The following is a 43221-nucleotide window of genomic DNA, read 5'->3' on the forward strand; positions in this document are numbered from 1 at the left end:
GCAAACTCAGGTCAAACCATCTTGCACTTTGGGCGGCAACCACAGAAGATATACGTTTACGGCTGATCCAGTCGAACCACGCTGGCTGCGATCGTCCCGTTTGGGATCGAGTTTCGGGAATGCCGGACGCTTCCTAAAATCCGTCTCTATTGCAGAAGTGAGAAAGTGAAGCCCTCAAGCCTAGGTGTCAGAACCGTTCGAGGCTGTTGAAAAAGGGTGCGTGATCGGCGGCAAGGGCCGTTTGGGATGTTGGCCATGTTGCGAGAGCAGGCTGTCCGCTCAGACTGGCGCTGCCCGATTGCTCAGCAGCTGGAGGTTGTAGGCTGCGGCTGCCATGGTGAACTCCTCGGCGGCACCGGCGAGGCCTCGAAGCTTGAGAGATCTGAGCTTCAGGTTGCGTTTGAGGTGCCCAAATACGCGCTCGATGCGCTTTCGTCTCTGTCTCGCACGCGCATATTCTTCGGTTCCGGCGAGTGCGCGCACGTGGTCGCGCGCGTCCTCATTGACCAGCCGAGCAATGGCGCGCTGCCTGGCCGTGGTACATTGCTGCTTGAGTAGGCACCCGGAGCAATCGGCCGCGCGGCTGCGGTATCGACGAACCTGACTGGAGGGTACCGTACCACGGTAAGTGAGAGATTTGTCAGCCGGGCAGCGGTAGGCGTCGGCGTCAGGGTCGTAAGTAAACGCGTCGCGGGTGAAGAAGCCGTCCCGCTGGCGGGTGCGATCGATCACCGGGATGTACGGAGTAATGCTTTGCTTTACCAGCCAACCGAGCAGCGGGCCGCTGCCGTATGCCTTGTCCGCGGCGAGGCTTGAGGGCTGGATCCCGAGCTTGGCCTGAGCACGCGACAATAACGTCCGCGTGGCGGTCACCTCAGCGGAGAAACGCGCCGGTGTTGCCTCCACGTCGAGGATGCAATCGGTGTCGAGGTCGAGCAGCGGATTGATGGCATAGGCATAGCGTGCCGGGCCGTGTTTGCATGAAAGCGCCGCCTGCGGATCGGTTGGCGAGACGTACATGGGTTCGACGGGTGCTGGCTCATCGGGGTTGACTGGCAGCGCGGCGTCGAGAGCAGCGAGATACTCGGCAACAGGACGTGACACTGCATCGCCTGCACGCAGATCATCAGGTGCGGTTGCCCCCTTCAGCTTCTTCTCATGGCTGGCATCGGCCATGATCGTGCTGCCATCTACAGCCAGTTCGCGGCCTGCCACCAATCCAGCCGCGGCACAGCGGCTCACCACCTGTTCAAACAGCAGACGGTACAGGTCGCACTGACGAAAGCGGCCATGGCGGTTTTTGGAAAAGGTCGAATGGTCGGGCACCCGGTCAGGCAGATCGAGCCGGCAGAACCAGCGATAGGCCAGATTGAGATGCACCTCCTCGCACAGACGGCGTTCTGAGCGGATGCCGAACAAGTAGCCGACGAGCAGCATCCTGAGCATCAGCTCCGGATCAACCGAGGGGCGTCCAGTTGAACTGTAGCTGGCCGCCAGCGCTTCCCGAACGAAGCCGAAGTCGAGCAGCCCATCAATGCGCCGAAGCAGGTGGTCCGCAGGCACGTGCTCGTCGAGCCGGAAGCTGTAAAATAGCGCGCCTTGCGCCACCTGCTGACCCATCATGCCTGTGATACCCTGCTGCCTATGCCGCAGTGAATCACCACTTCCACCCTGTCGCAAGCGCGAGTTTTTCAACAGTCTCGTTCGGTTGTGACACTTAAAACATTACCGGCTTCGGTGCGGATAGAGCTATGGGATGGCAGGCCCAAACCGATTTAGAGGCACCTTGAGAAACGCCGTGCCGCAAGCCTCCGCGTCGGGCAACCGGCCTCCCCGGATGTTGACCTGAAGTGCGGCAAGCATCAGGTCGGGAAGCGGCAGCGAAGCGTCGCGCTTCTCGCGGGTCGCCACGAACTCCGCCTCGTCGATGCCATCGCGCACATGGATGTTGTCACGCCGCTGATCGGCGACGGTCGAGCGGCCGATTACGTCGCGACCGTCCTTGCCATAGTCATGCCCGACATAGGTCGCGGTTTCGGGTGAGAGGTCGAGGATTGCGCGGATCGAACGCCAAAGTTCATGCGCGTCACCGCCGGGGAAATCCGCCCGGCTCGTGCCACTGTCGGGCACCATCAGCGTATCGTGAACAAACGCCGCGTCACCCACGACATAGGTAATCGAGGCGAGCGTGTGGCCGGGCGACGGCATGACGTGCGCGTCGAGCGAACCAATCCTGAACCGTTCGCCATCGGCGAACAGCCGATCCCACTGGCTGCCATCGACGGGCAGGTCGGGCAGGCAGTAGATATCCTGCCAGAGCTTCTGCACTTCCACGACCTTGGCGCCGATCGCGGTTTTGCCACCCGTCTTTTCAGCAAGGTACGGAGCAGCGGAGAAGTGATCGGCGTGGGGATGGGTATCGAGTACCCATTCCACTGTAAGACGCTTCGCGCGGACATATTCGAGGATCATATCGGCATTGTCGGTTGCGGTCGCACCGGCACGGGGATCGAAGTCGAGGACTGGATCGATGATCGCGGCGGCCTTCGTGGCTTCGTCGACCACGACATACTGGAAGCTGCCGGTGCGCTCGTCATGGAGCGACGCAATCGTCATGCCTTTGTGATTATACTCGATCATGTTTCGTATCCTCTCGCATCGTCAGCTTTCTTCCCGGGCACGCGCGAACAGCCGTTCAAAGTCGCTGGTATCGATCGCGCCCATCACCAGCATGCGTCCGGCAAGATAACCCGGGGTGCCGGCCAGTCCGATCGAATAGGCTTCCTGTCCGTTCGCCCGCAGGCGTGCCGCGACAGCGTCCGCGTGGGCGGCAAGCCAGGTCGTCGTGCGCAGCCAATCGCCGCCAGCGCGCATCACGACGTCCCGTAGCATGTCGTCGTCGATCGTGCGGCTGTCCGTCATCAACGCACGGTGGACGGCCGGGTAAACTCCCTGTTCGGCGCACGCGAGCGCCACGCTTGCGGCACGTTCGGATGGCGGACCGAAGATGGGCCAGTCCTTGTAGATGATCTGCACCTTGCCGTCGCGTTGTACAGCCTCTTCCAAGGCGGGAAATCCATGACGGCAGGCTGGGCAACGATAGTCGGTGAACACGGCAAGCCGAAGCGTAGCATCGGCAGGTCCGTCCTCGGGCGAGCCGTTACCGGCAAGGATCAGGTCAGCGGTCGGCCCGACGTCGCGCCCGATCGGGGCGGTATGCCGCAGCACCTGTCCGACTGCCCAACCACCCACGACCACCGCGCCCAAGCCGGCAAGCTGTCTCCGATTGAGCGGCCCAGGCATGATCAGCGCGCCGCAGATTTTTTGCGCGCTTCGGCGACGAGACGACGCAACGTCGGGAGATCGACAGCACCGGCGACGACCTGCGAGCCGACGATCAGCGCCGGCGTCCCGTTGAAACCGATCGCTTGGGCGATGCCATCGGTGCGCGTGAGCAGCGCGTCGATTTCGGCGCCGCGCGATTTCAGATCCCGTTGCAGACGGGGCCAGTCGACCCTGGCTTTGGCAGCCGCTGCCTTGACGCCCGCGCTGTCGAGCCGCGCCGGCGAGGTCATCAGCGCCTCGTGAAAGGCGGCATGCCTGCCCTGCCATTGGCTCGCGACGGCTGCGCGCGACGCCTCACGTGAAGCAGGTCCGAAGATCGGCCAATCCCGGTACACGACCCGTACCCTCGGGTCAGAGCGAAGCAGGGCGTTCAGCACCGGCTCCATGCGACGGCAATAGGGGCAGTTGTAGTCGAAGAACTCGACCACCGTGACGTCATAGGTCTTGCCGGCGCGCTTGGGTGCCACGGGATCGTCGACGACGGCCTTGCGCGACAGATCGGGCTGCTGCGCGATAACCGGGGAGATCGGCGCGGCGAAGGCAAGCGCAGCCAGGAGGCCCCGCGACAACAGGTTGCGACGGTTCATCGGTGTTTCCTTGCTAATTCGATTCCATCGACGAGGGCGGCGCGTGACAATTCACCGAGCTGGAGCTGTACGATTGTGCCGTCGCCCGCGACGAAGGCCGTTGCGGGATACCCCGCCACCTTCAGGGCTTGGGAAAGGCCACGATCGGTGTCGAGCGCGACATGGCGCGCTCCGATATTTTCACGGCCGAGAAAACCGCTGACGATCGCTTGCGCCTCGCCCTGATCGGCAAGAAGGATCGGGACCTCGCCAGGGCGCGATGCAACCGCATCGAGCATCGGCAGCTCACGCCGGCACGGGCCGCACCATGTCGCCCACAGGTTGACTACGAACGGCTGGCCACGGAAACGATCGAGTGGAAGCGGCGCGCCGGACAGGGTCGTCAGGTTGAGATGATAGGGGAACGGGCCGTAGGTCACGGGAGGGATCAGCGCCTGAAGCAAGAACCAGAGGCCACCCGCAACAGCCAACGCTCCCCAGCCTGCCGCCAGCGCGCTTGAGCGACCAAGCCGGATCGCCAGCATCGCCGCTGCGCCGAGAAGCCCTGCAAGGGGGGAAAAGCCGCCCTGCCACATGGCAAGGATGGACAGCGGAGCGTCGACGTAGCTCGACCAATGCGCTGCAACGTAACCGATCCGCGCCGTAACCAGTCCAGCGACGATGGCGCTGGTGGAGACCGTCGACACGCGAGGGATGTGAAGCCGACCGGCCAGCGTCGTTAGACCAAGGAACACGACGATACACAGCACGGCAAGCCCGCGATCGACGGCCAGCATCAGCGGCCCGATGGTAATCGCACCCCCCATCAAAGAAACGCGGCCGCGCTTTTCCAGAGCATGTAGGTCGCCACCACGAAGATCAGGACGGCGAAGACCGTGGTGAGCGTGCCGCCCGAGCCGAGGCGCTTCGCGATGCGCGTGCCGATCAGGCCGCCGACAACCCCACCGGCGATGAACACGAAAGCGAGCGGCCAGTCTACCAGACCGGAAAACGCGTAGTTGGCGGCCGTCGTCAGCCCGAACGCGGTGACGGCGATCAAGGACGTGCCGACAGCGTTCAAAATCGGCATGCCCGTCGACCCGATCAGGCCGGGGACGATCAGAAAGCCCCCGCCGATGCCGAAGAAGCCCGAGAACAGACCGGTGCCAAGGCCGTAGCCCAGCACCTTCGGCGCCTTTTCCCGGTTGCACTCCGCCCCCGGGCTGCCCGTGTCACCGCGCCCGCGCAGCATCAGGACGCCGACGACGACCATGACCAGCGCGAACAGGAACAGGAGCTTGCCGCCATCGACGGCCTTGCCCGCGGTGGAGCCGAACAGGGCGCCGATGACGCCGGCGGTCGCATACATGCCGCCACAGCGCCATTTGACGTTATGCGCCTTGGCATGACCGATCAGGCCGGTTGCAGCGTTAGCGGCCACCGCGAACGCGCTCGTGCCGATGGCGAGGTGGGCGTTGGGCACGCGCACCAGATAGACCATGAGCGGCACGGCGAGGATCGAGCCGCCCCCGCCGACAAGCCCGAGGGTAAAGCCCACCAGGCTGCCGGACAGCGCGCCCAACAGATACTGGAGCGGTTCGAGGGTCATGCCGCTTTGCCGATCTCATGCGGGGCCGCCATCCACTCATGGCCTTTCAGCATGGCCTGCCAATAGATCGGGGGCAGCATCCGCTCCTTCAGGAACCAGGCAGCTCGCGTCGGGCGCGTGCCGTTCAGGAGCCACGACGGAAAGCTGGGTAGCAGTTTCCCACCATAGCCGAACTCGGCGAGGACGATCTTGCCACGCTCGACCGTGAGCGGGCACGATCCATAGCCGTCATAGTCGACAATAGGTGGCTTGCCATCGAGTGCGGCGAGCGCGTTGACCGCCACCACGGGTGCCTGCTTGCGGGCTGCCGCAGCCGTCTTCGCATTACTGGTGCCAGCGGCATCACCCAGGCCGAAAACATTGTCGTACCGCTTATGGCGCAGCGTCGCTTCATCGACCTCGACGAAGCCGTTTGCCGCCGCGAGCGGACTTTTGGCGACGACATCATGCGAAACCTGAGGCGGCACGACATGGAGCATGTCGAACTCGCGTTCGACCCGCTCGCTGACGCCGTCCCGCTTGCGCTCGAAGGTGGCAATACGCCGATCGGCGTCGACCGCGACGAGGTTGGATTCGAGCCTAAGGTCGATCCCATACTTCTCGACATATTCCATCAGCGCAGGGACGTAGGTCGCGACGCCGAATAGCGCCGCACCGGCGTTGTGAAATTCGACGTCGATCGCGGGGAGCACACCGTGATCGCGCCAGATGTCGCAGGACAGGTACATCGCCTTTTGAGGCGCGCCGGCGCACTTGATCGGCATCGGCGGTTGCGAGAACAGCGCGCGTCCCCGCTGCAATTCCTGGACAAGCCGGTAGGTGTAAGGTGCCAGATCGTAGCGGTAATTGGACGTGACGCCGTTGCGGCCCAACGCCTCGGGAAGCCCCGCGATCTTATCCCACGCCAAACGCAGGCCGGGAGCGACGATCAGGACACGGTAGGCGATCGTATCCCCGTCTCCCAGGGTGATCGCCTGACGCTCGGGGTCGATGGTGATCGCAGGCAGCCGGATCCATTCAACGCCCTTGGGCATGACATCGGCTTCGGCCTTGCGGGTCTGCTCGGACGTGAAGACGCCCGCCCCGACCATCGTCCAACCCGGCTGATAATAATGGTCCCGGGCCGCATCGACGACAGCGATTGACACCTTGGCGTTGCGCTTCAGGATGCTGGCGGCTGTTGCGATGCCCGCGGCTCCGCCTCCGATGATGACGATGTCGTAGGTCATTTGCCGGCCCCTTCGGAACGACGGGCCAGCGCCGGCTTCAGATCGGCGAGATCGTACCCGGCTGCCTTGGCCTGACCGATGATCGTTTCTGGATCGGCATGATCCGCCTCCGCCAATGCCCAAAGGGTAGCCGCCCGCATGCCGCTTCGGCAGAAGCCGAGCGTCGGTCCCGGCAGCGCAGTCAGCGCTTCCTTCATCCGGTCCGCATCGGCATCGGTCGCCTTGCCCGGCACGATCGGGACATGGGCGAACGCAAGGCCGTGTTCTTCGGCGATCCGGGCCATCTCGTGTGCGCTCGGCTGTCCCTGCTCCTCGCCATCGAGCCGGCTCGAAACGATCGAGCGAAACCCCGCCTGTGCGGCGGCAGCGACATCATCCCGGGTGAGCTGGGGAGCAGCCGAGAAGGACGGTGTGATCTTCTTGAAGGCCATGTGACGTCTCCTGTCCGGTCATGCCGAACGGCGTGGGATGAGTGCGAAGCGGTGGATGGCTGCGCCGAGCGCCATCGCAGCGATGAAGAGCAGCGCGGGGGCAGGCTGGATCGCGAGTGCGGCGATGGCGGGGCCTGGGCACAAGCCGACAAGGCCCCAGCCTATGCCGAACAAGGCGGCGCCAGCGATGAGGCGCGCGTCGATCGGCGACGTGGCGGGCGTATAGAACTGCTCCGCGACGATCGGCGTGGAGCGCGCACGCACGACGAGCCAGGCTATCGCCATCGGCAGGATCGCTCCCGCCATGACGAAGGCGAGGGTCGGATCCCAGGCTCCGGTGACGTCGAGAAACGCACGTACCCGGGCAGGATCGATCATGCCGGAAACGGCGAGGCCAGCGCCGAACAGCGTGCCGCTGACAAGCGAAAGGATGCCTTGCCGCATCACGCTACCACTCCCGCCAGGCGCATGAGGGTCACGGTGGCGATACCGGTCGCCATGAACGTACCCGTCGCGACGATAGACCGCGGCGACAGGCGCGACAGGCCGCAGACGCCGTGACCGCTGGTGCACCCTGCGCCGAGCCGCGTACCGATCCCGACGATCAGCCCGGCGACGGCGATCAGCCCGAGCGACGTCGGGAAGCGGGCTTCCACATCCCGATTGGCCGCAACAAGGGCTGCACCCAGGGGCAGCCCCACTGTAAACAGGAGTGCCATCATCCAGGGCGCGCCTCCTTGGGAAAGGCCGAGGACACGGGCGAACATGCCACTGACCCCGGCGATGCGGCCGTTGCCCAGTAACATGATCGCCGCAGCGACACCGATCATCAGCCCACCGATAAAGCCGGCGAGCGGCATGGCATGGGGAAATCCGGGCATCACAGCGCATCCAGTGGGATCTTGAGGTAGCGGGTGCCGTTGGCTTCCGGCTCCGGCAGATGGCCGCCGCGCATATTCACCTGAACTGAGGGCAGGATGAGCTTGGGCATCGACAGGGTGGCATCGCGACGGGTGCGCATCGCGACGAAGTCGTCTTCGTCCACGCCTTCGTGGACATGGACGTTGCCGACGCGCTGCGCGCCCACGGTCGTCTCCCAGACATACTGGTCGCGACCCGCAGCCTTGTAGTCGTGACACAGGAACAGCCGCGTCTCGTCAGGCAACTGCATCAGTCGGCGGATCGAGCGGAATAGCTGGCGCGCATCACCACCGGGGAAGTCCGCGCGTGCTGTGCCGTAATCCGGCATGAAAAGGGTATCGCCGGTGAAGACCGCGTCGCCGATGACATAGGCCATGTCGGCGGGGGTGTGCCCCGGCACATGCAGCGCGATGGCCTCGATGTCGCCGATCGCGAAACGATCGCCATCGTCGAACAGGCGGTCGAACTCGGAGCCGTCGCGTTCGAAGTCGGTGCCGGCGTTGAAAATCTTGCCGAAGACGTTCTGTACGCGAATGATCTCGCGGCCGATCGCGAGCTGACCACCCAGCGCCTTCTGCAGATAGGGCGCCGCAGACAGGTGATCGGCATGAGCATGGGTCTCAAGCAGCCAGTCGACCGAAAGGCCGTGCTCCCGCACATAAGCGATTACCACATCCGCCGACGCCGTCTTGGTGCGACCGGCCGCAGCGTCAAAATCCAGCACACTGTCGACGACCGCGGCCTTCCGCGTGGCAGGGTCCCAGACGACGTAGGTCGCGGTGTTGGTCGGCTCATCAAAGAAGGAATGAACGACCGGCGCTCCTGCCGCCTTCGCACGTTCAATCTGCGCAACTGCCTCGCTCAACGCCGATTCCACAATTGCCTCCGTTTATCGATTTCACGGTTTATGTAGTCGTGTAACCCACTTGCGTCAACGGGCGCCCCGTGCCATCTGAAAAACATGGAAACGATGGATGCAGACGCACCGCGCTCGTTGCGTATCGGGGACGTTGCCCCGAATTTTACCGCCCGCACGACGCAGGGCGAAATGACGCTCGATCAGTATCGTGGTCGCTGGGTCGTGTTCTTCTCGCACCCGGCTGATTTTACGCCGGTCTGCACCAGCGAGTTTGTAGCCCTGACCAAGGCCGCACCGCAATTCGAGGAGCTGGACTGCGCCTTGCTCGGGCTGTCGGTCGACAGCCTGTATTCGCATGTCGCCTGGTTGCGTGCGATCAAGGATGTCTTCGGCGTAGAGGTGCCGTTTCCGGTCGTGGAAGATCCGTCGATGGCCGTGGGTTACGCCTATGGCATGCTCGACGAACAGGCCGGCGATGCTTCAGCCGTGCGTGCGACCTACTTCATCGATCCCGAGGGCATTATCCGTGCGCTCAACTGGTATCCCATGAACGTCGGGCGATCGGTCGACGAGATGCTCCGCACGGTGAGGGCGCTGCAGCGATCGGCCGATGGGCAAGCCTACATGCCGGCCGATTGGCAGCCGGGTGACGATGTTCTGCTGCCGCCTGCCCTGCCGGGCAACGCCGGTGCAGACTGGTTTCATCAGTTGAAGGCCGATCGATGACGGCGATCCATCAATCCCGCGCGATCGCGGACACGGCGGTTGAGAAGCTGCGGGTGTTCGCTCAGCCCCAGCGTCTCATGATCCTGTCCTATCTGCTCGGCGGTGAGCGTCAGGTTGCGGACATAGAGGCTGCTACCGGCGTGACCCAACCGGCCCTCAGCCAGCAGCTTGCCGAGCTGCGCCGCGCCGAGCTGGTGAAGACGAGACGTGAAGCCAAGCAGGTCTACTACCGTCTTGCCGATGAGGCCGCTGCACTGTGCGTGCGCACGCTGGAAGCGATGTTCGGCGCCGACGATACAGCCGTGGAGGAAGCAGCGCCCGCTCCCCGTCCGGCGCGAGCGCGCGGGGCGTCGGTTACAGCGCGGCCGCAAAACATGGGCGCGGCCATGTTTGCAAGGGTCGGATAATCATTCCGGTTGTGGAAGGAAAATGAGATGCGGTTTCCCATTATCGCAGTTGCCGGATGCCTTGCCGTCATGAGCAGTGCCGGGTCAGCAGGCGTCGCCGCTCAGCAACCCGTGATTGCCGGATATGGCAAGATCACGCCGATCGAAGGCGCCTTGGAGCGGCCGGATCGCTCCCTGCGCTATCGCGTACTGTTCAGCGTGACGAAGGCGGCGTCATCTCCCGACAAGGTCAATCCTTCGCTGGAGAAGGTCGCACGCTTCCTGAACCTGCTCGGGACGGACGGCGTGCGGCCAACACAGGGAGATGTGGTCGTGATCGTCCACGGCCCGGCGACGCCGATTATTTCCGAAGATGGGGAATATGCGACAAAAACCGGTGCTGCGAAGAATCCCAATCTTGCCCTGATAGCGGCGCTGAAACGAGCAGGCGTGTCCGTTCGGGTGTGCAGCCAGGCTTTAGTCGGGAATGGGATCGCTCCGGTTACGGTCGATAAGGCTGTCGAAGTCGACGTCTCGGCTCTCACCACAATGGCGACGTTGCAGATACGTGGTTGGGCGCTGATCCCTGACTGATCGTACCGAACTACTTCCTGTTTTATCATTCCAGTCCGTAACTCGGCCAGTGTCACAACCGTCCGAGACCGTTGAAAAAGGCCTGCGCGAAATCGGCGTGGCGGATGGCTGGTGACGCCGGCACGGTAGGATACGCCGCGTATCAGGCCGGCGCAGCCTGCCGGGCGAGCAGTTGAAGGTTGTATGCCGCGGCGGCCATGGTGAACTCCTCGGCGGCTCCTGACAGGCCTCGCAGCTTGAGCGTTCGTAGCCCCAGGTTGCGTTTCAGGTGGCCGAACACGCGCTCGATCCGCTGTCTTCGACGCCGTGCGTGCACATAGGCGTCGGTGCCGGCAAGGGCGCGCACGGTATCTCGGGCTTCCTCGCTGACGAGCCGGGTAACACCTCGCTTCGGACCGATGGTGCATTGCGGCTTTAGCTCGCAGGCGGCGCAATCGGCTGGCCGGCTTCGGTAGACACGCACCTGCTTGGTCCGGTTGGTGCCGCAATAGCTGAGGAGCTTGTCCGCCGGACAGCAGTAGGCATCTGCTTCCCGGTCGTAGCGGAAGGCATCCCGGGTGAAGAAGGCGTCCCGCTGGCGGGTCCGGTCTATGACCGGGATGTATGGCGTAATGTTCCGGTCGATCAGCCAGCCGAGCAGCGGACCGCTACCATACGCCTTATCGGCCGAGAGACTGGCGGGTTCGATGCCCAGCCTGATGCCGGCGCGTGACACCAGCGTCCGGGTCGCCGCCACCTCGGCTGCGAAGCGGGCGGGCGTGGCCTCCACGTCGAGGATGCAGTCGGTGTCGAGGTCAAGCAGGGGGTTGATGGCGTATGCGTATCGCGCCGGTCCGTGCTTGCAGGTGAGCGCCGCCTGCGGGTCGGTCGGCGATATGCTGGTCGGATCGACGGGCGCCGGTTCGTCGGGGCCCGGCGGCAACGCGGCATCGAGCGCCGCCAGGTATTCGGCGACGGGTCGCGATATGCTTTCCCTGCCACGAAGCTCGTCTGCGGCGTCGGCCCCCTTCAGCTTCTTCTCGCGGCTGGCGTCGGCCATGATCGTGCTGCCGTCCACCGCCAAGTCGCGCCCCGTTACTAGCCCGGCCGCGGCGCACCGCGCGACTACCTGCTCGAATAGCAGACGATGTAGGTCGCAGGTGCGGAAGCGGCCGTGCCGGTTCTTGGAGAAGGTGGAATGGTCGGGCACTCGGTCGCCCAGATCGAGCCGGCAGAACCAACGATAGGCGAGGTTGAGGTGCACCTCCTCGCACAGGCGGCGTTCCGAGCGGATGCCGAACAGATAGCCAACCAGCAGCATCCTGAGCATCAGCTCCGGGTCGATCGAGGGTCGCCCACTCGCGCTGTAGCTCGACGCCAGTGCCTCGCGCACGAAGCCGAAGTCCAACACGCCGTCGATGCGTCGGAGCAGGTGGTCGACCGGCACATGCTCATCGAGCCGGAAACCATAGAACAGCGCCCCCTGCGCCACCTGCCGACCCATCATGTCCGTGATCCCCCTACCGCCTTGCAGGAGTGAATCACGCCCTCGTCACCGTCGCAAGCAGCCGTTTTTCAACAGCCTCGTCCGGTTGTGACACCACCTCAACCGGCCCCCTTTCCGGCCGGTTCACAGGTGTCAAAACCCCGGATCATAATCATCGGCGAAACAGGCAGATTTTATAGTCGTGAAAGCGGCCCGCACGGCTTTCCCAAAAACGAAGGTCGGGTGAGATCGCGGAGGGGCAGGGACTGTATCCAAAGGCGGGCGCGGTGCAATTCCCGGAATCCGTTCCCGAAACTGTTTTCCCTAAATGGCTGGATTGAGATGGAGTTACGGGACTGCTTTAGCCATCCGTTTCGACCGACGTCGCAGCTTTGAGGAGCCGGCGATCGCGAGCAATTTTGGCGAGCAGGGTGCGACTGCATCCAGTCGCGTCCATGATCTCCCGCCAGCTGCGGCCATCGCTCAGCAGGGAGGAGATAGCAGCGTTGCGCGTCTTGTTCGCAGGGCGGCCCTTGTAAAGGCCGGCGGCCTTGGCCTTAGCCGTCCCTTCAGCCTGACGACGACGGCGATCCTCATAGTCCTTGCGCGCTACCGCGGCGAGGACATCGAGCATCATCGCGTTGACCGCGGCGAACATGCGGCCGGTGAACTCGTCGGCCGGCGCCGTCAGGGTCCACGATGTCGGCAGGTCGAGCGCAACGATGCGGACGTGCTTGGCATCGATCAGGCCACGTAGACGGATCCAGTCCGGGGAGGTGAGGCGGGACAGCCGGTCGACCTGCTCCACTAACAGAACGTCGCCGGGTTCGCAGTCGTTGAGCAAGCGGAACAGCTCAGGCCGATGCAGCTTGGCACCGCTTTCGTTTTCAACGTAGCGCGCTGCGATCCGCAGTCCTTGCTCAACCGCAAAGGCGTCGAGGACGCTGCGGGCGCGTGATGCATCCTGTTCGGACGTAGATGCGCGGAGGTAGGCCCGAATAAACATGGTGCGGTCTTCGATACGTGGTGCTTGTTTGTCCAGTCTTTTTAAAGTGGGAAAAGCACCATTAAGGCACCAGTTTAGGGGCGGTCTTCAAAAGGCATGCCTAAGAACGACCAGACGGTTCGCCAGACTTGTATCAGGTGCGGGGCAGGGGCTTTCCCGAACGCGAGGCAGTCCTAGTGCCAACCGTCCGTTTCAGCGAAAGGAACTACCGTCGTCGAAAGCACGAAGTTAGCGACGCTGATCGAGGCAGAAGTAGGCTGCGGCTAGCGGATGTGCTCGAGCTTCAGGCTCTTGACCTTCACCTTCTTCCACTCGCGATCTGCAGTGAGAGCAGGGACGCCGAGCTGGAGCGCCAGTGCAAGGCAGGATCGGTCACCAAGACCACGGCCAAATTGGCGCGTTTGTTCGTGCAAAGCGGCAGCGGCGTAGGCTGCGTCGACATTATGGGCACGAACATCTAGCCGTAGTTCGTCGAGCAGTTCGCGGATGAGGGGTTCGTCAAGGCCGCTGACAAGCAGCTCTTTGATAACCTCCTGAAGATTGACTGCCGATATAGCTGCACGTCCGATGTGGGTAGCGACCTTATTGGCGCCGGGTTCGTCTCGAACCAACGCGAGCACGGCAGATGCATCGAGAACTGCGGACGTCATTGTGCGCCTCGCTCATCTCCACCCGATGCAACCTCACCGTGCTCAATGGCGGCTTCGACCCTCCGGTCGTCCAAGAAGTCTTCGGTCGTGCGCCCATGTTTGGCATGCTCGCGATACAGCGCTTGTGCCCGCGATACGCCATGGCCGATTGGCGACAGGCGGACCTGATCGTCCTCGACCGTTAGGATGACCTTGGCATCACCGTGCAACCCCATAGCCTTTCGAACTGATGCCGGAAGCACCATGCGACCATTGCTCGCCACTTTGATATCTATGGTCTGTGTAGCCACTGCCATTTCCTCGCCGATCGATCACAGGTCGAACTATGGCATGTGAAGAGAAATGGCACAATGGGCCTAAGCGGTAAAGGCTGTGAACGGACGCGATCGAGCTTCTGTCAACTTATGGAGATTGTCGGCCGGGAGCTTCAACGATGATGCTGTATCATGCCCATGGCACATCGATGACACCTATCGGGTCTTCGCGGCCGGCCTCACAAACGATCGATTTTGATGCGCCACCATGTGAGAATGTCTAGCAGGGGTCACAGGCGTATCAAAACGCATTCTCGATTGGTCGGGCGCGTGTTAGGCACGCGAGATGAGTTTTGAGAACATTCCATGCTGATCGGCTACGCCAGGGTCTCGACGCCGGAACAGGACCTGACGCCTCAGCTCGATGCACTGCGCGAGGCAGGTTGCGAGCGGACATTCAGTGAAAAGGCCAGCGGCGCCAAGGCGAACCGCATCGGATTGGCCGATGCTCTCTCCCACGCACGTAGCGGGGACGTGCTCGTCGTTTGGAAGCTAGACCGCCTAGGCCGAACGATGAAGGGGTTGGTCGACTTGGCCGCTGATCTAGCTGAGCGTGGTATCGGGTTTCGATCGCTAACCGACGGGATCGATACCGCTGGCACTGCCGGCAAGCTCGTCTTCCACATCATGGCCGCAATGGCAGAAATGGAACGCGACCTTAATCGCGAACGCACCACGGCTGCCTTAGTGGTGGCACGGCGTGAGGGTAGGGTAGGCGGTCGAAAGACGGTAATGACGCCCAAGCGGCTAGAAGCAGCGCGCAAACTTTTGGCTTCCGGAATGACCATTCGCGAGATTGCGCCGAGCATCGGCGTTTCTGTTCCGACCCTCTATCGCCATTTGCCCGCACCGGAGCAGGCAGCGATCAGCGCGGAACGGACTGACGCATAGCACTGCCATCGTCTCTTCTGACGTGGGGTGATGACGCCCTAAACCTATGCAATTCCATGAACAGGTCGGTTGCGTCGAAACCGTCCGTTTTGACACCTGCGCTCAAGGTGACTTAGGACGGAGACAGCGCTTCAAGAATACCACACTCGGCAACCGTTCCGTGCCCGCATTTCTCAATGATTTGGGCCAACTCGTGATCAAGCGCTGACAGGTCGGCGATCTTGCGCTCAATTGCCTTACGGTGCTCACGGGCGATTGTCTCGACTGCGGTACATGACCAATCGCGATGGTCGGCTAAGCCAAGTAGCTCCCGGACCCGATCAAGGCTGAACCCAAGGCCCCGTGAGCGGCGAATGAATGACAACCGGCGAAGGGTCTCCTTGTCATAGGTTCGGAAGTTGCCTTCGGTTCGCGCGGGCAGAGGCAGCAATCCGATCTCTTCGTAATAGCGAATCGTCTGCACCTTCGTGCCAGTCGCGTTGGCGAGGTCACCGATTTTTAGAGCCATGGCCCTTGACCCTACAGTTACTGGAGGGTGCATATGCGACGAGGACGAGAATTTGTCGAGAAGCTAAGCGGTGAGTCGCATTGGCAGAACGGGTAAAAGGAACCGCTGTGCCTACTGAAGACTCTCTCACGCGGACGGCCGACAAGACGGGTGTGATTAGTGCCATTATCGCCTCGTTCGGCTGTGCTGCGTGTTTTCCGGCTCTTGGCAGCCTCGGCGCCGGGATTGGGTTGAGCTTCCTAAGTCAGTTTGAAGGCCCCTTCATCCGATACATTCTGCCGCTCTCCGCTCTTGTCGTATTAGCGGCGAACCTCAGCAGCGGAATCCGCCATAAAACCTGGTTGCGCTTGGTCCCGGGTGTCATTGGCCCCGTGCTTGTCTTGATCGCCGCCCTGCTGATGTCGCTTCGCGGCGTTCGAGCGGAATGGGTGCTCTATGCAGGGCTGGTGTTGATGATCGGTGTCTCGATCCTTGATCTGGCTTCCCCTCCGGGGCGGCGGTTCAGCAATCCGATGCCACCGAGGAACGGATGACAACCGATATCGCCGAAGGCCGCCCCTCAGCACCGACTGCGCCGCCCGTCCGGAGTGTCGCAACGGTTGCGACAGCGTTGGGTCTGGGCGCGGTCACGGCCGCCGCGGCCTGTTGCGTCCTGCCCCTCGCGCTTGCCTCGCTCGGCGTAGGAGCTGGGCTAGCCGGTACCCTCGCAGGGCTGGCAAGCGTCCGTACGCCGCTTTTTGTGCTGAGTGCAGGTACGCTCGCAGTCGCCTGGATAATGTGGTGGCGAAAGCGCGAGACCGCTTGCGCGCGGGAGGAAGCCTGCGCTGCGGACGCCAAGCCTTACCGGTCTTTTAGCCTTCTGATCGCGGCAACGGTCCTAGTCAGCTTGGCGGTTATCTGGGGCTCGATCGAGCCTACGCTAATGAAGTGGATATTGTGATGCTGCTTACCTCTACGTTGACCTGTCCGAAATGCGGCCACCAATCGACCGACGCCATGCCAACGGACGCCTGTCAGTTCTTCTACGACTGCAAGGGGTGCGCCGCGGTACTCCGTCCTAATGCCGGGGACTGCTGCGTATATTGCTCATTTGGAGACGTGCCCTGTCCACCGATACAGGAAGCACGCGCGTCTGGATCAACCGCAAGCTGCTGCTCCTGAGCGGAACGATGCCGCGCGCTATTAGGGCTTAACGTCCCTAGCCTTTCCGGCTGATGAAAGGGATAGCCGCAGCTGTGATATCCACTATGCTGGATATGTGGAAAACGACTCAGCTATCGCTGCACTAGGTGCGCTTGCTCAAGGCACACGCCTCGACGTCTTTCGCCTGCTGGTGCGGCATGAGCCCGATGGCATGGCTGCGGGCGAAATCGCGCGCCAGCTCGACGTGCCGCAGAACACAATGTCGGCTCACCTCGGCATTCTGGCGCGCGCCGGCCTGGTGCGATCCGAGCGGCATAGCCGTTCGATCATCTATCGCGCCGATCTTGATGGCCTGCGTGGAGTTATGCTGTTCCTCGTCAAGGATTGCTGCGCCGGCAACGCAGAGCTGTGCGCGCCGCTCGTCGCCGAACTCGCTCCCTGTTGCTGAAAGGACGCCCTCATGGCCGTTGATATCGTCATTTATCACAACCCCGAGTGCGGCACGTCCCGCAACACCCTCGGCCTGATCCGCAATGCGGGGATCGAGCCGCACATCATCGAGTATCTGAAGACCCCGCCCGCGCGCGCGCTGCTCGTTGAGCTGATCGATCGCGCCGGCATCTCGCCGCGGGATCTGCTGCGCGAAAAGGGAACCCCCTATGCGGAGCTGGGTCTGGACGACACGTCGCTGTCTGACGACGCGCTGGTAGACGCAATGATGACACACCCGATCCTCATCAACCGCCCGCTGGTCATCTCGCCGCTTGGCGTGAAGCTCTGCCGGCCTTCGGAGGCAGTTCTTGATCTGCTACCAGCGGATCAGCTCGGAGCGTTCGCCAAGGAAGACGGCCAGCAAGTGGTTGGCCCATCGGGCCAGCGCGTCGCCTGATGCTCCTTGCCGTTCTGATCTTCGTCGCCACGATCGGGCTCGTCATCTGGCAACCCAAAGGTCTCGGCATCGGATGGAGCGCGATGGGCGGGGCCGTTGTAGCGCTGCTCGCGGGCGTCGTTACGCTGTCCGACGTGCCGGTGGTGTGGGGTATCGTCTGGAACGCGACCGCAGCATTCGTCGCGATCATCGTCATAAGCCTACTGCTCGATGAGGCCGGGTTTTTCGAATGGGCGGCATTGCACGTTGCACGCTGGGGCAGGGGGCACGGTCGCCGGCTGTTCGTCCTAATCGTCCTGCTGGGCGCGGCGGTGTCTGCCCTGTTCGCCAACGACGGCGCGGCGCTGATTCTGACGCCGATCGTCATCGCCATGCTGCGCGCGCTGGGCTTCAAGGACAAGGCGACGCTGGCGTTCGTCATGGCGGCCGGCTTTATCGCCGACACGGCAAGTTTGCCGCTGGTGGTCTCCAATCTCGTCAACATCGTGTCGGCTGACTTCTTCAAAGTCGGCTTCGGTGAATATGCCTCCGTGATGGTGCCGGTCGATCTGGTGTCGATCGCCGCCACGCTGGGCGCACTGATGCTGTTCTTCCGCCGTGACATTCCACAAGCCTATGATGTCGGAGCGCTACGCGCGCCCCATGAGGCTATTCATGATGCCGCAACCTTCCGCGCCGGATGGGTTGTCCTGGCGCTCCTGCTCGCCGGCTTCTTCCTGCTCGAGCCCCTCGGCGTGCCGGTAAGCGCAGTTGCCGCTGCCGGCGCGATCCTGCTGCTGGTGATCGCCGGGCGCGGCCATGTAATCGAGACACGGAAGGTATTGCGAGGCGCGCCATGGCAGGTCGTGATCTTCTCGCTCGGCATGTACCTGGTCGTCTACGGCCTGCGGAACGCCGGCCTGACCGATCACCTCGCCGCGCTGCTCGATCGCACGGCACAAGGCGGTGTGTGGGGTGCGGCCTTCGGAACGGGCATCATCGCGGCCATCCTCTCGTCGGTGATGAACAACATGCCGACCGTGCTGGTCGGGGCGCTGTCGATCGACGCGGCGCACGCGACCGGCGCGGTCAAGGAAGCAATGATCTACGCCAACGTAATCGGTTGCGACCTCGGCCCGAAGCTGACGCCGATCGGGTCACTCGCGACGTTGCTGTGGCTTCACGTTCTCGGTCAGAAGGGCGTGAGGATCGGATGGGGCTATTATTTCCGCGTCGGCGTCACGCTGACCGTGCCGGTACTGCTCATCACGCTCGGCGCCTTGGCATTGAGGATCACTCTCGGATGACAGCCCTGATCTACATCGCAGCGGCGCTTGCTGAAATTGGGGGATGCTTTGCCTTCTGGGCTTGGCTGCGCATGGGAAATTCACCCCTCTGGCTGGCGCCCGGCATAGCCTCCCTCGTCGTCTTTGCCTGGCTGCTGACCCGCGTGGACAGCGATGCGGCAGGGCGCGCCTACGCCGCTTATGGCGGCATCTACATCTGCGCCTCACTGCTTTGGTTGTGGAGCGTCGAGGGCGTTCGGCCCGACCGCTGGGACGTGGGTGGCGCGGCCCTATGTCTTATTGGAACCTGCGTGATCCTGCTCGCGCCGCGTGGTGCGTGACGCCGGCCCTATCTGACTTTGGAATGTTCAATGCCTCTTCGCGATCTATCCGAACCCGACCATCTGCCCGCACTCGATCCGGCCTATGCCCACCAGCGGCCTGCGCTTGGTCTCGGTCCGGCTGATCCCGCACCGCGTATCCTGCTGCTCTACGGGAGTTTGCGCGAGCGCTCTTTCTCGCGGCTATGCATCGAGGAAGCTGCGCGCCTTCTTCACTTTTTCGGGTGTGAGACGAGGATTTTCGATCCGTCGACGCTACCGTTGCCCGATCAAGTGGCGGGCGACGATCACCCGGCCGTTCATGAGTTGCGGCAGCTCTCTCTATGGTCGGAAGGACAGGTCTGGTGCAGCCCCGAGCGACACGGTCAAATCACGGGCATCATGAAAACACAGATCGACCATTTGCCCCTGAGCATGGGCGGCATGCGCCCTACGCAGGGGCGCACGCTGGCGGTGATGAAGGTGTCAGCGGGATCGCAGTCGTTCAACAGCGTCAACACACTGCGCGTGCTCGGCCGCTGGATGCGGATGTTCACCATGGGGTCGGTTCCGGCTAAGGGCGAAATGACACCCTAAGCGCCAGTGTCCTCCGGCCAGAGGTATTCGCCGGTGAGCAGGATGTGCGCCCACCCGAGCGGTGAGACATGGGCGAGCAGGTGGTCAGGCGTATCCAGACCTTCGCGTCGCCGGGCCTCAACGGCATGGCCGAGGTGCAGGGTGTTCCAGTAGACGATGATGGCGGTGAGCAGGTTCAGGCCCGCGATCCGGTAGTGCTGGCCTTCGCTGGTGCGGTCGCGGATTTCGCCTTGGCGGCCGATGCGCAGGGCGTTCTTCAGAGCATGGTGTGCCTCGCCCTTGTTGAGGCCGACCTGCGCGCGGCGCTGCATCCCGGTGTCGAGGATCCACTCGATGATGAACAGCGTGCGTTCGATCCGCCCGACCTCGCGCAGGGCTGCGGCCAGGTCGTTCTGGCGGGGATAGGCGGCGAGCTTGCGCAGGATGCGGCTTGGCGCGACCTGCCCGGCGCTCATGGTGGCGGCGCAGCGGAACAGGTCGGGCCAGTTGGCGACGACCAATGCCTCGCGCGCCTTGCCTCCCACCAGCGGGCGCAGTTCACCTGGCGTGGCGGCGGGCTCGAACACGTACAGCCGCTTGGACGGCAGGTCGCGGATGCGCAGCACGAGACGGTAGCCGAGCATCGCGCTGATCCCGAACAGGTGGTCGGTGAACCCGCCAGTGTCGGCATACTGCTCCTCGATCCGCCGCCCCGCTTCGTTCATCGTCAGACCGTCGAGCAGATAGGGTGCCTCGCTGACGGTCGCGGGGATAGGCTGTGACGCGAACGGCGCGAAGCGGTCGTTGACGTGGGTGTAGGCCTTGATGCCGGGATCGTTGCCGTAGCGGGCGTTGACCGTGTTCATCGCCTCGCCCTGCCGTGCGGCAGGATAGAACTGGCCATCGGCAGACGCGGTGGTGCCCATGCCCCAGACCCGCGCCATCGGCAGATCGCCCTGCGCCGCGACCACGACCGCCAACGCTTGGTCGATCGCCTCGCTCTCGACATGCCAGCGCGCGAGGCGGGAGAGTTGCCAATAATCATGAGTGTTGCACGCTTCGGCCATCTTGCGCAGCCCGAGGTTCAGCCCCTCGGCGAGCAGGACGTTGAGCAGGCCGATCCGGTCGCGGCACGGCACGCCTGTGCGCAAGTGGGTGAAGGCATCGGTGAAGCCGAGCGCGGCATCGACTTCGAGCAGCAGATCGGTGATGCGGACGGGCGGCAGGCGACGGTACAGATCGAGCACCAACTCCTCGATCCCGTCCGGCGGATCGGCGGTGAGACGGTCGATGCGCAGCGTGCCGTCCTCGATGCTGCCATGCGGGATCGTTCCGTTACGCGCGGCGCGACCGAGCCGGGCAAGGCCATCGGCAAGCCGCGCCTTGCGATCGGCGAGCCAGACATGCGGGTCGGGCGGCACCACCAGCTTCATGGTGCGCGCGACTGTCATCGGCACGAGGACATGTTGCAGGTCACCATAGCGGTGCGAGCGGTCGAGCCAGATGTCGCCCGAGCGCAGCGCGTCGCGCAGGTGGAACATCACCGCGACCTCTCGGAGATGCGTATCGTCACCGCCCTTTAACCGTAGCTGACGCCGCCATTTGGAATGCGGGCGCAGGAAGTCGTCGGTCGTCGGGAGTTCGCCCCTGGCGGCGATGGCCTTCACCGCGTCGAGCAGGGGGCGGGCGACCGGCGCGGCTGCGAGGTCGAGGCAGCGCAGCATACGTGGCGCATAGCGGCGGAAGCGGTGATAGCCCCGATCGACATGCGCCAGCGGATCGTCGCCCAGCGTGTCGGTCAGCGTCCTGGCCGTCGCAACGAGGCGGTCGAGCCGGTCCCAGCCCGCCGCGCGCGCGACCGCATCCTCCAGTGACGCGCCATCGCCATGCGCGTCGAGCAGAGATCGGCCGAGCGCGGCGAACCCGTCTAGCGTCGCGGTGACCGCGCCTCTGGTTTCCGCGGCACGCGCATCGTGCAACTGCTTCGCCTCGCGCCAGGTGCGGCCGACGATGCGGTCGTGCGTCTCGATTACCGCATCGGCGGTCGCGGCCGCCCATTCGATGACGCAGACCGCAAGGATGGTGCGGCGCCGATCGGCGTTCAGGTCGCGCAGGCCATCGGCGAAATAGCGTTCGCCCTGCCGACGCAGACGAGCGACGCGGTGCGGCGGGACGCCGGCGAGCAGGTCAGCGCCGAGGTTCATCGCGCGGAGAAACTCCAACCGGTCGAGCAGCCGGTTCGCCGCGGCGGAATTGTTGCCCGGCTCGATCCGGCGCAGCCAGATGAAGCGGCTGATCGCACCCGGCAGCATCTCGGTCGTCAGCCGGTCGAGCCGGGTGCAGGCGACGCGATCGAGCCGCGCGGCGATCCGCTTCTCGATACCGCGCTCGGCCGCGACCAGCGCGTCGGCGCACAGCCTTTCGATGGTGGTGATCGCCGGCAGGATGGTCATGGTGTCGCGGCAGCGGGCGATAAAGCGCCGGGCGAGATCGTCGTTGGAGCGCGCCTGTTCGGCTTCACCAAGCAGCCAGTCGCGGAACGCACGGGCCGGTGCGCCCTGACCGGGGAACGTCCTGTAGCCGTAGGTCCGGCGCAGCACCTCCATATGCTGCTGGCGGGTCTGACGACGGACGGCGTAGCGAACAAGCGTGTGGCCGGCGATGCCGAGTTGGGCACCAAGGAAGGTGGATACCGCCAGCGGGATCACCTCACCCGGTGCCAGCATCCGGCCGGGATAGCGCAGCGCACATAGTTGAAGCGCGAAGCCGATCCGGTTCTCCGGCCGGCGTCGCCGGTCTACATGAATCAGGTCGTCGTCGGCCAGAATGTAGTGCCGCAGCAGCGACGCCTCGTCGCTAGGCAGGTCGAGCAGTGCCGACCGCTGCCGGGCGCTCAGGATATGGCGGCGCGGCATGGCCCAGTGTCCCGGTTGAACAGAAGTCTGTTTTGGACAACACTGACCCCGCGCAAATCAAGGGTTTTCAAGGCCGGTTTCCGGGAAGGTTCAATTGGGACAACGCGCCGCCATCTACGCCCGGGTCTCGACCGCCGACCAGTCGTGCGAGCGGCAGTTGCGCGACCTTGCCGGTTTCGCCGAGCGGGGCGGCTATGAGGTGGTCGAGGTCTTCCGTGAAACCGCCTCGGGGATGAAGGCCAACCGATCGGCACGCGGCGAGGTCATGAAGCTGGCGCAGGCGCGCCACATCGATGCGATCCTCGTTACCGAGCTCAGCCGCTGGGGCCGCTCCACACAGGACCTACTCGATACGCTGAACCGGCTGTCGGGCTGGCGCGTATCGGTGGTCGCGATGAGCGGCATGACCTTCGAGGTCGACACGCCGCACGGTCGCATGATGGCGACAATGCTCGCTGGCATCGCGCAGTTCGAGCGCGACATGCTGAGCGAACGGGTTCGCTCCGGCCTCGCCGCGGCACGGGCGCGGGGCCGCAAGCTTGGCCGGCAGACCGGTGATCGCCCCAAGTCCGACCGGCTTGCCCCCAAGGTGCTGGCGCTCGTCGCCGAGGGCCGCAGCTATCGCTGGATCGCGCGCGACCTTGGCCTCAGCAAGAACACCGTCGCCGCGATCGTCGGACGGGCGCGAGTGAATGCGGTGCCTTATATCGACATCGCACATGAAACAGATTCCGCGGCCCAATTCGATTGAGAGGGCAGCGACGGATCGTTGCGAAGATCGTGCGCGCTGGATTACATAACCCAATGCTGTGGTGAGACTGGTCAGGATCAAAAAAACTGGCGCTGTTGGCAGCCATGTTGGTAGTAGCCGCCTTGCCGTGGCTCATGCTTGGATGGCTTCCACACGCATGGCGTGCCTTTATTGGTGGGACAGCCTTCCTCATGCTGCCCCAGATGTTTGGGTGGTTTCTCTTCGTAGGTCTGTACACCGGGCGAGTCCCTGCTCGCAGCGGATCAGAGCTTCGTAGCGTTTCGCCTATTTGGTTCTGGAGCATGGCCGCGATCTACCTCGCGCTTCTGATTGTCTTTGCGTGCATCATTGGCTCGTTCACCGTTAGCGTCTGGATGCACGGCTTTGACTGACGGCTAACGGGGTGCCCTTCAGCTTAGAGTGTCATTTCGCCCTCAGCCGGAACTGACCCCAATGATCGCTCGGACGCCTTGCACCGCGTGTCCCGCCGCCTCGTCTATTATCACCTTGCAACGCCCGACGGCTGCCAGGACGGTGACGGCGACATCGGTTGCATCCCACGTCCGCAGATCCCCCGCATATGCTGCGGTGCCCGTGACCTTCGTAGCCGCATCAATCCGCTGCATGACGCACGTATCCTTCATTAGGCCAATAGCTCTAACGGAGGCACTACATCGTTCATCAGCAATCGTACATACGTGTACGGAACCGGTTTTTGCTAATAGATAGGTTTATGTCCAGTCGGCAGCACCGCTTGCAAAGCACGTTACAGACGGTGAAATCGTGATCAGAACAGACGACAAAACCGGCTTATAGCTTTTTAAACAGCCACGAACGGTTGTGACACCGCAAGGGCAAACAGTTCGATCGCCAACGCCACCCCATCGCGGTTACCGCAGACCCGCGTTCCAACCTGCTTCATGCGCTTCATGACCCGCCTTCGTCGCCCGAAATCCTACGGTGTCGTAAGTCTCGCATGTGGCAGGCTCGATCCATCCCTTTGCGACCAGCGCCGCCTCGGTGACAGCCCCGACGCCCGGCCATTGCCCCCGGTCCTCCACATCACCGAAGCAAAGCGCCTTCAGAACCTTGAACTCGCGCCGTGAAGGCAGGTCCGTCATCATATCCTCCTAATTGCGCCAAGCCTGCCGCAGCTCCTGATCGAACCAGTTCTCGGCGTCCTCCAGGGGACCCAGCGTCGAGCGAAATTGGAAATAGGCCGCACCACCTCGACCCAAAACCCAGTGATGGAATGCGCTGAAGGAGGGCATCTCGGCCGAGCCGGGTTGCACTCCGTGCGCAGCGGCCCAGTCGTGCGTGAGCTGCCGAATAGCGCGCTCCGCTTCCGGTCGTTTCACCAGTCCCGGTTTACCTCTCATCGGCGCGCTCCCCGCCAGCCTTACGGATCGTCACGCCATTATGCCCGCAGTCGATCCCGAAGACGACGGAATCGGCCAAGTCGTCGTCCAAATGCAGCGCACGGGCTATTTCCACCGTCAGGAACTCGCGCGCGCTACCGGCCGGCTCAACTTCCATCGCCTGGTTCAAATACCGTTCGATCGCTTGCGCGGCATCGTTGAAGCTTTCCTGCTTTCGTCGGCGCGCATCATTTCGTCCACTGTACGGGTCACGCGGGACACGGACGGGATAGGTCTTCATCGTGCTTTGCCTCCACGTCGATCACTACGGCATCGGCAAGCCAGACGAATAGCGTGATTGATGCGGCAAAGAGCGATGCCGATCTTAGTCACGTCGTCGTCGGCCGCGCGGTTGCAGCCATGGACGATATCGAACGTTCATCAACGGAGATCAGCGAAATCATCTCGGTAATTGACGGCATCGCTTTTCAAACGAACCTGCTTGCCCTCAATGCCGGTGTTGAGGCTGCACGAGCAGGCGATGCGGGCAAAGGTTTCGCGGTGGTCGCATCCGAGGTCCGGGCGCTCGCACAACGCTCCGCCGATGCGGCCAGCGATGTCAAGACCAGGATTACTGTGAGTTCGAAGCAGGTAAATGCAGGCGTCGCTGCCGTTAGTGAGATGCGCGAGGTTCTCGACCGGATCGTCGCCCGGATTGCCGAAATAAGCAAATTGGCGCAGGCCATTGCCTCCTCGTCCGAACAGCAGTCCCTTGGACTATCGCAGGTGAACGTCGCGGTATGGGAAATGGACACGGCTACCCAACAGAATGCTGCGATGGTCGAGGAGAGTACTGCAGCAGCTCCAGGTCTTGCGCAGAAATCCGAACAACTTATTGGTTTGATTTCGGCCTTTCGACTTGTCGCGAGTGCTTCACGCTCAACAGAATTGAAGCCACGCGCGATTGTCCCTGCCGGGCTACGCATGGCATCCTAGCTGGCTTGCGAAAATGATCATGAAAAAGGCTCTGGGCTTTTGCCATACCCTTGTATGGAACTGGTACTTTCGCTCGCCAAAGCGAAGATGCATCAACGATATGAATCGTCCAGGTTAGCGCATACGACCAGCCTATCTCACGGGCACCGTTATCCTTCGGGTCCGTCAGTCGGCCTTTGTAGTTTGCCGGGACGAGAACCGGGACGGCGCGCATCACTTCCTTCCGCAGCTTCGATGGCGGTTTGCAGATAGCAGGCAGTGGTTGTGCCACTACCGCCTGTCTGGTCCAGTATCGCCAGCGCGCGCTGCATGAGGGAGAGGGCCGTTTCGGCTTCCACAATTATTCTCCAGCGATCTGGGTGACGTCGGGCTCACAGCCCGATGCGGCCCTTGATGTCGAACGCTTGCCTCGCCCAATTCCGAGCTGGCGTCGCCGACGAGACCGTCAGCGCTCCCATCTCTCGGGCGATCGGCAGCAGATGGCGTTCCTCGTGATCGATCCGCGCCAGAAAGGCGCGGACGACGGTCTGCGCCGAACGCGTATAATCCGGCCATGACGTTGCGGTAATCTCGGTCGGCCATCGCTGCATGTGGTCGCGGTAAGCCACGAAACATTGTTCCATCGCCGCGATTGAGGCGGCAAATTTATCCTTGATCGCCGGCGTCGAGTTACGCTCGAAATGGCCGTAGAGGTAGCGTTCCTTGAAGGTCAGCGACTGGATCAATTCGCTGGCGAACGACCATCTCGCTCGCGCGAGCTCGGTCATATCCGCGAGCTGGCGAGTGTCGAGTAACGCCAGCAATTGCTCGGCCGCCGCACGCACCTTGGCATGACCCCGCTGGATATCGTCGTGCGCCTTGCCTGGCATTGCAACGTCCTTGCATCGCTGAGTGTCGTCAGAACCCGACGATGAGGTCGCCGCCGAAAATGAACTGATCGCGGTCGGTGAGCTGGTTGTACGGCCGCGTGCCGTTCAAGGAGCGTTCGTAGCGGACCTCGGGCCGGATCGTGACGGCGACACTCTTGCCGTTAAGCTGCGTCGGCTTCCAAGCCAGCCCTGCCGCGATCTCGCCGTAGGTGGTGGGCGGAGCAACGACGAAAATATCAGGTTTGCCGATGATGCCATTGGTGAAAGCGGTATCCGACCCAAAGCCGACCGCAAAGGCGCCCTGCGAGTCGCGCATCACCTCGGCGCGCATGTTGAACGTCACCGCGTCGCTCTGCTTGTGCATGACATAGCCGGCAAACCCGAAAGCGCTGGCATCCAGTCCGTCGTCGCGGATGTAATTGGCCTCGCCGACCAGCGTCGTGCGGTCCGACGCCTTGAAGGTCGCGGTGATGTCGTTCCAGTAGCGCTGCTTGCGGTTGGCGTTTGCGAAGACGCGCAGCGAGTTCTCCGGTCCAATTCGGGTCATGGCAAGGATCGTCAGTCGATCGTTCAGCAGATGGTTTAGTCCGATCCCCAAATAGCCCGCTGGCTCGCCGTTGTTGTCGGATTTGCCCGGCAGCACCTCGTTGCCGGCGTCGATGCCGGCATAGATGTCGAGGGTGTTGTTGACGTGCGCGGTCGCGATTACGCCGACCGTCTGGAACGGCACCATGAAATTGGTGATGTACGACAGCGTATAGAGCGGGCGGGTGGCAGGGTCGGTGCCCTCGAAGCCCATCGCGCCGGGAGCGAGGCCGATCTTGAAGTCGATCCCGCCGGAGGTGAGGACGGGGGCATGGACGACGACGTTGGCCTGCGTGAGGACAACCTGATATCGGCCCTTGAAGGTACCATCGAGCAATCCGATCGTCGGCGTATAGCGTGCATCGGTGCCGAACAGCCCCTGCAGGTTGAAGCCGACGTCCCAATCGGGGCCGGTGCCGACCGGCCGGGCAATGGTGGCGAGCGCCTGGTTGAACAGCGGACGGTTGGCGCGGTCACTGAATTCATGGCCGAAGTTAAGGTGGTCGCCGGGATTGGCGGGGTTGAACGCGACGCTGCCCTCGAACTGGAGCGCGTAGCTGATCGTGTCACTCCAGCCTTGCGCAGGCGCGGCTGTTGTAGTCGGTGCCGTCTCGGCAGGGGCGGCCGGCTTCTCGGCGCCTCGGTCCTCCTGCACTGGCGGGGTCGTGGTCGCCGTCTGGGCCGCGACCGGCGACGATGCCGATGCGAGTACTGCCAGCAGATAGCGTGTCCTGCGTCGTGATGTCGCCATGTCCCTGTTCCCCTCCTTTAAATCAATCGCCGGCCCTTCGCCGGTCATGAGAAGAGGCGGCGGGATGACCCGCCGCCTCGAAGCCCTGTCAGCGCATGGCCACGACAGGCTCGCTTTTGCCCTTGGTGCGCAGCAGCAGTGACAGGCCGACGGCCACCACCATGATCGCGATGAACAGGCCGGCGATCTGGAGGTTGTAGTAGACCAGCGCGACCAGCGAGATGCCCGCCATGATCAGCGCGAACGCCGGTGCGAACGGAAAGGCGGGCGCCAAGTAAGGACGCATCAGGTTCGGCTCGATCTTGCGAAGCCGGAACAGCGAGGCCATCGACATGATGTACATGGTCAGGGCGCCGAATACCGCCAGGGTAACGATGCTCGCCGTCAGCGAGGCACCGCCGATGCTGACGAGATTATCGCTGTAGATCGCGGCGATACCGATGACGCCGCCCGCGATCGTGGCGATATGCGGTGTGCGGAAGCGCGGGTGAACGCGGGCGAATACCTCGGGCAGGAAACCAGCGCGCGCTAGCGCGAAGATCTGGCGCGCATAGCCCATGATGATGCCGTGGAACGAGGCGACCAGACCGAACAGACCGAGCCAGACCAGCATGTGGAGCCAGCCGCTCGATGATCCGACCGCACGCTTCATCGCCTGCGGCAGTGGATCGTTGAGGTTGCTGAGCCCGGCCCAGTCACCCGAACCGCCGGCGAGGATCATGACGCCGAAGGCGAGGACGGTGAGCGTGAGGATGCCGGTGATATAGGCGCGCGGGATCGTGCGCTTGGGGTCCTTGGCCTCTTCGGCCGCCATGGCGACGCCTTCGATCGCGAGGAAGAACCAGATGGCGAACGGGATGGCGGCGAAGATGCCGCCGAACGAGGTCAGCGTGAAGCTGTCCTGGCCCGCCCAGCCACCGGCCGAGAAATTGCTCCAGCTGAACACGGGTGCGACGACACCCATGAAGACGAGGAGCTCGCCGACCGCGAGCAGCGTCACCAGCAGCTCGAATGTCGCCGCGATCTGCACGCCAACGATGTTGAGCGTCATGAAGACGATGTAGGCGCCGAGCGCTGCCGTCTTGGGGTTCAGGGTGGGATATTGGACGTTGAGATAGGCCCCGATCGCCAGCGCAATGGCGGGAGGGGCAAAGACGAATTCGATCAGCGTCGCAAAGCCTGCGACCGCACCGCCGATCGGGCCATAGGCCCGCCGGGCATAGGCAAAGGGACCGCCCGCTTGCGGGATTGCGGTGGTCAGCTCGGTGAAGGAAAAGATGAAGGCAACGTACATCGCCGCCACGCACACCGTCGTGATGAGGAAGCCGAGCGTGCCGGCCTGCGCCCAGCCGTAGCTCCACCCGAAATATTCGCCCGAGATTACCAGCCCGACGGCAATCCCCCATAAGTGGAACGTGTTCAGCGTCTGTTTGAGATGCGGTTCGCCCGATGGTGTCATGCTCGCCCCCTTTGGTGTGGTTTTATGATGTCGGCAGTTGCGGTTGAGCGCCGGGTCCGGTGACGGCCGCGGGCAGATCGTCCTTGAGGTCGACGCCCGAGAGCTGGCGGCGCAGTGCCTCGCGGACCAGCCAGGACAGGGTGCGCGCCGCACCCTCGTAGGTCAGCCCACCGTGATCATGGACGTTGGAGATGCAGTTGCGCTCGGAATCGCGCCGTCCGGGCCGTGGCCCGAAGGTCAGATAAAGGCCGAGGCTGTCAGAGACGGTGAGACCCGGGCGCTCGCCGACGAGCACGACGCTGACCTGTGCTTTGAGCATCGCGCCGATCGGATCGCCGATCGCGACGCGCGCCTGGGAGGCGATCACGACGGGTCCGATCGCGAACTCGGCGAGCGCGGCCCGGCAGGCGTGAATGACGGGGGCGGCATGGCGCTGGATCGCGGTCGCGGACAGGCCATCTGCGATGACGAAGACGATGTCGCATGTCTCGCTCGCCTCAGGCAGGTCGCAGTCGGGCGACAGGATGCGACCGAGGTCGGGGCGGCGAAGATAGGTCGAGCGGTCGGTCGCCGCGCTCGCCACACGCAGCAACGGCAACGGCGCGAGCTGGTCTTCGAGTGCCGGGATATCGAGCGGCGTGTGGACAGCGTCGCGTGCCGTCGCATGGGCAAACTGGAAGTCGAGTACCTCGCCTAAGGGGATGGCGTTGCCGGCGCGGCCGAGACCGATCCGCGCTGCGGTCGCCTGCCGGAGCGCCGACCAGATGTCGCGGTCGGGGGCCGATGCGGCATCGGCCGACGGCGAAACCGACTGGTCCGACGGATCACGGGCGCTCATGCGCTCAACCGCTCCTGCTGGATGAGGCTGGCAAGCCGCGCCTGGGGGCTCGACAGGGGACGGATGCCGCCATCGCGCTCGACCATACCCATCTGTTCGAGCCAAGCCTCGAACTCGGGCGCGGCGCGCACGCCCAGCACCGAACGCAGGTAAAGGACGTCGTGGAAGGCGAGGCTCTGATAGTTGAGCATGATGTCGTCCGAACCCGGGACGGCGATCAGGAAGGTACAGCCGGCATTGGTCAGCAAGGTCATCAGGACGTCCATGTCGTCCTGATCGGCTTCGGCATGGTTGGTGTAGCAGACGTCACAACCCATCGGGAGCCCGAGAATCTTGCCACAGAAATGATCCTCGAGGCCGGCGCGGATGATCTGCTTGCCATCGTAGAGATATTCCGGGCCGATGAAGCCGACGACGGTGTTGACGAGAAGCGGCTTGAAGGGCCGCGCGACCGCATAGGCCCGCGTCTCCATCGTCTGCTGGTCGACGTCGTGATGGGCGTTGGCCGAAAGCGCGGCGCCTTGTCCCGTCTCGAAATACATGACGTTCTGTCCGACCGTGCCACGTCCGAGAGACAGGGCCGCGTCATAAGCCTCGCGGATGACTGCGAGGTCGACGCCGAAACCGCGGTTGGCCGCCTCGCTGCCCGCGATCGACTGGAAGACGAGGTCGACCGGCGCGCCGCGCTCGACGATCTCGATGGCGTTGGTGATGTGGGTGAGGACACAGGTCTGCGTTGGGATCGCATAACGCTCGCGCAGTTCGTCGAGCATCTTCATCAGATCGATGGCGTTGGGGACGTTGTCGGTCGCAGGGTTGATGCCGATCGTGGCGTCGCCGACGCCGTAGAGCAGCCCGTCGAGCGTGCCGGCCGCGATGCCGCGCAGATCGTCGGTCGGGTGGTTTGGCTGGAGCCGCGTCGACAGCCGGCCGGGCAGGCCGACGGTAGTGCGGAAGGCCGCGACCACCTCGACCTTTCGCCCGACCGCGATCAGGTCCTGGTTGCGCATCAGCTTGGAAACGCCCGCCACCATCTCGGGTGTCAGTCCGGGCGAAACGCGAGCGATGGCGGGGCCGTCGCTCGCGAGCAGCCAGTCCCGCAGGCCCCCGATCGTCAGGTGCGAGATTTCGGCGAAGGCTTCGACGTCGTGGCTGTCGATGATGAGGCGGGTGACCTCGTCGTGCTCATAGGGAACTAGCACTTCGGTCAGGAACTGGCGCAAGGGAATATCGGCGAGAACCCGGCGCGCGGCGATCCGCTCGGCTGCGCTCGCTGCCACCAGGCCGGCAAGCTCGTCGCCCGACCGGTATGGCGAGGCACATGCAAGGACGTGCTTCAGGTCCCTGAAGACGTACCGATTGGTCCCGAGGTCGCATCGATACAGCAAGCATTCTCTCCTGGTCTATTATCTCGTCAAGCATATCGCTGCGCCTGACCGCAGACCGAATGATGAACCGGTGTAGACCTTAGCGCACTGTCGTATGACCGTGTCTGGCAATCGGCCATTGCCCTTTGGTACAATAGCTGTGCGACCGATAACGGTGGCAACTGCCCATCTATAAGGCACCTGTCTTTTTATCAGGCAATAATCAGGAGAGTATGTCGTGCTGGATGAAGCGTTGCAGAAGCTGCGGTCCGAGCATTCGCTCCGCGAGAGCTACGACAATTACATCGGCGGTGAGTGGGTCGCCCCGGTCAAGGGGCAGTATTTCGACAATCCCTCGCCGATCACCGGCAAGACGGTGTGCCAAACCGCTCGTGGCACCGCCGAGGATATCGAACTGGCGCTCGACGCGGCGCACGCCGCGCGCGAGGCCTGGGGCAAGACGAGTCCGGCAGAGCGCGCCAACATCCTCAACAAGATCGCCGATCGCATGGAGGCCAGGCTCGATCTCCTCGCGCTTGTCGAGACCATCGACAACGGCAAGCCGATCCGCGAGACGACAAACGCCGATATCCCGCTCGCCATCGACCACTTCCGGTATTTCGCCGGGTGCGTACGCGCGCAGGAAGGCGGCATCTCCGAGATCGACCACGACACGATCGCCTATCACTTCCACGAACCGCTCGGCGTCGTCGGGCAAATCATCCCGTGGAATTTTCCGATCCTGATGGCGGTATGGAAGTTGGCGCCGGCGCTGGGGGCGGGCAATTGCGTCGTCCTCAAACCCGCCGAGCAAACGCCGCTATCGATCATGGTGTTGATGGAGGTGATCGGCGACCTGCTGCCACCAGGCGTCCTCAACGTCGTCAACGGCTTCGGCGTCGAGGCGGGCAAGCCGCTCGCGCAGAACAAGCGCATCGCCAAGATCGCGTTCACCGGCGAGACGACGACCGGCCGGCTCATCATGCAATATGCGACCGAGAACCTCATTCCGGTGACGCTGGAGCTGGGCGGCAAGTCGCCCAACATCTTCTTCGCCGACGTGATGGATCAGGACGACGATTTCCTTGACAAGGCGCTAGAGGGCTTTGCGATGTTCGCGCTCAACCAGGGCGAAATCTGCACGTGTCCGAGCCGTGCGCTTATCCACGAGTCGATCTACGAGCGCTTCATCGAACGCGCGATCGCACGCGTCGAGAAGATCAAGCTGGGCTCGCCGCTCGATCCCGCGACGATGATCGGCGCGCAGGCATCGAACGATCAGCTCGAGAAGATCCTCAGCTACATCGACATCGGCAAGGCCGAGGGCGCGAAGATCCTCACCGGTGGCGAACGGGTCGCTCACGAAGGCGAGGGTGCCGAGGGCTATTACGTCCAGCCGACGATCATCGAGGGCAACAACCGGATGCGGGTCTTCCAGGAAGAGATTTTCGGCCCTGTGGTCGCGGTCACGACCTTCAAGGACGAGGCCGACGCGCTCGCGATCGCTAACGACACGCTCTACGGTTTGGGTGCAGGCGTGTGGTCGCGCAACGGCACGACCGCGTATCGGATGGGCCGGGGGATTCAGGCGGGCCGCGTCTGGACTAACTGCTACCACCTCTATCCCGCGCACGCGGCATTCGGTGGCTACAAGCAGTCGGGTATCGGCCGCGAGAATCACAAGATGATGCTCGATCACTATCAGCAGACCAAGAATCTGCTGGTCAGCTACAGTGCGAAGCCGCTCGGCTTCTTCTAAAGAATCCGACAGGCGGGTAGCCGCAGGGGATGGGATGACCTGCTCGAATGTCGGTGCGGCGGACTCAACAGGGTCCGCCGCCTTTTTTCTCTTCGAGAAGGTGTGAAAGCAATGGAGCCTCCGCCCCGTATCCGATCGACGGCTGCGGCCGATGCGCTGATCGCCAGCCTCGAGCGCCAGCATGGTCCACTTATGTTTCACCAGTCGGGTGGTTGCTGCGATGGCTCGGCACCGATGTGCTATCCGGCCGGTGAATTTCGGGTCGGCGGACAGGACATCCTGCTCGGTCATATCGCCGACGGTGTGCCCGTCTGGATCGGTGCCGCGCAGTTCGACTATTGGCGGCACACGCAGGTCACGATCGACGTCGTACCGGGGCGTGGCGCGGGCTTCTCGCTGGAGGGCCCGGAAGGGGTGCGCTTCATCATCCGCAGCCGGATCTTCGACGATGCCGAAGTTGACACGCTCGATGCGGCAGGGCCGCCGACACGCGGCGGCTGAGCAGCGTGACCTTGCATGGGCATCCTGCCATGATGACGCCCATGTCCGCGTCCTCTCCCGTACGTGTCGCTGCAACCCGGCTCGACGATCCCGAAGCGGCGATCCGCGAGCTGTTCGGCGAGATCGACCCGCCCGACCTTGCGGGCATAGTCCTGTTCTGTTCAAGCCGTTACCGACTGAACGAGCTTGCCGCCGCGATCGCGACGCGCGGTGACGACCTTCCGATCGTCGGCTGCACGTCGGCGGGAGAGATTTCCCCCGAGGGTCTGGACGAAGGGACGATCACCGCGATCGGGTTTCCTGCCAGCGACTTTCGCATGACGGCGACCTGTTTCGAAAACCTCGATCACTTCGATGCGAATGGTGCGCGCGACCGGATCAGGGCGATGGTCGCCGACGCCGCGCAAGCACAGCCGCCGTTTGGCGATACGCCGAGCCATGCAGCGATCTTCCTGGTCGATGGCCTGTCACACCGCGAAGAAATGTTGACCCTGGCCTTGCAGGATGCCCTGGGCGACGTGCCCCTGATCGGCGGGTCGTCGGGGGATGGACTTGCGTTTCGCGAGACCTTCGTGCTCTTCGATGGTCGCTTCCGCAGGGACGCTGCGGTCGTCGCTATCCTGACCTCGGCGCGCAAGATGAGCGTCTTCCGCGCGCAGCATTATGGTCCCGGCACCACAAGGATGGTCATTACCAAGGCCGATCCCGTCACCCGGATCGTCCATGAGATCAACGCCGAGCCAGCTGCGCAGGAGTACGCCCGACTGATCGGCACGACGCTTGCGGAACTGACGCCCGGCCATTTCGCATCTCACCCGCCGATGGTGCGTGCAGGCGGCGAATATTACGTCCGCTCGATCCAGACTGCCAATGCCGACGAGAGCCTGACTTTTTATTGCGCGATCGACGAGGGCATCGTGCTGACGCTCGGGGAGGCGACAGACATCCTGGAGGGGCTGGGAACACTCTTCGATTCTCTCGATGCAGCCGTCGGCGGGATCGACTGTATCCTCGGCTTCGACTGTGTGCTGAACTCGGTCGAAGCCGAGCAGCGCCAATTGCGTGGCGCCGTGTCAGCGCTATTCTCCGAGAGGCGGCTCGTCGGCTTCAACACGTACGGCGAGCAATATCGTGCGCTGCACGTTAATCAGAGCCTGTCCGGTCTGGCAATCGGTCGATGAGCACGCGTTTTGAGCCCGACCCGCGCGACGCGCACATCCTCAGGCTGGAAGCGGCGCTGGCCAAAAGCGAGCGGATCAATCGCGTCCTCATGGACCGGGTCGAGCGCTCGACCGACCTGCAGGGCAATGCCTTCTCGCTGTTCCAGACGGCGATCACGCTCGAGCAGAAGGTTCGCGAGCGCACCGCCGATCTCGAACTGGCGCTCTCGCGCTTTGCCGCTTCCAATGCGCAATTGAGCCTTGCCAAGGAGCAGGCCGACGATGCCGAGCGTCGGCTGCATGATGCCATCGCCAGCGTCAACGAGGGTTTCGCACTGTTCGATGCCGACGAGCGCCTGGTGATGTTCAACGACACCTATCGCGGCCTGTGGCCGGATTTTACTGATCGGATCACGCCGGGTGTCAGCTTCGCCGACACGGTACGATGGTTCGCCGAGGCGGGGGGGACGCTGGGCGAGCGTCGCCCGCCCGTCCATCCGGTGTCGGGAGGCGGCGCCGCGGATCGCATTGCGGAAGGCGGGCAGGTCCATATCCTGCCCGACGGTCGCTACCTCCAGGTCAACGAGCTGCGCACCTTCGAGGGCGGCATTGTCGGCATCTACACCGATATAACCGATGTTAAAGCCCAGGACGCACGGCTGCGTGCGCAGGAGTTGGCGGCGAAGACTGCCATCCTCCAGGCGACCCTCGACACCATCCGGCTCGGCGTTGCTGTTTACGACGCCGACCATGGCCTGATCGCGTCGAACGATCTTTTGCTGCCGACGATCGGACTTGCGGCCGACGCGCTCACGCTCGTTGCGACCCATTCGGGCATGATCGCGGCGTGGCCGACGACCGCCAGAAAACGCGCACCGTCGCTTGACTGGCTGCCGACCGGAGCAGGGGACGTCACCGCTCAAGAGCAGCTGGCAGATGGTCGCACGATCGAGGTGCGCAGGTCGGCAATGAACGATGGTGGCATGGTCATGAGCTTCGAGGACGTCACTGCGCGGCTCGCTGCGGCCGAGGCGCTTCGCGATGCCAATGAAACGCTGGAGCGCCGTGTCGACGAACGGACCGCGGCGTTGCAACGCGAGGTCGCTGAGCGTTTGACCGCGGAAGCGGCGATGCGTGAGGCAAAGACCGCAGCCGAGGACGCAAACATTTCAAAGACCCGGTTTCTGGCCGCGGCAAGCCACGATCTGCTGCAACCACTCAACGCGGCGCGTCTCTTCGTTTCGGCGATCGCCGACCGGCGGCTTGCGGCGCCGACCCGGGTGCTGGTCGGACAGACCGGCTCAGCGCTGGATTCGGTCGAAGATTTGCTGGAGGCGTTGCTCGAAATATCCAAGCTCGACGCCGGCGCGGTCGTGCCACAACTCGGCGACTTTCCACTATCCGACCTGCTGAGCGCGCTGCATGCCGAATTCGAGCCGGTGGCGCGGACGCGTGGCCTACGGCTTGACATCCCGCCCGAACCTTTCTGGGTGCATAGTGACATGCGCCTCGCACGCCGTATTCTTCAGAACCTGGTGTCCAATGCTTTGCGCTATACCGAACGCGGTCACGTCACGCTGGCGTGTCGGTCGAGGGCGGGGGCTATCCGCATCGAGGTGCGCGACACGGGGATTGGTATTGCCGAGGAGCATTATGGCGTCGTTTTCGACGAGTTTCGCCGACTTGATCATGGCAGTCGGCAGCGCGGCATGGGGCTGGGACTCGCGATCGTGAAGCGCGCAGCCGATATGCTGGGTACACAGGTCGGCCTGCGATCGCGCCCGGGTGAGGGCTCGGTCTTCTGGATCACGCTGCCGGCGGCCGAACCCCAGGAGAGCCGCGAACCCTCCTCACCGCGGCTGCAAGGTCGCACGATCAGGCATCGCGCGGTACTTGTGATCGACAACGAGGAAGCGATCCTCGACGGCATGGCCGCGATGCTGGGAGGCTGGGGCTATCGGATCGTCACGGCGCGCGACATGCCCGCCGCCCTGGCGGCGATCGACGGTGGTTTCGTACCTGACCTCGTCATCGCCGACTATCATCTTGACCGCGGTACAGGTGATGTCGCGGTGGCAGCCGTCAGGAAGCGCGTCAGCCACGATCTGCCGGCGATTATCATCACCGCCGACCGGACGCCGCTATTGCGCGCGCAGCTGGCCGAAGCAGGTCTCGCCTGCCTGACGAAACCGGTGAAGCCCGCTCAACTGCGCGCGACGATGAACAGCCCTGACCGGTGATCGGGCATAGACGGTCGAAAGCGGCTCCGGCGGTAATTCACGGCGCCTGCTGCGTCGTACCGAGCCGAACCTTTTCCGCCATGATGACTGCCTGGGTTCGGGAGGCGACGTTCAGTTTAAGGAGGATGGCAGAGACATGCGCCTTGACCGTCCGCATCGATATGTCGAGGTCGTAGGCGATCTGCTTGTTGAGCTTGCCCGATGCTAACTCGGCGAGCACGCGCCGCTGTTGCGCGGTCAGCAGGTCGATCCGCTTCCAGACCTCACCATGATCGTCCCCGTAACCTGCACCGGTAAATTCGGGCGGCGCAACGATCTCACCGGCGAGAACCGCGCGGATCGCCGCGACGATGGCATCACGCTTTGCCGACTTCGACACGAACCCCGCCGCACCCGCTGCCAGCGCCGCATTGACGAGGTCGCGATCCGCAACCGCCGATACCAGCAGGATTGGGATGGTCGGAAAGCGCTGGCGCAACGCGACCAGCCCTGCGGTGCCGGTCGTGCCGGGCATCGTAACGTCGAGGAGGACGAGGTCGAGTTCCGCGTCTTCCTCGACCGCGATCATCGCCTCGGCCAACGTCGTCGCCTCGCGGATCATGCAATCGGGGAAGGCGCCCTCCACGACTGTGCGCAGACCGTCGCGGACAAGGGGGTGATCGTCGGCGATCAGGAGTCGTTCCATCGTCTGCCGCTCAGCTTCTACCGGTGGGCGACATTGTGGAGACTTCGCGACGCCCTACGATCAGCGCCTCGACGACGCGTGTATCTGCAAGCGTCGACACATCGCCCAGTTCTTCGATCTGGTCGCTGGCTATCTTACGCAAAAGACGTCGGACGATCTTGCCAGACCGGGTCTTGGGGAGATCGGCCGCGAACTGGATTGCATCGGGTGTCGCGATCGGGCCGATTTCGCGGCGCACCTGATCGCGCAGGGCGCGGCGAAGCTCAGCGGACGGCTGCGCGCCGGCGTTTAGCGTCACATAGGCGTAGATACCCTGTCCCTTCACGTCATGATCTATTGCGACCACCGCCGCCTCCGCCACCGAGTCGTGTCCGGCGAGCGCCGCTTCGATTTCGGCGGTACCCATCCGATGCCCGGACACGTTGATGACGTCATCGACCCGCCCGGTGATCCAATAATAGCCGTCTTCGTCCCGCCGCGCACCATCACCAGTATAGAATTTGCCGGGGAATGGAGCGAAATAGGTGTCGTAGAATCGCGTGTGATCGTTCCAGATCGTGCGCGCCTGCCCAGGCCATGAGCGGCCGATAACGAGGTTGCCTGCGACCTCGCCTTCCAGCACAGTGCCGCTCTTGTCGACGAGTTGCACCTCGACGCCCGGCAACGGCAGCGTCGCCGATCCTGGTTTGAGGATGGTCGATCCGGCACGGGGCGCGATCATCCCGCCCCCCGTCTCTGTTTGCCACCACATGTCGACGATTGGGCAGCGACCTTCGCCCACGACGTCGTGATACCAGTGCCACGCCTCGGGATTGATCGGCTCGCCGACCGATCCCAACACCCGCAGGCTGGATCGTCTTGTCGCTGTTACGTGCTCATTGCCCTCGCGCATCAGCGAGCGCAGCACGGTCGGTGCGGTAAACAGCGTGTTGACCCGATGCCGATCGACGATTTGCCACATACGTGCCGGGGTTGGCCAAGTCGGCACACCCTCGTACATCACCGTAGTCGCGCCGATGGCAAGCGCGCCGTAAACACCGTATGTATGACCGGTGATCCACCCTACATCGGCGGCACACCAGAACACCTCGCCCTCGCGATAGTCGAAGCAGTCGCGCATCGTCATGGCGGCCCACAGCAAGTAGCCACCCGTGGTATGGACGATGCCCTTGGGCTTACCGGTCGAGCCCGAGGTGTAGAGAATAAAGAGCGGATCCTCCGCGCCCATTGCCTCCGGTAACGAAGAGGCGGTCGCTTCGGCGATCAGGTCATGGTGCCAGCGATCGCGGCCGGGGGTGATCGCCACGTCGGCACCGGTGGCCCTTACGACGATGACGGTGTCGACGTCCGGGCAGTTCGCCAGCGCCGCATCGACATTGGCTTTAAGAGGGACACGTTTGCCGCCACGCCGCGCCTCGTCGGCGGTCACGACCACGCGCGCGTCACAATCGCGAATGCGATCGGCGAGAGCGTCGGGCGAGAACCCCCCGAAGACGACCGAATGGATGGCGCCGATCCGCGCGCATGCGAGCATGGTGATCGTCGCTTCCGGGATCATCGGCATGTAGAGAACAACCCGGTCTCCGCGCTTGACGCCGCATTCACGCAAGCCTGCGGCAGTCGACTGCACGGCATCAAGTAGCATGCGATAGGTGATAAACCGCGGGTCTTCGGTCGGAACGTCGGGCTCCCAGACGATGGCAATCGCGTCACCATGCTCGACGACGTGCCGGTCAACGCAATTGACCGAAGCGTTGATGAGACCATCCGAGAACCAGCGAATGCGGAAATCGGCCTGCTCGAACGAACTATCGTCCATCACGACGGGCTTGGTTATCCAGTCAACCTGATCGATAGCCTCTTGCCAATCGACAAGTCTCGCATTCCGACCGCTAGTGACTACTTCATTGAAGTCGGCATCGCCTACCACGCTGTACGCTCCATCTAATTCATGGGCGGCATATCAGGCCTATCCCTCCTCACAGATGAAGGAGGTGGGGGATCGCGGACAGTGTACTTTAGGCCGATGCGGAAACGTGATGAAGCCTTGCCGCATGCTGTACGAAACAAATATGGGTGCACGCGCGACCACAAAATATCTCACGTTGCACAGCCCCCTTAAGGATCGCGATCCGACTGCGACAAGCCGTCTGCAGTAGCCGTTCGACCTTAACGATTTGCATCGAGCCGATGGGTCCAGCCACTGGACGTAAGGTCCGGTTTTTCGTATCTCTCCAACCTAGAGATAAGTATTTTATTTAACATAAGATATATTATCGAACAAAACAGGAACGTGGCTTGTGCCGGGTCGGCAACAGCGGCTTAACCAGCGGCCGAACTCTTAACTTGGCTCAATAGTCGAGGTTGCGTTTTTCCATCTGTGCGGCCGCGAGGTCCGCGACCGGACCAGCGCCTTCGGCCAGCTCGTAGATCGCTATCACAGCCCTGTCGTCGAGACGCTCGACCATTGCCTGGACCGCTGACCAGTTAGCCACGTCGAGCGCGACCGTCGTGCTTTCCTTACCGGACACGGCGATCGGCCGCATCAGCCATCTTCGACCAGCGATCGGCCGAATGCAGCATACGGTCCCGAGCATGGGGGAGAACGAGCTGCTGCGCCTCGGCAAGATCGGCCGCTGCCCTCGCGCGGTAGTCGGCTGCGGTATCGGCCATGAAGTCCCCTCAGTTTAGGCCAGCGTTCTAAAACCCTGGCCCGTTTATCACTTGCCGTTCATCCGATCGCGGACCGCCTTCGCCGGCGCGAACGTCAGCTTGCGTGACGCCGCGATCGTGATCGCCTCGCCCGTCGACGGGTTGCGCCCCTGGCGCTCTGGGGTGTCCTTCAGCTTGAACTTGCCGAACCCGTTGAGGCTGACTTCCTCGCCGGTCGCGACAGCCGCGGTGATGTTCGCAAGGATCGCATCGATGACCTTCCTGGCGTCCGCCTTTGCGAGGCCATGGGTATTGGAGAGCTGTTCGGCCAGATCGGATGTCGTCGTCATGAACACGTCCCGGTGGTGAATGATTGGACCGGCCTTAGCCCGGTTCACGTCGCGCCGCCATCGGGAGTTGCCTCCTGCGCGCTCATCTCGCCCTCATAGGGGCGGACGAGCTTCAGGGCGTCTTCATAGCTGCCGTCGAGCCATGCCGTGAAATCGCGAGGGTGAAGGATCGCCGGCATTGCCTTGGGATGCCAGGGATCGACGGTGGCGTTGGGAGAGGTGGTGCAGAAGGCATAGGCATCGCCGCGCTCGGTCGGCCGCCACAGACCGGCGAAGAAGGCGATGGGCTGGTCGGGCAGCGAAAACCACATCTGGCGGGGTTTGCCATCGTCGCCCTTCCCGCCCTCGGGATGCGGCTCGGCGAAGTGCGTGAACGGGACCAGGCAGCGCCGATCGGGATTGGCGATCGACGGCTTCCACATCGACGATGAGAGATACCGCGCATTGGTGACGAACTTGTCCAGCTTGACCGCCGGGTCGCGCTTGCTCGCTACCTTGGTCGGGAAGCCCCATTCCATCGCGATCGGCTCAAGCGGGCGGTTACCCTCCCCTGCCCGCCTGACGACCAGTCCGTAGCGCGCTGTCTTCTTGCCCGTCGGGAAGATCTCGCGCGGCACCGGGTAGGTCTCGTCCTCGGGATAAGGCGGCTCGAAACCGACCGCCCGCGTCACCGCGGCCTGTTTGGCGCTCAGCCGATATCGGTTGCAGATCGGTCCGGCTCCTTCATCGTGCCCAGGCTAGAAGAACTCCCGGCCACCGCGATACTCGCGCCAGGCATTATCCCATTTCGTGCCAACGTCGCCACTCACCGGCCGCGCGCCGACGTCGAATCCGGCCATCACGTCGTCGATATGCGGTGCCGGCACCGGAATGTTGAACGGCGCGATCCTACGCGCCTTCAAGTGCCAGACATAGGCGAGCTCGTGATCGGTGACCGGCGCGGCCTTCCCCCACGCCACGTCCTGGAACTGGCGCTGCGCCGCGCTCCTCGGCCGACGCTCGCGCAAACGCAGCGCATCGTAGAACAGCAGATGCTCGCGCAGCAGCGCCTCGTAGCGTTCGATCGTGCGCGGGTTTTCGCCGTCCTGCTCCACCGTGCCCACTCCGTCAGTACGGGTGAAAATCCTCGCCAAACTCAATCCGATATGCTAGACTTTGCAAGCCTAATTCTGACCATCACGGTCAGCCACGGATTGAGGAAGGAGCGGCCATGTTGAACCACGAAACTGGCCAGATGGACTGGGGCAGCACTGCCAACCATTCGCTATACTTCAACCCTGATAATTTACTCGATCCAATGACGCACCGTGGGCGGGAGCTAATCACCGAGGGTTCTACCAGCACTGACAGCGACGATATATCTTTCCCCAATGCTGACGGTCCTGCGTGGCCTTTGTTCTTGATCGCGGCGCTTATTATCTGCGGATTTTTTCTCTCACCTTTCAGTTCCTAAGCTGAAATCTACGCGGGTCGACCGGAGCGCCATCTTTCCACAGTTCGTAGTGAAGATGCGACCCGGTCGATTTTCCGGTGCTGCCAACACGCCCGATCACCGCCCCAGCCTGGACGGTACTTCCAACCTGAAAAGCCGACCGATCCTGCATGTGGAAGTATTTGCTCTGTGAGCCGTCGCCATGCTGCAGGACTACATAATTGCCGGCGCCGTTGGCCTGGAAGTCGTTTCGTATGACCTGACCCGAGGCTGGCGCACGGATTTCTGTCCCTGCTGGTGCTGCAATATCCACGCCACGGTGATGCCGTCCCGGCTCGCCGGTGACCGGGTCAATCCGACCACCCATTCCTGAACTCAGCCGCCCAGAGATCGGCAACATTGCCCGCTCACCGCGGGGGACTTCGTATACATGGCTGGTGCCAGCGCCTATACCGAGGTTGTCACGGACCCAGTTGCGCGCGCCCTCGACACCGGGAAGTGTCGTCGTGATCCACGCGTCGTTGCGCTCCCGGACATGGTCACCGAGCTGACCCGCCGTCCCTCTCGCGTCGTCGACGCCGTTGCCGACCTCGAACGCGCCGCGCGTGATGCGCGCTGATGCGTTCGGAATCGCGTCAGCGACATTGCCGGCCAGATCGAGATCGCGCGAACTCTCGCGGATCGATACATCCGGCCCTTGCGCCCTGACGCCGGCGGCGCGCTCATTACCCCATTGTTGTACTGCACCCGGTGTCGCCGATGCAGGGCCATGCAGCTGCCCGGACAGGCGCTCAGGCACGCTTACATGTTGAGTTGCACTGAGAAGTGACCCGGGATTTTCATTGAGAAGTGACCCGGGT

Annotated in this window: 49 protein-coding genes and 2 pseudogenes; 18 read left to right on the forward strand and 33 right to left on the reverse strand. The window is 63.3% G+C overall.

The window, feature by feature from the left end; translation table 11 throughout:
• Positions 1-279: 279 nt before the first annotated feature.
• The 11 genes and pseudogenes from ACEK02_RS23735 to ACEK02_RS23785 all read right to left on the reverse strand — a co-directional run bounded on the left by ACEK02_RS23735 (position 280) and on the right by ACEK02_RS23785 (position 8966).
• Positions 280-1623, reverse strand: coding sequence for an IS1182 family transposase (locus ACEK02_RS23735; protein WP_137788025.1), 1344 nt, complete (start codon positions 1621-1623; stop codon positions 280-282).
• A gap of 126 nt (positions 1624-1749) precedes the next feature.
• Positions 1750-2610, reverse strand: a pseudogene (locus ACEK02_RS23740) (MBL fold metallo-hydrolase); the annotation flags it as partial.
• 51 nt (positions 2611-2661) lie between these two features.
• A complete protein-coding gene (locus tag ACEK02_RS23745; protein ID WP_234036267.1) occupies positions 2662-3258 on the reverse strand; it encodes a DsbA family protein in 597 nt (198 codons plus the stop codon).
• Positions 3259-3305: 47 nt separating this feature from the next.
• Entirely contained in the window at positions 3306-3932 is a 627-nt protein-coding gene (locus ACEK02_RS23750) for a DsbA family protein (protein WP_371423994.1), read from the reverse strand.
• On the reverse strand, positions 3929-4738 hold the full coding sequence (locus ACEK02_RS23755) for a TlpA family protein disulfide reductase (RefSeq protein ID WP_066706253.1): 810 nt from the start codon (positions 4736-4738) through the stop codon (positions 3929-3931). Before ACEK02_RS23755 ends, ACEK02_RS23750 begins: the two co-directional genes overlap by 4 nt.
• Complete coding sequence (locus ACEK02_RS23760; RefSeq protein ID WP_066706250.1) at positions 4738-5520, reverse strand: sulfite exporter TauE/SafE family protein; 783 nt, start codon at positions 5518-5520, stop codon at positions 4738-4740. The genes ACEK02_RS23755 and ACEK02_RS23760 overlap by 1 nt, the downstream gene beginning before the upstream one ends.
• A complete protein-coding gene (locus tag ACEK02_RS23765; RefSeq protein WP_066706247.1) occupies positions 5517-6749 on the reverse strand; it encodes an FAD/NAD(P)-binding oxidoreductase in 1233 nt (410 codons plus the stop codon). The genes ACEK02_RS23760 and ACEK02_RS23765 overlap by 4 nt, the downstream gene beginning before the upstream one ends.
• Positions 6746-7180, reverse strand: a complete 435-nt coding sequence (locus ACEK02_RS23770) for a TIGR01244 family sulfur transferase (RefSeq protein WP_066706245.1) — start codon at positions 7178-7180, stop codon at positions 6746-6748. Before ACEK02_RS23770 ends, ACEK02_RS23765 begins: the two co-directional genes overlap by 4 nt.
• A gap of 18 nt (positions 7181-7198) precedes the next feature.
• Positions 7199-7624 carry a DUF6691 family protein gene (locus tag ACEK02_RS23775; protein WP_145206851.1) on the reverse strand — a complete coding sequence of 142 codons (426 nt, stop codon included), beginning with the start codon at positions 7622-7624 and terminating at the stop codon, positions 7199-7201.
• Complete coding sequence (locus ACEK02_RS23780) at positions 7624-8061, reverse strand: YeeE/YedE family protein (RefSeq protein ID WP_174525784.1); 438 nt, start codon at positions 8059-8061, stop codon at positions 7624-7626. The genes ACEK02_RS23775 and ACEK02_RS23780 overlap by 1 nt, the downstream gene beginning before the upstream one ends.
• The gene (locus ACEK02_RS23785) at positions 8061-8966 is read right to left on the reverse strand and encodes an MBL fold metallo-hydrolase (protein WP_371423995.1); all 906 of its coding nucleotides are present in this window, start codon (positions 8964-8966) and stop codon (positions 8061-8063) included. Before ACEK02_RS23785 ends, ACEK02_RS23780 begins: the two co-directional genes overlap by 1 nt.
• Positions 8967-9071: 105 nt before the next feature.
• Between ACEK02_RS23785 and ACEK02_RS23790 the strand changes: the two genes are divergently transcribed.
• Genes ACEK02_RS23790 through ACEK02_RS23800 form a run of 3 tightly spaced genes read left to right on the forward strand, consistent with a single transcriptional unit; the run spans position 9072 to position 10666 of the window.
• Positions 9072-9686, forward strand: a complete 615-nt coding sequence (locus ACEK02_RS23790; RefSeq protein WP_371423996.1) for a peroxiredoxin — start codon at positions 9072-9074, stop codon at positions 9684-9686.
• Entirely contained in the window at positions 9683-10093 is a 411-nt protein-coding gene (locus ACEK02_RS23795) for a metalloregulator ArsR/SmtB family transcription factor (RefSeq protein ID WP_066706233.1), read from the forward strand. The genes ACEK02_RS23790 and ACEK02_RS23795 overlap by 4 nt, the downstream gene beginning before the upstream one ends.
• 27 nt (positions 10094-10120) lie before the next feature.
• A complete protein-coding gene (locus ACEK02_RS23800; protein WP_371423997.1) occupies positions 10121-10666 on the forward strand; it encodes a DsrE family protein in 546 nt (181 codons plus the stop codon).
• 142 nt (positions 10667-10808) lie between these two features.
• On the opposite strand, the gene ACEK02_RS23805 is transcribed toward ACEK02_RS23800, so the two are convergent.
• The 4 genes from ACEK02_RS23805 to ACEK02_RS23820 all read right to left on the reverse strand — a co-directional run bounded on the left by ACEK02_RS23805 (position 10809) and on the right by ACEK02_RS23820 (position 14077).
• Positions 10809-12152, reverse strand: a complete 1344-nt coding sequence (locus tag ACEK02_RS23805) for an IS1182 family transposase (protein ID WP_371423998.1) — start codon at positions 12150-12152, stop codon at positions 10809-10811.
• A gap of 340 nt (positions 12153-12492) precedes the next feature.
• Positions 12493-13137, reverse strand: coding sequence for a recombinase family protein (locus ACEK02_RS23810; protein WP_066708884.1), 645 nt, complete (start codon positions 13135-13137; stop codon positions 12493-12495).
• 263 nt (positions 13138-13400) lie between these two features.
• Positions 13401-13787 carry a type II toxin-antitoxin system VapC family toxin gene (locus ACEK02_RS23815; protein ID WP_056025177.1) on the reverse strand — a complete coding sequence of 129 codons (387 nt, stop codon included), beginning with the start codon at positions 13785-13787 and terminating at the stop codon, positions 13401-13403.
• Positions 13784-14077 carry an AbrB/MazE/SpoVT family DNA-binding domain-containing protein gene (locus tag ACEK02_RS23820; RefSeq protein WP_192125833.1) on the reverse strand — a complete coding sequence of 98 codons (294 nt, stop codon included), beginning with the start codon at positions 14075-14077 and terminating at the stop codon, positions 13784-13786. The genes ACEK02_RS23815 and ACEK02_RS23820 overlap by 4 nt, the downstream gene beginning before the upstream one ends.
• Before the next feature lie 330 nt (positions 14078-14407).
• Here ACEK02_RS23820 and ACEK02_RS23825 point away from each other — a divergent pair, with 330 nt between their 5' ends.
• Positions 14408-14992 (forward strand): recombinase family protein, encoded by a 585-nt coding sequence (locus tag ACEK02_RS23825; RefSeq protein ID WP_371423999.1) that lies wholly within the window; start codon positions 14408-14410, stop codon positions 14990-14992.
• Positions 14993-15104: 112 nt separating this feature from the next.
• On the opposite strand, the gene ACEK02_RS23830 is transcribed toward ACEK02_RS23825, so the two are convergent.
• Positions 15105-15500, reverse strand: a complete 396-nt coding sequence (locus tag ACEK02_RS23830) for a helix-turn-helix domain-containing protein (RefSeq protein WP_371424000.1) — start codon at positions 15498-15500, stop codon at positions 15105-15107.
• Between the two features lie 107 nt (positions 15501-15607).
• Here ACEK02_RS23830 and merC point away from each other — a divergent pair, with 107 nt between their 5' ends.
• The 7 genes and pseudogenes from merC to ACEK02_RS23865 all read left to right on the forward strand — a co-directional run.
• Positions 15608-16033, forward strand: a complete 426-nt coding sequence (gene merC / locus ACEK02_RS23835) for an organomercurial transporter MerC (RefSeq protein ID WP_371424001.1) — start codon at positions 15608-15610, stop codon at positions 16031-16033.
• Positions 16034-16439: 406 nt separating this feature from the next.
• On the forward strand, positions 16440-16661 hold the full coding sequence (locus ACEK02_RS23840; RefSeq protein ID WP_371424002.1) for a GDCCVxC domain-containing (seleno)protein: 222 nt from the start codon (positions 16440-16442) through the stop codon (positions 16659-16661).
• A gap of 97 nt (positions 16662-16758) precedes the next feature.
• The gene (locus ACEK02_RS23845; RefSeq protein ID WP_371424003.1) at positions 16759-17091 is read left to right on the forward strand and encodes an ArsR/SmtB family transcription factor; all 333 of its coding nucleotides are present in this window, start codon (positions 16759-16761) and stop codon (positions 17089-17091) included.
• 12 nt (positions 17092-17103) lie between these two features.
• Positions 17104-17532: an arsenate reductase (glutaredoxin) gene (gene arsC / locus ACEK02_RS23850; protein WP_371424004.1), complete on the forward strand. Its 429-nt coding sequence runs from the start codon at positions 17104-17106 to the stop codon at positions 17530-17532.
• Positions 17532-18818: an arsenic transporter gene (locus ACEK02_RS23855; RefSeq protein WP_371424005.1), complete on the forward strand. Its 1287-nt coding sequence runs from the start codon at positions 17532-17534 to the stop codon at positions 18816-18818. The genes arsC and ACEK02_RS23855 overlap by 1 nt, the downstream gene beginning before the upstream one ends.
• Entirely contained in the window at positions 18815-19138 is a 324-nt protein-coding gene (locus ACEK02_RS23860; protein ID WP_371424006.1) for a YnfA family protein, read from the forward strand. Before ACEK02_RS23855 ends, ACEK02_RS23860 begins: the two co-directional genes overlap by 4 nt.
• A 30-nt stretch (positions 19139-19168) precedes the next feature.
• Positions 19169-19678, forward strand: a pseudogene (locus ACEK02_RS23865) (NAD(P)H-dependent oxidoreductase); the annotation flags it as partial.
• 32 nt (positions 19679-19710) lie between these two features.
• On the opposite strand, the gene ACEK02_RS23870 reads toward ACEK02_RS23865, so the two are convergent.
• Complete coding sequence (locus ACEK02_RS23870) at positions 19711-22608, reverse strand: Tn3 family transposase (RefSeq protein ID WP_371424007.1); 2898 nt, start codon at positions 22606-22608, stop codon at positions 19711-19713.
• A 94-nt stretch (positions 22609-22702) separates the two neighbouring features.
• Here ACEK02_RS23870 and ACEK02_RS23875 point away from each other — a divergent pair, with 94 nt between their 5' ends.
• A complete protein-coding gene (locus ACEK02_RS23875) occupies positions 22703-23359 on the forward strand; it encodes a recombinase family protein (protein WP_371424008.1) in 657 nt (218 codons plus the stop codon).
• An 890-nt stretch (positions 23360-24249) separates the two neighbouring features.
• Here ACEK02_RS23875 and ACEK02_RS23880 read toward each other — a convergent pair.
• From ACEK02_RS23880 to ACEK02_RS23890, 3 genes are read right to left on the reverse strand one after another with little or no spacing between them, the layout of a single operon-like run.
• Positions 24250-24480 carry a hypothetical protein gene (locus ACEK02_RS23880; RefSeq protein ID WP_371424009.1) on the reverse strand — a complete coding sequence of 77 codons (231 nt, stop codon included), beginning with the start codon at positions 24478-24480 and terminating at the stop codon, positions 24250-24252.
• 9 nt (positions 24481-24489) lie between these two features.
• Complete coding sequence (locus ACEK02_RS23885; RefSeq protein ID WP_371424010.1) at positions 24490-24738, reverse strand: hypothetical protein; 249 nt, start codon at positions 24736-24738, stop codon at positions 24490-24492.
• On the reverse strand, positions 24728-25018 hold the full coding sequence (locus tag ACEK02_RS23890) for a hypothetical protein (protein WP_371424011.1): 291 nt from the start codon (positions 25016-25018) through the stop codon (positions 24728-24730). The genes ACEK02_RS23885 and ACEK02_RS23890 overlap by 11 nt, the downstream gene beginning before the upstream one ends.
• 53 nt (positions 25019-25071) lie before the next feature.
• Between ACEK02_RS23890 and ACEK02_RS23895 the strand changes: the two genes are divergently transcribed.
• A complete protein-coding gene (locus ACEK02_RS23895) occupies positions 25072-25713 on the forward strand; it encodes a methyl-accepting chemotaxis protein (RefSeq protein WP_371424012.1) in 642 nt (213 codons plus the stop codon).
• Between the two features lie 371 nt (positions 25714-26084).
• On the opposite strand, the gene ACEK02_RS23900 is transcribed toward ACEK02_RS23895, so the two are convergent.
• The 5 genes from ACEK02_RS23900 to ACEK02_RS23920 form a co-directional block, all read right to left on the reverse strand.
• The gene (locus tag ACEK02_RS23900; RefSeq protein WP_371424013.1) at positions 26085-26582 is read right to left on the reverse strand and encodes a hemerythrin domain-containing protein; all 498 of its coding nucleotides are present in this window, start codon (positions 26580-26582) and stop codon (positions 26085-26087) included.
• A 28-nt stretch (positions 26583-26610) separates the two neighbouring features.
• Positions 26611-27918 (reverse strand): outer membrane beta-barrel protein, encoded by a 1308-nt coding sequence (locus ACEK02_RS23905; protein WP_371424014.1) that lies wholly within the window; start codon positions 27916-27918, stop codon positions 26611-26613.
• Between the two features lie 88 nt (positions 27919-28006).
• Positions 28007-29377 carry an ethanolamine permease gene (gene eat / locus ACEK02_RS23910; protein ID WP_371424015.1) on the reverse strand — a complete coding sequence of 457 codons (1371 nt, stop codon included), beginning with the start codon at positions 29375-29377 and terminating at the stop codon, positions 28007-28009.
• Positions 29378-29399: 22 nt separating this feature from the next.
• The gene (gene eutC / locus ACEK02_RS23915) at positions 29400-30215 is read right to left on the reverse strand and encodes an ethanolamine ammonia-lyase subunit EutC (protein WP_371424016.1); all 816 of its coding nucleotides are present in this window, start codon (positions 30213-30215) and stop codon (positions 29400-29402) included.
• Positions 30212-31603 (reverse strand): ethanolamine ammonia-lyase subunit EutB, encoded by a 1392-nt coding sequence (locus ACEK02_RS23920; RefSeq protein WP_371424017.1) that lies wholly within the window; start codon positions 31601-31603, stop codon positions 30212-30214. Before ACEK02_RS23920 ends, eutC begins: the two co-directional genes overlap by 4 nt.
• 217 nt (positions 31604-31820) lie before the next feature.
• Between ACEK02_RS23920 and adh the strand changes: the two genes are divergently transcribed.
• From adh to ACEK02_RS23940, 4 genes are all read left to right on the forward strand, one after another.
• Positions 31821-33341 (forward strand): aldehyde dehydrogenase, encoded by a 1521-nt coding sequence (gene adh, locus ACEK02_RS23925; RefSeq protein ID WP_371424018.1) that lies wholly within the window; start codon positions 31821-31823, stop codon positions 33339-33341.
• Positions 33342-33452: 111 nt separating this feature from the next.
• Complete coding sequence (locus tag ACEK02_RS23930; RefSeq protein ID WP_371424019.1) at positions 33453-33842, forward strand: DUF779 domain-containing protein; 390 nt, start codon at positions 33453-33455, stop codon at positions 33840-33842.
• Positions 33843-33883: 41 nt separating this feature from the next.
• Complete coding sequence (locus tag ACEK02_RS23935; protein WP_371424020.1) at positions 33884-35023, forward strand: FIST N-terminal domain-containing protein; 1140 nt, start codon at positions 33884-33886, stop codon at positions 35021-35023.
• On the forward strand, positions 35020-37242 hold the full coding sequence (locus tag ACEK02_RS23940; protein WP_371424021.1) for a NahK/ErcS family hybrid sensor histidine kinase/response regulator: 2223 nt from the start codon (positions 35020-35022) through the stop codon (positions 37240-37242). Before ACEK02_RS23935 ends, ACEK02_RS23940 begins: the two co-directional genes overlap by 4 nt.
• Before the next feature lie 37 nt (positions 37243-37279).
• On the opposite strand, the gene ACEK02_RS23945 is transcribed toward ACEK02_RS23940, so the two are convergent.
• From ACEK02_RS23945 to ACEK02_RS23975, 7 genes are all read right to left on the reverse strand, one after another.
• Positions 37280-37927 carry a response regulator gene (locus ACEK02_RS23945; protein ID WP_371424022.1) on the reverse strand — a complete coding sequence of 216 codons (648 nt, stop codon included), beginning with the start codon at positions 37925-37927 and terminating at the stop codon, positions 37280-37282.
• 10 nt (positions 37928-37937) lie between these two features.
• On the reverse strand, positions 37938-39857 hold the full coding sequence (gene acs, locus ACEK02_RS23950; protein ID WP_371424023.1) for an acetate--CoA ligase: 1920 nt from the start codon (positions 39855-39857) through the stop codon (positions 37938-37940).
• A 421-nt stretch (positions 39858-40278) separates the two neighbouring features.
• Entirely contained in the window at positions 40279-40473 is a 195-nt protein-coding gene (locus ACEK02_RS23955; RefSeq protein ID WP_007406362.1) for a hypothetical protein, read from the reverse strand.
• Entirely contained in the window at positions 40448-40600 is a 153-nt protein-coding gene (locus ACEK02_RS23960) for a hypothetical protein (protein ID WP_007406311.1), read from the reverse strand. The genes ACEK02_RS23955 and ACEK02_RS23960 overlap by 26 nt, the downstream gene beginning before the upstream one ends.
• Positions 40601-40647: 47 nt before the next feature.
• Entirely contained in the window at positions 40648-40929 is a 282-nt protein-coding gene (locus ACEK02_RS23965; RefSeq protein WP_010409234.1) for an HU family DNA-binding protein, read from the reverse strand.
• 44 nt (positions 40930-40973) lie between these two features.
• A complete protein-coding gene (locus ACEK02_RS23970; RefSeq protein WP_283214574.1) occupies positions 40974-41639 on the reverse strand; it encodes an SOS response-associated peptidase family protein in 666 nt (221 codons plus the stop codon).
• Between the two features lie 27 nt (positions 41640-41666).
• Positions 41667-42062: a hypothetical protein gene (locus ACEK02_RS23975; protein ID WP_206378520.1), complete on the reverse strand. Its 396-nt coding sequence runs from the start codon at positions 42060-42062 to the stop codon at positions 41667-41669.
• Positions 42063-42139: 77 nt separating this feature from the next.
• On the opposite strand from ACEK02_RS23975, the gene ACEK02_RS23980 reads away from it, so the two are divergent.
• Positions 42140-42382, forward strand: coding sequence for a hypothetical protein (locus tag ACEK02_RS23980; protein ID WP_066282991.1), 243 nt, complete (start codon positions 42140-42142; stop codon positions 42380-42382).
• Here ACEK02_RS23980 and ACEK02_RS23985 read toward each other — a convergent pair.
• A partial coding sequence (locus ACEK02_RS23985; RefSeq protein ID WP_371424024.1) for a M23 family metallopeptidase occupies positions 42372-43221 on the reverse strand: 850 nt, incomplete at its 5' end. The two genes, ACEK02_RS23980 and ACEK02_RS23985, sit on opposite strands and share 11 nt — an antisense overlap.

This window comes from Tardiphaga sp., assembly GCF_041424195.1.
Taxonomy (GTDB): domain Bacteria; phylum Pseudomonadota; class Alphaproteobacteria; order Rhizobiales; family Xanthobacteraceae; genus Tardiphaga.

Coding starts and splice junctions, on each gene's coding strand:
- ACEK02_RS23870 (WP_371424007.1), bottom strand. CDS start 22,608: ATGCCGCGCCGCCATATCCTGAGCGCCCGGCAGCGGTCGGCACTGCTC.
- ACEK02_RS23930 (WP_371424019.1), top strand. CDS start 33,453: ATGGAGCCTCCGCCCCGTATCCGATCGACGGCTGCGGCCGATGCGCTG.
- ACEK02_RS23765 (WP_066706247.1), bottom strand. CDS start 6,749: ATGACCTACGACATCGTCATCATCGGAGGCGGAGCCGCGGGCATCGCA.
- ACEK02_RS23735 (WP_137788025.1), bottom strand. CDS start 1,623: ATGATGGGTCAGCAGGTGGCGCAAGGCGCGCTATTTTACAGCTTCCGG.
- ACEK02_RS23860 (WP_371424006.1), top strand. CDS start 18,815: ATGACAGCCCTGATCTACATCGCAGCGGCGCTTGCTGAAATTGGGGGA.
- ACEK02_RS23955 (WP_007406362.1), bottom strand. CDS start 40,473: ATGCGGCCGATCGCCGTGTCCGGTAAGGAAAGCACGACGGTCGCGCTC.
- ACEK02_RS23755 (WP_066706253.1), bottom strand. CDS start 4,738: ATGGGGGGTGCGATTACCATCGGGCCGCTGATGCTGGCCGTCGATCGC.
- ACEK02_RS23885 (WP_371424010.1), bottom strand. CDS start 24,738: ATGAGAGGTAAACCGGGACTGGTGAAACGACCGGAAGCGGAGCGCGCT.
- ACEK02_RS23880 (WP_371424009.1), bottom strand. CDS start 24,480: ATGACGGACCTGCCTTCACGGCGCGAGTTCAAGGTTCTGAAGGCGCTT.
- ACEK02_RS23750 (WP_371423994.1), bottom strand. CDS start 3,932: ATGAACCGTCGCAACCTGTTGTCGCGGGGCCTCCTGGCTGCGCTTGCC.
- ACEK02_RS23905 (WP_371424014.1), bottom strand. CDS start 27,918: ATGGCGACATCACGACGCAGGACACGCTATCTGCTGGCAGTACTCGCA.
- ACEK02_RS23900 (WP_371424013.1), bottom strand. CDS start 26,582: ATGCCAGGCAAGGCGCACGACGATATCCAGCGGGGTCATGCCAAGGTG.
- eat (WP_371424015.1), bottom strand. CDS start 29,377: ATGACACCATCGGGCGAACCGCATCTCAAACAGACGCTGAACACGTTC.
- ACEK02_RS23940 (WP_371424021.1), top strand. CDS start 35,020: ATGAGCACGCGTTTTGAGCCCGACCCGCGCGACGCGCACATCCTCAGG.
- arsC (WP_371424004.1), top strand. CDS start 17,104: ATGGCCGTTGATATCGTCATTTATCACAACCCCGAGTGCGGCACGTCC.
- ACEK02_RS23815 (WP_056025177.1), bottom strand. CDS start 13,787: ATGACGTCCGCAGTTCTCGATGCATCTGCCGTGCTCGCGTTGGTTCGA.
- ACEK02_RS23775 (WP_145206851.1), bottom strand. CDS start 7,624: ATGCGGCAAGGCATCCTTTCGCTTGTCAGCGGCACGCTGTTCGGCGCT.
- eutC (WP_371424016.1), bottom strand. CDS start 30,215: ATGAGCGCCCGTGATCCGTCGGACCAGTCGGTTTCGCCGTCGGCCGAT.
- ACEK02_RS23980 (WP_066282991.1), top strand. CDS start 42,140: ATGTTGAACCACGAAACTGGCCAGATGGACTGGGGCAGCACTGCCAAC.
- ACEK02_RS23805 (WP_371423998.1), bottom strand. CDS start 12,152: ATGATGGGTCGGCAGGTGGCGCAGGGGGCGCTGTTCTATGGTTTCCGG.
- ACEK02_RS23810 (WP_066708884.1), bottom strand. CDS start 13,137: ATGTTTATTCGGGCCTACCTCCGCGCATCTACGTCCGAACAGGATGCA.
- ACEK02_RS23890 (WP_371424011.1), bottom strand. CDS start 25,018: ATGAAGACCTATCCCGTCCGTGTCCCGCGTGACCCGTACAGTGGACGA.
- ACEK02_RS23855 (WP_371424005.1), top strand. CDS start 17,532: ATGCTCCTTGCCGTTCTGATCTTCGTCGCCACGATCGGGCTCGTCATC.
- ACEK02_RS23830 (WP_371424000.1), bottom strand. CDS start 15,500: ATGGCTCTAAAAATCGGTGACCTCGCCAACGCGACTGGCACGAAGGTG.
- ACEK02_RS23840 (WP_371424002.1), top strand. CDS start 16,440: ATGCTGCTTACCTCTACGTTGACCTGTCCGAAATGCGGCCACCAATCG.
- ACEK02_RS23770 (WP_066706245.1), bottom strand. CDS start 7,180: ATGGCCTTCAAGAAGATCACACCGTCCTTCTCGGCTGCTCCCCAGCTC.
- ACEK02_RS23935 (WP_371424020.1), top strand. CDS start 33,884: ATGTCCGCGTCCTCTCCCGTACGTGTCGCTGCAACCCGGCTCGACGAT.
- ACEK02_RS23800 (WP_371423997.1), top strand. CDS start 10,121: ATGCGGTTTCCCATTATCGCAGTTGCCGGATGCCTTGCCGTCATGAGC.
- ACEK02_RS23760 (WP_066706250.1), bottom strand. CDS start 5,520: ATGACCCTCGAACCGCTCCAGTATCTGTTGGGCGCGCTGTCCGGCAGC.
- ACEK02_RS23960 (WP_007406311.1), bottom strand. CDS start 40,600: ATGGCCGATACCGCAGCCGACTACCGCGCGAGGGCAGCGGCCGATCTT.
- ACEK02_RS23825 (WP_371423999.1), top strand. CDS start 14,408: ATGCTGATCGGCTACGCCAGGGTCTCGACGCCGGAACAGGACCTGACG.
- ACEK02_RS23965 (WP_010409234.1), bottom strand. CDS start 40,929: ATGACGACGACATCCGATCTGGCCGAACAGCTCTCCAATACCCATGGC.
- ACEK02_RS23790 (WP_371423996.1), top strand. CDS start 9,072: ATGGATGCAGACGCACCGCGCTCGTTGCGTATCGGGGACGTTGCCCCG.
- ACEK02_RS23795 (WP_066706233.1), top strand. CDS start 9,683: ATGACGGCGATCCATCAATCCCGCGCGATCGCGGACACGGCGGTTGAG.
- ACEK02_RS23945 (WP_371424022.1), bottom strand. CDS start 37,927: ATGGAACGACTCCTGATCGCCGACGATCACCCCCTTGTCCGCGACGGT.
- ACEK02_RS23780 (WP_174525784.1), bottom strand. CDS start 8,061: ATGCCCGGATTTCCCCATGCCATGCCGCTCGCCGGCTTTATCGGTGGG.